The sequence below is a fragment of the Nisaea denitrificans DSM 18348 genome (assembly GCF_000426505.1).
GTDB lineage: Bacteria > Pseudomonadota > Alphaproteobacteria > Thalassobaculales > Thalassobaculaceae > Nisaea > Nisaea denitrificans.
In genome coordinates this window covers 357,461-415,131 of record NZ_KE384532.1, presented here as the reverse complement: position 1 = coordinate 415,131, position 57,671 = coordinate 357,461, and the positions used below count along the sequence as shown (strand labels likewise).

Below are 57,671 nucleotides of genomic sequence, written 5' to 3'. Positions count from 1 at the left end.
GAGTCTGAGCCCGGCCACCGGCGCCGAATTCTCCGCTCTGCCGCCGCAGAATGCGTCAGGCAACTGGGTCAAGGTGGTGCAGCGCCTGCCGGTGCGCATAACGGTCGAGCCGAACCCCGATTTGCCGCAGCTCCGGGCCGGCATGAGCGCTAAAATCTCCGTCGATACCGGACGCCAGCGCAATCTCGTCGACAATCTCGCCGCGCTGACCGACACATGGCTTGCCCGGGCGGCCGAAAGTACCCGCTAGTCGTCCCGCCGGATCTTCACGAAAACCAGCACCGGCAGCGTGGCGAAACAGGTCAGCGCATAGAGCAGGAAACAGTTGCTGAAGCCGATCAGGGCGGACTGGCGCCAAGCCTCCCCGGCGATCAGGCCGAGACTGTCCATCCACTGCACCGCTCCGCTACCGACCGCCTCCGGGAATTTCAGCCGCTCCTCGAACGGGCCGATCCCCTCGACCATCTCGGCGTAGCGCACCTTGCTGGTGCGGACAAGAACGAAGACGCTGGCGGCGACATAGAGGCTGGTCCCCATGTTGCGGATCAGGTGGAACAGCGAGGTTGCATCCGGCAGCAGCGCGCGGTCCAGCGTCGAGAAGCTGACCATCGACAGCGGCACCCACATCAGCCCGCAGCCGATGCCCTGCAGGATGCTCGGCCAGACCAGCGCCCAGAACCCGACATTGAGATCATACAGGCTCATCATCCAGCCGCTCGTCCCGATCGCCAGCGTGCCGAGCACCAGCCCGATACGCGGATCCATCTTCCCCATCCTTGCCGCCGCGTAGAACCCGGCGATCATGCCGACCCCGCGCATTGCCAGCACCAGGCCGATCAGCGTGTCCGGATAGCCGCGATAGGTCTGGAGAAGCTGCGGCAGCAACACCAGCGGGGTAAAGTTCACCGCGCCATAGACGAAGACCAGAAAGAGCCCGACCACGAAATTCTGGTTCTTGAGCAGCACGGGACGGACAAAGGGCCGGTCGACGCAGGCGCTGTTGGCGATGAACATGGCGAAGGCGGCGCACATCACAATCAACAGCGTGACGATGGTCCCGGATTGCAGCCAGTCCTCCCGCTCGCCCCGGTCGAGCACCAGCTGCAGCGCGACGATGGCGACGGAGAACAGCAGGAAGCCCAGATAGTCGAAACGCGGCAGCGCCGTCTTGCCGCCCTCGCGGATCCAGCGCATCACACCGGCGAGCGCAAGCAGGCTGAACGGCACGATCATCAAGAAGACGAAGCGCCAGTTGTATTCCTCCGCCAGCCAGCCGCCGATCGACGGCCCGATGGCCGGACCGATGACAACCGACATACCGAGATAGCCATTCGCCTTGCCGTATTCCTCCTTCGGCCAGACCTGCAGCACGATGGCCTGGCTCAGCGGCACCACCGGCGCGCCGAAGGCGCCCTGAATAATGCGGAAAAACAGCACCGCCTCGAGCGAGGTCGCCATGGCGCAGGCGAGCGAGGCGAAGGTGAAACCGGAAAGGCATAGGATCAGCAGCCGGCGCTGCCCGACCCAGGCAACCAGAGAGCCGGTCAGAGGCGTCACCACCGCCGTCGCCACCACATTCAGCGTCACCACCCAGGAAATCTCCTCGGTGGTCGCCGAAAAGGCGCCCTGCATCTGCGGCAGGGCAACGTTCACGATGGTTAGCGTAAGCGCGTAGAGCATGCAGGCGCAGGCCATGGTGACGAGAACGAGCACCTTGTAGCTGCTGTTCTCCTCCACCGCCGCTGCTGCCGTCACAGCCGACATGGACGTCTTCCTCCGTTGGGCCGCCCGTTACTCCGGGAGCTCTCATTGGTCTGGTCAGTTTAAGAGAGGAAAATGCGGGAGTGCGAGGGATTTAGGTGGAAAGAGTGTCGTGTCGCAGGACCGTCACCCGGATTGAACGAACCGTTCTTGTATCTGCCGCTCGAAAAGCTGGAGGGGAGCCTCGCTTCAGCGGACTCCCCTCCAGCAGTCTATCGACGTTTGGACCAGCGATCAGATACCGGCGGCCTTGCTGCTCTCGATATAGACCTGGCGCAGGCGCCGGGCGATCGGGCCCGGCTTGCCTTCACCGATAGTGGCGCCGTCGATCTCGATCACCGGATTGACGAAGCTGGTGGCCGAGGTGGAGAAGGCTTCCTTGGCCGCTTTGGCTTCGGCGACGGTGAAAGGGCGCTCCTCGACCTTCAGCTGCAGCTCGGCCGCGCATTGCAGAACCGACTTGCGGGTGATGCCGTGCAGGATGTCCGTCGACAGGTCACGGGTGACGATGGTGCCGTCCTCGGTGACGATATAGGCATTGTTGGAAGAGCCTTCGGTGATCTCGCCGTCCAGCACCATCCAGGCATCGTCCGCACCGGCATCGTGCGCCTGGTTCTTGACGATGGAGGCATAGAGCAGCTGAACGGTCTTGATGTCGCAGCGGCGCCAGCGTAGATCGTCGACCAGGATGATCTTCTGGCCGCGCTCGGCCAGCGCGCTGTTGATCAGGGACTTCTTCTGCGGGAACATCAGCAGGGTCGGCTTCACTTCCGGGCCCGGGAACAGGAAATCCCGGTCGGCAGCACCGCGGGAGATCTGCAGATAGATCAGCCCCTCGGTGAGGTCGTTCCGCTTCACCAGCTCGCGATGAATTTCGAGCAGTTCCTCGTCGGTCGCCGGAGATGGCAGCTTCAGCTCGTCCAGAGACCGGCGCAGGCGCGCCATATGGCCTTCATATTCGACCAGCTTGCCGTCGAGAACCGATGTCACCTCATAGACGGCATCGCCGAACAGCGAGCCACGGTCGAAGATCGAGATCTGGGCCTCGTTCTCCGGGACATAGCTGCCGTTAACAAAGACAGTACGCATTCTGTAAACCTCAAGAACCGGGTGGCGGATCGGGGGCCGATCCTTAGATGATGGATCGGGCGAGGGATCTGCGCTTGCGCGCGGCCATCGTGCATTTCAGCGAGGCCATCCCTGCCCACGGGGACGTCCCGGAGACCCCGAAGAGCCAGCGAGATCACGACCATACACTGCAGCCGGTCCCGGAAACCAGCCCTGTTTGCACTGCAATACGAACTCCGGCTGGCGCCATTAGCCGGCCCTTTCACAGCAAAAATTTATGGCCGTCCGGCGGTATGCCCCCTAAGCTTGAACAGCTCGTTTCCGACGGCATCCGTCGGCAGGTTCCAGTGCTCGGCATCCCTGCCGAGCCCGGCTTCGGTGCCGCCTCCCGGCTTGATCCATCTGAAGTGCTCTCCCGCAGCTGAGACCCGCATCATTGTCATTGCGGCGGCCACTTTGGAAACCGGCTGCATTCTTGCTGAAGGCGCGCACCTGAATATTGGGCACGGTAAAAATAGCATAGGTTGATATGACGATCCCCAGCCCCCTTAACTAAAAGTTCACCACATCATGTAAAATACCTCTCAAAGGAGGTGTGATGCGCGCACTTCCAAGCGGTTTCCGAGCCGCGGAAGCCGCCACGAGGGAGCGACTTGATGGCGAGCAGAAAGCCCGGCCAATTTCAATCCGGAATCGCGACGGTTGTGATCCTTGCGGCCGCGAGCATCGCAGTAATGCTGTTTCTCGGCATACAGGCAGCAAACCGGTTCAATGCCACGGAAGACTCCTGGCTCAAGTACAACAATCAGACCCGAAATGTTTCCGGAAGCCTCAATGCGCTGCAACGCCATCTCGGCTACGGCGGGTTCATACACAATTTCAAGAATTTCGTATTGCGGCGCGATCCGGTTTATCTGGAGCGCATGGAGAAGAGCGCGTTCGCAGCGCTTGGCGAGATTGCTGCACTGAAATTCGTTCTCCTCTCCGCCGAAGAGCAAGGCCTTCTGAATGACGTAGAGGCAACGATTGAAGATTATCTTGCAAAAGAGAAAGAGACGATCCGCCTCTACCAAGAACTCAGCGTAAGCGAACTGGACAAACTGGTCCGTGTCGACGACAGCGCGGCGCTGGTCGCCCTCGAAAAGCTCCAGGGTCTGAACGAGATCCGAAGTTTCCAGCAGGAAAAGATTGCACAGGCCTCTTTCAACGACGCGATGAGCACCCTGAAGCAGGGATCGTTCGTCGTGGTGCTCATTCTGGCGGGCGCATCCGGTATGATCTTGCTACTGATCCGAACCGCACGGGTCAATGCACGCCTCAATGCCTCTCACGCCTATGTCGAGCAGCTTTACAACGAATCTCCCAACGCGCTGGTCAGCGTTGACCAGAGCGGGCGCATTTTCCAGATCAACCGGCAGGCTGAACGGCTGCTCGGCTACTCAGTCGACGAGCTGTCCGGACGAACCGTGCATTCGTTGATCCCGGAACGGTTCGACGATGACCGCCAAGCCATCATAAAAAGACTGACTCTCGACCTGGAAAATTTCGCCTCAGATGACTATTCCATGCAATTGGCTGCCAGGCACCACGACGGCCATGAAATTCAGATTCATCTGCGGATCCGGATTGTCATCGGGACCGCGAGGACATTTTTCCTGCTGGCTCTGCTCGACATCACGGAGATTGCCGAGCTCCATGAAGAATTGCGCATCGCCCAGCAGAATGCGGAAGCCGCCAGCGATGCCAAATCCCGGTTTCTCACATCCATGTCGCACGAAATCCGAACACCATTGAATGGCATTCTCGGGATGCTACAGCTTATCGACAGGAAGACATTAACGCCGGACGTCGCCCAGAAGCTTTCTATCGCGAAGGAATCCGGGTTGTTTTTGCTAACCCTGATCAATCAGGTACTGGATTTCGCCCGCATTGAAGCAGGCCAGATTACCATCTCCAAGGAGCGTTTCTCCCTTCCGGCCATGATGAACTCAATGGAATCGATGTTCCGGATCCGGGCGGAGATGAAAGGCCTGGAGTTCCGCGGCAACGTGATCGGCGAGAACGGGGATTTCCTTTACGGCGATTTCGATCACATCCGCCAGATTCTGTTCAATCTGATCGGCAACGCGATCAAATTTACGGAAACTGGAAACGTTGGTCTGGTCGCCCGCAGCCAGATGCTCCCCGATGAAAAGACCTGCCGTATTTCGTTCGAAGTGTCCGACACCGGTCCGGGGGTCCCTGTGGAAGATATCGACAAAATCTTCGAGGAGTTCAAACAGTCCGACGTCGGAATCCGCCATGGTGGCGGCACAGGACTTGGCCTGAACATTTCCAAACGCATTGCAGACGCGATCGGTGCCGAACTAAGTGTCGAAAGCGAGGTCGGCGTCGGTACGACGTTCCGCTTATCCGTCAACACTGAGATAGCCAGAAATCAACAGGTTATCGATGAAATTGCCAAAGACGCCGACATTCCGCAGCTGCGAGTCCTGGTTGCTGAAGACAATGACATCAACCAGATGATCACCCGGGCCATGCTGGAACGGGATGGCCATACCGTGACGATTGCACAAGACGGGGAAATTGCGCTGAATCTCGTCCGCAATGCCCCCGATGCCTACGACGTCATTCTGATGGATGTGCAGATGCCCAACATGGATGGCGTGCAGGCCACGGTTTCCATCAGGCAGTTCGCCCGCAACGCTGAGAAACTCCCCATCATCGGGCTGACAGCGAACGCCTTTCAGGACCAGAAAGACGAATATCTGAGTGCGGGCATGCAATTCGTACTGACAAAGCCGCTCGAGATTACAGACCTCCGGGCCGCACTGGGAAGATTTGCGCCGGTGCCGTCGCCGGTGCAGACAAACGGCATTCCGGCAGGTACGGCATCAACAGCCGTCCCCCTGACAGCAGCGGCGAGCTCAAACGACACAGATCACCACATCGATCGTGAAGTCCTGAAAACATTGAAGGAGTCCATGCCGCCTGAAAGGCTTCTGGCGCTTCATGGCGATGCCTGCAAACAATCCACCACACTCATCGAGGCGCTGAAAAACCCAGCGGCCAGCATCGACGAAAAAAGCCGTATCGCACATGAACTGACCGGGATGCTCGGAAATCTCGGCCTCAAGCTTGCGCGCCTCGAAACAGAAAAATTCGGTGCCTCCATTCATGAAGACACGGCAAGCCCGGAAAGCCTCAGAGAACTGGAAAACCTGCTGGAGACCAGCTGGCGCATTCTAGAGCAGGAACTGAAAGCACCTTATCCGTCAGGCTCCTGACTGCCTTCACTTGTCCATGGCCTCCAGCGCCGCCCGTATTTTCTGCAACGTTACAGGCTTGTCGAAGCCTTTCAGCGCACCGAGACTTTCTGCCATTGCCGGAAAATCCACGTCGAACTTGGCCTTTGCTTCAGTAAACACAACCGTCGGCAGAATGGTCTTGTTTCTGACCATCCAGTTCAGAACCTCAAAACCGTCTCTTTCCGGCATCAGAACATCAAGAAATATGCCGTCGAAGGAGTGCGACTGAATCAGCTTTATTGCCTCATTCCCATTCGCCGCTTCCTCGAAGCTCCGCCCGAGGGATTTCAAAAACTCTCCGATTAATGCACGGGTCGGCTGATTATCATCAACGACCAGAAAATGGCCATTCATAGCGCGCCCTCTGAAAGCTTCATTTGATGCAACACTACACCCGGCGACCCGGCACGCAAGAGTGGCAAATTATTGATAAGGATCAAGTTACCTTCTGAACAGACTACCGCGCTCGACATATACAAAACGGCTTGCCCCGCCCTCTTAAAGCTTTCAAGAGCTATAGGGCTGGCGACGCGCTCTGCTGCGAGAGCTTTTGCAGGCTGAACTAAACGAGGCTTTGACGTCCGGCGGATCGACGCCAGCATCCGCCTCGAACTCTATGGCACCTATCAGCGTAGATTCGACGTCGGCGAAACCCGCATTTCAATCCGCGTCCAGCTGGACGACGTCGACGACACGCACGACGAGACGGATCAGAGCTAGCCGTTACCGTACCCGCTACCGGCTTTCTTGTAGTCGCCGCGCGGCGGGCTGAAGACATCGATGACAAAGCAGCCTTCCGGACCGGCCTTCAGCCCGTGCACAACATTACCCGGCGTGCACCAGAAATCACCGGCCTTTACCGCGTGATCCACTCCGTCCTGCGTTCGCACGCCGCTGCCTTCGAGCATGATGCCCCATTGCTCTTCCGGATGACTGTGCATTGAGCCTTCGGCATAAGGGTCAATTCGCACGATAGAGAACATCAGGTTCTCTCCCGGAAAGATCCGCGCCGTCAGCCCTTCGGCGAGAGTGCGTTGAATGCCCTGGTCGAGATCATGAAGATTGAAGAAATTCTGGCCGGACATTGATCGTGTCTCCCTGCTCGTTGACCTGATGCGAGAGGATCAGGGAGATAGACAGCCCGGACAAGAAGCTATCCCGGCATCCGGAAGCGTTCAGGTTTGAGTACGGATTCGTTCGAGAACCGTCACCTCCCCATCAGCCTCGATCCTGAACAGGATTACCTCGCCGGAGGCCGGGTAGACACCTGTCAGAGCGGTGATATTTACCTGATGCGTCACAAGAATAACTCTCTCGTCATCCGGCAGCGCACCCAGAAATGCGCGCAGCCCTTCCGTCTGCTCGGCCTCGGTTGACCTGTCGGCGAAAAAGGAATTGAGGCTGGCCAGTTCCTCAGTTGCACCCAGTCCCAGCAATTCCGCGGTCTCGAGGCAACGGCACCATTGACTGGAAAGTATCCGGTCAACTTCCACGCCGGCAGCACGCACGGCATCGCCTATGCGTCGCGCCTGCGCGCGGCCCGTCCCGTCAAGATTGCGCTGCGTCGAGCAATCCCCAATCCGGAATTCCTCCGGATCGCCTGTTCCGGGCGCGATCGCATGACGCATAATTGCGAAAGTTCTCGGCGCCGCAAGACGTTCCCACCCTGTCCGTGAATCGTTCGCCAGAGATGACGTGATCAGCCCTGTGGACAGCAACGGTACGATAAGCAGCAACAGCAACGACCGACGCGCAAATACAGTCATGGCAATCTCCCGAGTGGACCGACGCGCACGGAGATAGAGCGCCATACGGATCAGGCAAGCCGTCCCCCGTAAGCAATGGATCGGGCAAAGAAAAAGCCCCGCATAAAGCGGGGCTCTGAGATGCCGCAGACGGGAGATCCGTTACAGCACCCGATAGATCAGATCGCGAGATACTCCTGACGGAGCGCCTCATCATCCAGCACTTCTTGCGCGGTGCCGTCGAAAACGATCTGACCCATATCGAGGATCAGGGCCCTGTCTGCGAGATGCAGAGCCGCGATTGCATTCTGTTCAACAATAATGGAGGTCATACCGAGGGCTTTGATCTCTTCCAGGATCTTCTCGATTTCCTGCACGATGACCGGAGCCAGACCTTCATAAGGCTCGTCCAGCAGAAGCAATTTCACATCCCGGGCGAGCGCGCGGGCAACGGCCAGCATCTGCTGCTCGCCGCCTGACATGGTGACACCTTCCTGCTTGCGCCGTTCAGCCAGCCGCGGGAAATGCTCGTAGAGCCTCTCGATCGACCAGCCATGCGGTTCATTGATCTGGGCCAATTCAAGATTTTCCTCGACCGTGAGGCCGGGAATAATCCGCCGGTCTTCCTGCACCAGGCCAACACCGTTCTGCGCTGCCTGAAAATTCGACATTTCATGCAGCGGTTTGTGATCGAGCCAGATTTCGCCGTGATGCAACTGCGGATCGCCAGCGCGCGCGATGGTGCGCAATGTGGATGTCTTTCCCGCGCCGTTCCGCCCGAGCAAGGCAACGATTTCACCTTCGTGAATATTGAAGCTGACATCCTGGACGATGTAGCTCTCGCCGTAATAGGACTGCAGGCCCCAACAGGAGAAATAGGCAGGCGGTGTGCCAAGATTCTTGACCGGGTTTTCCGGTTTCTGAGCGGCGTCGCCGGCCGGCTGTGTGGTCAGGGTTTCGGTGCTCATAGATGCGCTCCCCCGAGATAGGCTTCCTGGACCCGCGGATCGCCTTTGATGTCCTCCGGCTTGCCCTCCGCAATCACGGTTCCCTGGGCCATTACGGAGATCTTGTTGGCAAGCGAAAACACGACATGCATGTCATGTTCGATCACGATTTTCGTAATCCCGCGCTCGCCAATTTTCTTCAGCAGGTCGATTGTGTTGTTTGTGTCGGCCCGGGACATACCTGCGGTTGGCTCGTCCAGCAGCAGAAGCTTTGGGTCCTGTACGAGACACATGGCGAGTTCCAGTCTCCGCTTGTCACCACGGGACAAACTGCTGGCAACCATTTCCCGCTTCTCGAAAAGCCCCACATCCTGAAGCAGTTCTTCAGCCCGTTCCCGGACCTCTGAGAGATGATCCACCCGGCTCCAGGCATCCAGCTTGAACGGCCCATCCCGTCGCGCCAGCGTCGGGATCATGACGTTTTCAAGCAAATCGAGATCGCTGAAAATCTCCGGCGTCTGAAACACCCGGCTGACGCCCAGCTGGTTGATCTCGTGGGGCTGAAGATTGAGCAGGGAGCTGCCATCGAAATCCACGGTGCCGGTATCCGGCTCCAGCCGGCCGACCAGGCAGTTCAGCAAGGTCGACTTTCCGGCGCCATTCGGCCCGATGATTGCGTGAACCGCTCCTGCCTCGACGTTGATATTGACCTCGTCAAGAGCCTTCAAACCGCCGAAGCGTTTGTTGACCCCTTTGACTTCAAGAATACCCATCAATCCGCTCCCTATTCCGCCGGATGTGCTTTGGCCGACGATGCGCCGCCCGCACTGTCAGAGCCGCCCCGTCGACTGAACAGCTGCCTGAGCCGCTGTCCGCCTTCGACCACACCACCCGGGAGGAAGATCACGACCAGCATGAACATAATTCCGAGAGTAAGGTGCCAGCCCTTGCCGATGAACGGATGGATCATGAAGACAAATGCGTCCTGCATGCCGTCCGGCAGGAAGGAAAACCAGTTGTAGAGAACATTGTCGTTGATCTTGGAGAAGATGTTCTCGAAGTACTTGATCACGCCTGCCCCGAGCACCGGACCGATCAGGGTTCCGGCGCCGCCGAGAATTGTCATCAGAACCACCTCACCGCTGGCGGTCCATTGCATACGTTCGGCCCCGGCGAGCGGATCCATCGCCACCATCAGCCCTCCGGCGAGCCCGGCATACATGCCAGAGATAATGAAGGCAGCCAGCGTATGGGGTTTCGGGTTCTTGCCAGTAAAGCGCAGCCGCTGCTGGTTCGTCTTCACCGCCCGCAACATCAGCCCGAAAGGCGACCGGAAAATCCGGATGGAGATGTAGAACGCGATCAACATGATAATGGCACAGAGATAGTAGCCAAAATTGAAGGTGAAGAGCCACGGACCGAGTGCAAGCTCAAACCCGTCGCGCATCTCGATCCCGAAGAAGTTCGTCGCCGGAAGCGAGCCGTCGGCCGCATCGAAATCCAGAATACGCGGATCGTTGAGGGCCAGTTGCAGCCCTGTCTCGCCGTTGGTGATCGGTGTGAGCACGGAATAGGCCAGCGCGAACGACATTTGCGCGAAGGCCAGCGTGAGGATCGAGAAGTAGATCCCCGAACGGCGCAGCGAGATGTATCCGACAACGGCTGAGAACAGTCCCGCGAAGATCACCGAAACGATGATCGCCGGCACAACGTTCATCGTCAGCAGCTTCAGCATCCACACGCCGGCGTAGGAACCAACACCGAGAAAGGCTGCATGGCCAAAGCTGAGATATCCGGTCAGCCCAAAAAGGATGTTAAAGCCAATCGCGAATATCCCGAAGATCACGAATCTCTGCATGAGATCCGGATAGCCCGCATTGAACTGCGCCAGCTCAGACCCTTCCGGGAATGGATTCAGCAGAAACGGTGCGAACATCGTCAGCGCGAGGACGATCAGAAACAGCGTCTTGTCTTTGCTGTTGAGTCCCAGCATCGGTCACTCCTCCATCACGCCCTTGCGACCCATGAGGCCGCGAGGACGCGTCAATAGAATAATGATGGCGACCAGATAGATGATGATCTGGTTGATACCCGGAAGCAGCGAGACGATCTCGCCCATCGATGCGAAAGACTCGAGCACGCCAAGCAGGAAACCTGCGGCGACAGCCCCTTCGAGAGATCCCATGCCGCCGACCACGACCACGACGAAGGACAGCACCAGGAAGTCCATCCCCATGTGATAGTTCGGCGAATTGATCGGGGTGTACATCACGCCGGCAAGTCCGGCCACACAGGCCGCGAGCGCGAACATGATAGTGAACCGTTTGTCGATGTTGATCCCCAACAGGCCAACGGTCTCGCGATCGGCCATGCCGGCGCGCACGACCATCCCGAAGGTGGTGTATCGCAGGAAGGCAAACACCCCGCCGATGATGACGGCCGCGAAAACGAAATAAACCAGGCGCCAGTACGGGTAGATGATCGAGCCGGCATCGAATCCGAGCAGGACACCGAAATCCGCGCTGCCGGTCAGAGCCGGGGGAGCCGGAGTCGGGATCGGGTTCGCGCCATAGAAGTACTTGATGATCTCCTGCAGGACGATTGCCAGTCCGAAGGTGACCAGAATTTGATCGGCGTGGGGCCGCTTGTAGAAGTACTTGATGAGGCCCCGTTCCATGGACAGGCCAACGAGAATCATGATCGGTATGGAGAACAGGATCGCCAGCGGCACCGACCACTCGATCATGGCGGTGCCAACATCCGGTCCGAACCAGTCGAAAATGTACGGCGTTTCGACCTTGAGGGGATTTCCGAGGAAGTCTTTACGGACCGGATCGATGGTCTCGTAAGAGATCGTGAAAATCTTGCTCAGTGTGACGGCGCAGAATGCCCCCAGCATGAACAATGCCCCGTGGGCGAAGTTGACGACGCCCAACGTTCCGAAGATCAGCGTAAGACCGAGCGCGATCAGCGCATAGGCGCTGCCCTTATCCAGTCCGTTAAGAATCTGAAGTATAACCGCGTCCAAGACGCCACCTCCTGTGGATCCGATCACTTGACCAAAGCAACACGGAGAGCCGACCGTGCCTTCTCAGGCACGGTCGGCTCGCTGCTAGTGCCCGATTATGCGCCCGGGTTACATTTACCGAGGCTACCACCCGCAACCTGCGGATGATCCGGCGCGTATGTTACCTGCGCGACCGGTGTGATCTCGACGATCTCGAGCAAATCGAACTCCGATGTCGGGTTCTCTTTACCTTTCACGACAAGAACGTCCTTGAAGCACTGGTGGTCGTCCGCCCGATAGAGGGTCGGACCGTTGCCCATTCCGTCGAACTCAAAGCCCTCAAGGGCCTCAACGACGGCGCACGGATTGAAGCTGCCGGCCCGCTCGACGGCATCTGCATAGAGCAGTGCCTGAACGTAGCAGGTGTGCGCAGCCTGGCTCGGCGGGAAACCGTACTTCGTACCGAAGGACTTGACGAATTCCTTCGAGCCGTCGTCGGTCAGCGACCAGTGCCAGTTCGTCGATCCGAAGATGCCCTTAACGTTGGCACCGGCACCCTTGGCCATAAGACGCGAGTACAGCGGAACAACAATCTCGAAATTTTTTCCGTTGACCACGCGATCACGCAGACCAAACTGAACGGCATTGGTGAGCGAGTTCACCATGTTGCCGCCGTAGTGGTTCAGCACCAGCACATCGGCATCCGACTGCAGAACCGGCGTGATGTAGGACGAGAAGTCGGTCTGAGCGAGCGGAGTTTTCACCGCACCAACCGTCTCCCAGCCCATCGCTTCGGTCGAGCTCCGGACGGCTTCTTCGGTGGTGTAACCCCAGTTATAGTCAGCGGTCAGATGATAGGCCTTACGGTCAGTGCCGTAGGCTTTTCCGAGCACTGGCGCGAGCGCCGCACCCGACATGTAGCTGTTGAAGAAGTGCCGGAAGCCGTTAGCCTTCTTGTCCTTACCCGTGGTGTCGTTGGAATGGGTCAGGCCGGCCATGAAGATCACGCCTGCTTCCTGACACAGGCCCTGCACCGCCACAGCAACACCGGAGGATGAACCACCGGTAATCATGATGGCGCCGTCTTTTTCGATCATCGACTTCGCTGAAGCGCGGGCAGCATCGGATTTGGTCTGGGTATCGCCGGTTACATACTCGACTTTCTTGCCGAGAATACCGTTGCCCTTCAGAGCCTTCGACGAGAAGGTGTTCATCATCCCGCCATCACCGCCACCATTGAGGTGTTCGACCGCGAGTTCATAAGCGCGCAGCTCGTCAGCGCCCTCGTCAGCATACGGACCGGACTGCGGTACGTTGAAGCCCAGGGTTACGGTCCCGCCCTTCGGCTCATTTGTGTAAGCATAGGCTTTGCTTGAGAAAACCGTCGGCGCCGCAAGGCCGACTCCAGCAACAGCTGAGGCTTTCAGCAGGCCCCGGCGGCTGAAGCCAGGATTGAATTTTGCCATTTGTTCCTCCCGTTATTTTTTCTGGAATGCGTCAGAGACCCAATCCCCGTTGAGCATCTTTATGCGCTCGGTCACAACAGTACGCACATTTAGTCAATAAACGAATAAGTAATTGAAATTTGCAGATTTTTTTGTAAATATTTGGACAAGAAATATTATTGGTTTGTAAATAATTTACGCTGCACCGCACCAAGTTGAGCGAAATCAAGGAACTGAAACATGGCCCGCGCGCCAATTGGCATGAGAATACGAGAGAGACGGCGAAGCCTCGGGCGGACACAGGCCGATCTTGCACAGGCCGTCGGCATTTCCGCGTCATACTTGAACCTCATCGAACATGACAAACGCCAGGTCGGCGGTGCACTCCTACGGCGGCTGGGGGAGGTCCTTTCCGTCGGGATCGAGTATCTGGACGGCGCTGCCGAACGCCGGCTGATCCAGGATCTGGAAGAAATCGCAACCGACCCGGCCAATGCCGATGGCGAGACCGATCCGGAAAGCGCAACCGATCTTGTTGCCAGGCACCGTCCATGGGCCGGGCTGATCGTGAATATGCACAGAACCAACCTGGACCAGACCGCGACCCTGCATGCCCTGTCCGACCGCTTGCGCCAGGACCCCTTTCTCTCCGACGCCGTGCACGGCATGCTCTCCAATATTGCCGCTATCCGGTCCACCTCTGAAATTCTCGCCAGCGTCGATGACGTCCCGGACGATCAGAGGACGCGGTTTCACCGCAATCTGGCGGAAGAAAGCGCAAAACTGTCCGATGTCGCCCAGGCCATGGCCGGATATTTCGACCGTGCGCCGTCACGCCAGGGCTCCGTGACACCGGCTGAGGAAGTTGATGATTTCGTCCTGGAGAACCAGAATTATTTCGCGCCGCTGGAAGAAGCCGTAGAAAAACTCGGCGCACGGCTCGGGTGCGACGTGGTCGCTCCGGAATTCGAATCCGCCGCCCAGACGCTGCTCCAGCAGATCGGTAAAACACCGCTGCCCGAGCACGACAGCACCGGACCGGCCCTGCCGGCAGCAACCCGGCGGTTCCGGGCGGCACGGGCGCTGGCAGTCGCGGCACTGACGAACGTGATCGAGGAAATCTTGCTGCACTCCCCCCTGCTGACCAGCGATGCGGCACTGGTAAGGGGGCGCCGCGCTCTGCAATCCTATGCTGCTGCAGCCCTGTTGATGCCGTACGACCGGTTCCGCGAGACAGCGATCGCCTGCCGGTATGATATCGACATGCTGCAATACCGGTTCAGCGCCAGCGTCGAGCAGGTTTGCCACCGGCTGGCCTCGCTCCGGAAACCCGGCGCGGAAGGTGTGCCCTTCGCCTTCATGCGGTCCGACCCGGCCGGCTTCATCACCAAGCGGCTGCCGCTGCGCGACCTGCCGTTACCGCGCTACGGCGGCGCTTGCCCCCTCTGGGCCATCTATCGCGCCTTTCAAACCCCGGACCGGGTGTTCCGGCAACTGGCCGAATTTCCGGACCGCAGCCGCTTCCTGTTTTTCGCCAAGACCGTCGCCAAACAGGCCACGGGGTTCGACGCTCCCCGGCACCTTGTTTCCATCATGCTCGGTTGCGACGCGCTCTATGCCCGCGACGTGATCTATGGCGATGGACTGGACCTGACGGCAAAGTCTGTATCGGAGCCGGTCGGGTCCGCCTGCCGGGTCTGCACGCGCGAGGAATGCCGCCATCGGCAGGAACATCCGATCACCGGCGCCTGACGGAAACACGCAGAGTTGTTGCGCCATCGCCCGCCTGAGCTACACTCGAAATCAACCGGCATTGAAAAAACAGTCGGACTACTAACACGGCTATTGGGGGAAACGGCGTGACGACACGCGTCTTTATTGCGGAGGACGAGCCTAACATTCTCGAATCCCTGAGCTTCCTTCTGGGACGCGAGGGGTGGGAAGTGACCAGTGCGCTCGACGGAGACTCCGCCCTGGAACAACTCAACGACGGCGCCCTGCCAGACGTGGTGATTCTCGACATCATGTTGCCGCATCGCAACGGATTTGAGATCCTGCGCCAGCTCCGCGCGTCTCCGCGCACACGAGAGCTCCCGGTCATCGTCCTGACCGCCAAAGGCCAGGAAAAGGACCGCAAGACGGCAGAGGAAATCGGCGCGAATGCGTTCGTGACCAAACCCTTCTCGAACAAGGATGTCGTCGACCAGGTCCGCAGGCTGGCCGGGCTCTAGCCGATGCGCCCCGCCTCGCCCAGCACAGCGGCCAAGTTTCGTGATGCCGCCTTCCTGCTCCCGGTAGCGGGATTCTTCCTCCTGCTGCCGCCCGTCATCGATCTGTTCACGGCACGGGTGAGCCTTTTCGGCATTCCGCTGATCGTTGCCTATATCTTTGGACTCTGGTCCGCACTGATCGCGATTGCCTTCTGGTTCTCCAACAGACTCCATGATCCGGAAACGCACGCGCACGTGCCTCCGGATACATCCTCCCCGGGGCGCTGATGCTCTCCCCGAACCTGATCTTCCTGACCTCGCTCGCCTATGTGGCGCTGCTCTTCATGGTCGCCTTCCTCGGCGACCGCCAGGCGCGCTCCGGCAAGGCGTCGTGGATTCAGTCGCCGGTGGTCTACACCCTCTCGATCTCGGTCTATTGCACTTCCTGGACCTTCTACGGTGCCGTCGGCTCGGCGGTCCGCAACGGGCTCGAATTCGCCACCATCTATCTCGGCCCGACGCTGGTTTTCATCGGCTGGTGGTTCCTGTTGCGCAAGCTGGTCCGGATCGGCCACATGCACCGGATCACATCCATTGCCGACCTGATTTCCTCGCGCTACGGCAAAAGCACCAGCCTCGCCGTTCTGGTGACCCTGATCGCGGTGATCGGAACCACGCCCTATATCGCCCTGCAGTTGAAGGCGGTGACCACCAGCATCCAGGTCATCGTCGCCTCCGATCCGGGCAATCTTGCAAACCCGCCAAGCAGCGACCCAGCCAACGAAATGGCCTTCTGGATCGCCGCCGGCATGGCGCTCTTCACGATCATTTTCGGCACCCGGACAATCGACGCGAACGAACGTCATCACGGCGTCGTCGCCGCCATCGCGCTGGAAGCACTGGTCAAGCTCTTCGCGCTGATCGCGGTCGGGCTGTTCGTGGTCTTTGCGCTGGCGGACGGGCCGGCCGATATCTTCAGCCGGGACGCCGCGCGCATCCTGCAGACCGAAGACATGTTCGACGCGCGCTGGATTGCGCTCACCTTCCTGTCCGGCATCGCCATCATCTGCCTGCCGCGCCAGTTCCAGGTCACGGTCGTGGAGAATACCGGCGAGGATCAGCTCCGCATGGCCTCTTGGCTGTTCCCGCTCTACCTGCTGCTGATGAGCCTGTTCGTACTGCCGATTGCCATCGGCGGCCTGACCGTGCTGCCCGAGGGCTCCAATCCGGACATGTTCGTGCTCACCCTGCCAATGTCGGTCGATCAGGATTTCCTGGTGCTGCTGGCTTTCCTCGGCGGATTTTCCTCGGCGACATCGATGGTCATCGTTGCCTCCATCGCGCTGTCGACCATGATCTCGAACCATATCGTCATGCCGATCGCGCTCCGCACACCGTGGACGTCGATCGAGCGCAGTGGCGATGTCCGCCGCCTGCTGCTGATCAGCCGTCGTATCAGCATCGGCTTCATCCTGCTGCTCGGTTATCTCTATTTCCGACTCAGCGGCAAGTCAGATGCGCTGGCCGCTATCGGGCTGATCGCCTTTGCCGGTGTCGCCCAGTTCCTGCCCTCCCTGCTCGGTGGCATCTACTGGAAACGGGCGACCGCCAGCGGCGCCAAGCTCGGCCTTCTCGCTGGCTTTCTGCTCTGGGGCTACACACTGTTCCTGCCGAGCTTCGAGGGTGATCTATTGCTCTCCGCGAGCACCATCGAGCACGGTCCCTGGGGCCTTGAGCTGTTCCGCCCGCAAGCCCTGTTCGGCCTGACCGGCCAGGACCCGCTGGTCCATGCCCTGTTCTGGAGCCTCGCCACCAATACGGTTCTCTTCATCGGCGGGTCCCTGCTGTTCGAGCCGAAACCGCTGGAGCGTCTTCAGGGCACGCTGTTTGTCGACGTGTTCCGCACGCCGGCGGGCGATGAACACCGCTTCATCCAGCGCTCCGCCTCGGCAGAGGATCTGTTCATCCTCGCTCAGCGCATTCTCGGGTCAAACGAAGCCCAGCGCGTGTTCCGCGAGTTCGCCGAGGGGCAGGGGCTGGAGGGTGATTTCCCGCAACCGACCGATGCCTTCATCGCGCATCTGGAGCGGCGTCTGGCCGGTTCAATCGGGGCCGCCTCGGCCCGGGCGATGATTTCGCGCATTGTCAGTGGCGAGACCATCAGCCTCGACGAGCTGATGCGGATTGCCGACGAGACGGCGCAACTGATGGAATACAGCCAGGAGGTGGAGAAGAAATCACTCGAGCTCGAAGCCACCGCACGCGAGCTCAGGCGGGCCAACCAGCGGCTCACCCTGCTGGATGCGCAGAAGGACGATTTCCTCAGCCAGGTCAGCCACGAGGTGCGCACGCCAATGACCTCGATCCGCTCCTTCTCGGAAATCCTGCTGGAAACCCGCGATCTGTCGAGCCCGCAGAGCCAGAGATTCCTTTCCATCATCCACGAGGAAAGCCTGCGCCTGACCCGGCTGCTGGACGAGATCCTGGACATGAACCTGATGGATCGGGGAGAGGCCTCCTGGAACCTGCACGAACTCGACGCAGCCGTGCCGCTCATCCGGGCCATCGAATCCTGCCGCGGGCTGGCGCAATCCACCGGCAGCGCAATCCTGCTGGACGAGCCACTTCCATCGGCACTGGTTGATGCGGATCCGGATCGTCTGCAGCAGGTGGTCATCAACATCCTGACGAACGCAATCAAGCACAACACGTCGCCGAAACCGGAAGTACGGGTCTCCGGCAAGCTGATCAACGACCAGTACGAGATCGAGATTTCCGACAACGGTCCCGGGATACCGAGCCATCTGCGACCATTCATTTTCGAGAAATTCCAGCGCGGCGCGGCCCAGTCTTCGACCGGCGGCATTGGTCTTGGTCTTGCCATCAGCAAGGAAATCATGAAGCGTCTCGGCGGCACTCTGGCACTGATCGACGACCGGCGGATCGGGACATGCTTCCGCATCACCCTGCCGGCAAAACGGGTACCTCCGCAGCAGCAGGAACGCGAAGCCGGCTAGGCCTGCAGAACCATTTTCGAGTCATCAGGTACCGCGCTCGGACGGTCGGCACGCTCTACACGGTTTCGCCCCAGATCCTTCGCCCGGTAAAGCGCCTGGTCGGCGGCGCTGTACATCTCGCTCCAGCCCGCCCCTGCCTCTGCTCCCGTAATGCCGACGGAGATCGTCACACCACCGGCGGAGATAGGCGTCTCCAATGGGCCGACGTCGAAATGCGTCGCGTCGATCAGCCGGCGCAACCGTTCCGCCGCGACACTTGCACCGTCGACATCCGTACTTGGCAGGATGACAGCAAATTCCTCGCCGCCAAACCGATACACAGTGCCACCATCGACCAGATCCATGTTCCCGACATCGTGGTGAATCTCACGCGCCAGGAGCGTCAGAATCGCGTCTCCCACCGCATGTCCATAGCGGTCGTTCACCTTCTTGAAGTGGTCGACATCTATAAGCAGAAGACTGAAGCCTGTGCCGTCGCGCTCAAGACGGCGGAAGCCGTGCTCGATGTCGTCCTGCAAGGCACGGCGATTCTTCAGGCCGGTCAGCTGATCGGTTCTGGTCTGGTCCTTCAGCTGCGACAAAAGCTCGAAAAGCCGCGCCCGGAACCGCAGAAAGGACAGCCCGAAATACCCCGAAAAGATCGCCACGAAAGAGAGGCCCAAATACGCCCGGTCCGGGATTTGGCCCTGCCGTGCGATCAGAAAGGCCGCTACGGTCACGACCAGCCCCACCCATATCTCGCGACGGGAAAAGGCGAGGGTCATCACGGCAATCAGTGCGACGGGAAGATAGAAAGCCACGTTATGCGGCTCCATCGCGTGCGACAAGGTCGCGATCCGCAACACCAGAAACAGCAGACCAACCTTGAACGCATGGCGCAGTGTCGGATCGTAGCGGCGCATGCTCAGCCAGTACCCGATAGCAAGAGCCGTCAATGAAACCCTGACAGCCTGCAACCAGAGCGGCACACTCAAGAACCAGTCGGAATTCAGTATGAGTTCCATGCACCCAAGAATGGACGCCGCGGCGAACAACCCGCGCACGTAACTGAAATACTCTTGACTGTATCGGGAGCTACCCTCGTCAGCGGCGATTGGTTTCTCATCCATAGGCATCTCTAGCACGCCAAACGCAACATCGGGTCTCTCTGCAAATGACCGTCCTCGGGGGGCCCCGCTCCGCGATCCGCTCATTCTGGCAAAAGAGCAGCTCACGCGATCAATCTGGACTATCCATAGGACACAGTAAAAAGCAATTAGGTCAGAATGTAGCCCAAGGCTCTCCGGCAAAGAATGAGGGCAGGCGACAAAAACGCAGCATCCAGCGCGGCGCCCGGGCTTCTGGTCTGATGAGATTCAGACGTTGCGAATCGCCTTGGCGATGCCCCATCCCCGGGAAACCGCGCCTTCTTAACTTTTTCGTGACGAATTTGATTAAAAATTGGCTCAGAGACCAAAGATAATTTGGAGTAGCGCCAATGATTCCGGGTGTCATCCTTACGGTTTTCTTAATCGGGTTGCCTCTGCAAGCAGCTCAAGCTTCTTCCGAAGGAGACACTTCAAACTCCAGCAAAAACCTGATCGAGAGCGCTCTCATAGACGAGCTCCGCGACGGCGGGTTTATTTTCTATATCCGGCACGCCGCGACAAATCACGCTATTGCGGATAGCGATCGGGGAAACCTGGCAAACTGCGAAACCCAAAGACCGCTCTCCGAACTGGGCCGCGAACAATCGCGCAAGATCGGCGTATCCTTCGCAAAGCTCCGCATTCCGGTCGCAAAAATAATCGCCAGCCCGTACTGCCGGGCAAAAAACACCGCCATCCTTGCCTTCGGGCGGGCCGAACTGAACGATGACCTCAAATTCTCGCTCGGATCAGGAAGCGAGAACGAAGGACGGCAAGCCGATGTTCTGCGCGCCCTGCTGGCTGAGGAACCGGCAACCGGCACAAATACGGTCATCGCAGGTCACACAGCCAATCTGCGCGAAGCGTCCGGCGTCTGGCCAAAACCAGAGGGCGTTACCGTTGTTTTCGAACCGGACGGGGCAGGGTCTTTCCATTACCGCACAGCAATCCACCCAGACAGCTAGCCGCTCACGGCCGCTCAACAGTAGGACGTCCTGTGACATCAGAAAAACGGCGCGGCCGACGGTTTCGATTGGGGTTGAAGACCTGGGTTTTTGTCGCCCCGATCATCACCGTGCTGATCTTCGCCGGGTTCTTGATCGTCGTTCTCCAGACCAATAGTGAAGAAAGGCGGGCGCTGGAGCGGCTTCAGACGACCGCCATATCCCGGCTCGGGCAAGTGACATCGCTCGGCGAAAGCGTTGCCGCCGTCCATCTTGAGATGCAGAGCGTCCTCGGCCGGGCAGTTGAGCTTGATGAGGGTGAACTCTACGATCTGGCGCGCCCTCATATGAACCGGCTCCACGACATCAAGGAGGAGCTGAAAAGCGTTCTGAGCACGCTGGACCCACAAACCCTCGATGGCCGCCTGTTCAGACAGCTCGCGCAGAATTTCGAGACATTCCACGAGGACTACATCTCAGCCGTTCTGATGACCTCGGTGAATTTGGATGTCCATGCAGAGCAGATGCGTCGCACGAATGAACAATACCAGGAGGTCTTCCACACCCTGGGCGAGCTGACGAATGTGAATTTGCAGGACAATTCGGATGCCTCCGAGGCTTACGCCGCGTTTGACCGGCGCCTAACACAGATACTTCTCGCCGGTCTGGCGCTCTGCGTTCCTCTGTCACTACTGGTTTCATGGTTCATAAACCGCCTGATGTCACGAGACCTGATCGGCGCCATAAGGGCCATGGGAAATCTGGCGAAAGGCCAGCCGTCCGAGTTCCAGCCGGACCAGAACCGGACCGACGAGATTGGCGAGCTGGGCCGCGCGATCTCCTATTTCGAGGGTATTCTCGACCAGCTTCGGCAAGAGGTTTCGGAGAGAGAGCGAAGCGAGACCCAATACAAAGGGCTTTTCGACAGCGCCGGAGACGCGATTTTCGTCTTCGAGAACCGCAGATACACCGCCCTGAACAAGAAGGCCGAGGAAATGTTCGGTCTCGAGAGCGCACAAGTCATCGGCAAGCCTCTTGGCCAGCTCTCGGGCAGTGTTCATGGCTCAAAAGAAAAATCCGTCGAAATCTTGAATGAGATTTTTGACGAAGCCCGCAAGGGAGTCCCACAGGTCGTCCAATGGCGCGGCAGAAAACTGGATGGCACCGAATTTCCGACGGAACTCACGGTGACAGCTTTCGCAGGCCCCGACCAAACCGAGATCGCTCAATTCATGGTCCGCGACATCGGCGAGAAAATCGAGGCGGACCAACTCAGGGAGAATATGACCGCAGAACTCGAACGGATGGTGTCGGAACGTACGGAGGAACTACAGCGCGAGGTCGTCGTCCGTCGCCAGACCGAGGAAGCACTTGAAACCGAACGAAAGACACTGAAAGCCGTCGTTGACTACGCACCGATCGGCATGATCCTGCTCGATACTGAAAACCGCGTTCGCCTGATCAATAACTGGATCAGGATGGCACATAAAATTCCGGATCAGATCTGCACTCCGGGCACGCCCTATATTGAAATCCTGAAGCACATTCTCACCAGCAAAAGGAACCTCCAACGGGACCCGAAGAAGTTGGAGGAAATCCTGTCCGAAAGAACCGCCCTTCTCGAACGGCGGGAAAGCAATGTAATTGAGGACATTTTGCCGAACGGCTCCTATCACAAGGTCGAGCGCCGCTTTGTCGATGATGTCGGATGCATTGTGACCAATACAGACATCACGGATCTGAAGAGCGCCCAGAACGAGTTGGTGCGTCAGGAGAAAATGGCAGCCCTTGGCGCACTCGTCGCCGGTGTCGCGCACGAAGTGAACACACCACTTGGGATCTGTGTCACTGCCGCGAGCCACGTGGCGGATATCGCCCGGGAGTTCAACAGCGAGATCCAGAGCCCGGAAGGCCACTTAACCCGTGCACTCGCGGTTGAACGCCTTTCAAATATCGGCAACGGGCTCGAAATCGTGGAGCGAAACCTCAATCGAGCCGCCGAGCTTATCAAGAGCTTCAAGCTGGTCGCTGTGGACCAGACCGCTGACGACGCACGGGAGATCGAACTGGGGGCCTATGTTGAAAGTACGATTCAAAGCCTGTCAGCCGAGACCAAGCGGCGGGGTCTCACAGTCAAATTCGCGGAGCCGGCCGAAGGCCTTAACCGACTTACCTTCCCTGGTGCTATCGCGCAGATCCTGACCAATCTCATCATGAACACCGGGATTCATGCCTACGATTCAAACGGCGGCGAAATCGAAATAGAGGTCCAGAGACTGCGGAATGGGGCAGACCGGATTTCAGTTCGAGATTTCGGCAAGGGAATGGACGAGGAGACCCGCACCCAGATTTTCGACCCATTCTTCACCACCCGGCGCGCCAATGGTGGCACCGGACTAGGGATGCATATCGTGTTCAATCTGGCGACACAGCGCCTGGGCGGAAAGATCAATTGCCGCAGCAAGCCCGGCCAAGGCACGGAGGTCGAGGTTGTTTTGCCGTGAGGCTGTTGCGCGCGCTCACTGCGTGCATATTCCAGGCGCTCGACACCAGAAAGGTTGCTAGAGTGAAATCACCTGTCCTGTTCAAGATTGATCGGCCCCGATGCCAGAGATTTCACCTGAAGATTCGGCGAAACGCCATTCGCTGTCATTTTGATGAATACTGATTCACCGGATTAGGTTCCGTTCTACGCACCGAGGACCAGCACATTGTCTCGATTTCAAACAGACGTTCTGAATCGAATTGCAGTCAGCCCGTTCAGGGCAAACGCAGATCATGCCGGTGGGCGCAGCAACACTTCCGTCGTCATAGCGGGCAGAGCCGCTGTCTTGACTGTTCCCACCCCAGCGGATGAGGAGTCCCTGCTTGGATAATGTGGACAAATTGCGAGACGAAGAGGGTCGGTTGCTCGCGCTGCAACGCTATCAGATCCTCGAAACCAGCGAAGAAGATGCGTTCGAGCATGTCGTCAACCTCGTCCAGAATATTCTGAACGTCCCCATGTGCGCAATCTCTCTTGTCGAACACCAGCGCCAATGGTTCAAGGCGAAACGCGGCATCGAAATGAGCGAAACGCCCCGTGATGTATCCTTCTGCGCCCAGGCCATCAAAGATCGGAACCCGCTCGTCATCCAAGATGCAACATCCGATCCGCGCTTTTCCGAAAACCCGCTGGTGACCGGCGAGCCTCATATTCGCAGCTATGCGGGAATCCCTCTGAGAACCCCGGACGGATATAATATCGGCAGCCTTTGTGCGATCGACACCAAGCCGCGACTATTCACACCATTCGAGGTCTCGATACTCGACCAATTTGCAAAAATTGTCGTCGGCGAACTGGAACTCAGACAGATTGCTTCGAGCGACCATCTCAGTGGCGCCATGTCACGTGGCGCCTGGATGGAAGGCGCCGGCCGGGAGTTGGAACGTGCCAAACGCTACAACCGGCCACTGGCGCTCGCCTTGTTTGATCTGGACCGCTTCAAGGAAGTGAACGATAGCTTCGGTCACCCTGCGGGCGACGAGGTCATCAGAACATTTGCAGCCCTGTGCACATCTGAATCCAGAGACCTTGACCTTTTCGGCCGGATCGGCGGAGAGGAATTCGCGTTGTTGATGCCCGAAACCGATTTTGATCTTGCGGAGCGTGTCGCAGAACGCTGCCGGAACGCTCTTGAAACCACGCCCGTCGCAATCGGGGATCACACGCTTCGCGTGACGACCAGCGCCGGTCTGGCCTCTTTTCGTGAACAAGATTCCCTGAAATCTCTCATCGCACGGGCAGATGCCGCGCTGTTCTCCGCCAAAGCGGCCGGGCGCAACCGGGTGGCCATAGCAGCCAAGGACAGCTTCGGAGCTGACAGCAAAACGGACGTGTCCGGAGACTGATCGCCCCCCACCCGAACACCTGCAGCATCGTTCACGCCGTAATCGTCCGCCGCACCGCATCGCGCCAGCCGGCGTAAAGCCGGTCACGAGCGTCCGCCCCCATGGCCGGCTCAAAGCGGCGCTCCCGGGCCCATTGTTCGGCCATCGCCGCAGGTGACGGATAATAATCGTGCCTCAGGCCGGCGAGATAGGCGGCGCCGAGCGCCGTTGTCTCCGCCACCACCGGCCGGTCGACCGGAGCCCCGAGAATGTCGGCGAGAAACTGCATGGTCCAGTCAGAAGCCACCATGCCTCCATCGACCCTGAGCACGGTATCTCCGCCTTCGGCACTCCAGTCACTGCGCATGGCTTCCAGCAGATCGCGTGTCTGGTAGCCGACGCTTTCCAGAGCAGCCCGCGCGAAATCGGCGGGCCCGGAGGCTCGTGTCAGTCCGTAGAGCGCGCCGCGCGCTTCCGCGTCCCAGTAAGGCGCGCCAAGGCCGGTGAAGGCCGGTACGAGATAGACCCGGTGCGCCATGTCCGCTCGCTCCGCCAGCCCCGCACTTTCGGACGCATCCGAAATCATACCGAGCCCGTCCCGCAGCCATTGCACAGCGGCGCCCGCCACGAAGATCGAGCCTTCCAGAGCATAGGTTGGCTTGCCGCCAAGCTGGTAAGCGATGGTGGTCAGCAACCGGTTGGTCGACTGCACCGGTTTGCTGCCTGTGTTCAACAATGCGAAACAGCCGGTCCCGTAGGTCGATTTCATCATGCCGAGCTCGAAGCAGGCCTGTCCCACGGTCGCCGCCTGCTGGTCCCCTGCCACACCGGAGATCGGGATTGGCGCTCCGAACAGATCGGCGTCCGTCACCCCGTAATCCGCCGATGAGTCCTTCACCTCCGGGAGCATGGAAGCCGGCACCCCGAGGATAGCCAGCAGCTCCGCGTCCCAAGCGCCCTTGTTGATGTCATAGATCAGCGTGCGCGAGGCATTGGTTGCGTCGGTCGCATGCACCTTGCCGCCGGTCAGCCGCCAGATCAGCCAGCTATCCACCGTGCCGAAAGCCAGATGCCCCGCATCAGCCAGTGCCCGCGCGCCCTCCACATTGTCCAGAATCCAGGCGATCTTGGTGCCGCTGAAATAGGGATCGAGCAAGAGGCCCGTCCGAGCCGTGAAGAGCGCTTCGTGACCGGCCTCTTTCAGGCGCGTGCAGAGGGGCGCTGTGCGCCGGTCCTGCCAGACGATGGCATTGGCGATGGCCTTGCCGGTACGCCGGTCCCAGACCACCGTGGTCTCGCGCTGGTTGGTGATGCCGATCGCCGCTATCCGCTCCGCGCCGCCGACCTTCGCGATCGCCTCCCGCGCGGTCTCTACCGTGGTCCGCCAGAGATCCTCCGGGTCGTGCTCGACCCAGCCGGACTGCGGGAAATGTTGCGGAAACTCCTGCTGCGCGACCGCAGCCACGCGCGTGTTCGCATCGAACACGATAGCGCGGCTCGAGGTGGTTCCCTGATCGAGTGCAAGAATAAGCCGGTCGTTGCCAGCCTTTGCGGCTGTGTTCATCTGATCCTCCCTCGGGCCGTGCTGCCCGCGACGCATCGGGCGCCGAGACGATTCAATAGCCCGTCGCAGCGGAAGGTTGCCAGCATAAACAAAACCGCGCCGCCCCTCACGGGACGGCGCGGCTGCATTCAGATCGCTTTTTCAGAGGGCGGCGCGTTACTTCGCGTCTTTCGCCCGCTCCATCGCTTCCAGGATCGTGGTCCGGGCCGACTCGGCGTCACCCATCTCGATAAATTTCACCCACTTGTCCTGTTCGAGATCCTTGTAGTGCTCGAAGAAGTGGACGATCTGCTGGATCAGAATTTCCGGCAGGTCACGATAGCTTTTCACCCCGGCATAATAGGGATGCAGCTTTTCGACAGGCACTGCGATGATCTTCTCGTCCATGCCGGCTTCGTCTTCCAGATGCACGACCCCGATCGGACGGCACGGGATGACAGCACCCGGAACAACGCCGGAACCGGTAATGACGAGGATGTCGGCAGGATCGCCATCGTCGGAGAGGGTGTTCGGAATGAAACCGTAGTTCGCCGGGTAGAACATGGCGGTGTGCAGGAACCGGTCGACCATCATCGCGCCGGAATCCTTGTCCAGCTCGTACTTCACCGGAACGCCGCCCTGCGGAATTTCAATAACGGCATGTACTTCGTGCGGCGGATTGGGGCCAGTCGAGATCTTACTTACGTCCAAGGGTCTTGCTCCATTCGCACGGGACACCTAGCGAGCAGATCCCCGCACACGGTATTCCCGCCTTTTATCGGATTGGCGACAGAAAACTTTTGCGGCGCAGCATTTGCGGCAATGCGGCGCGAAGGTCAAGTGTCGAATGGACGCAGCTATGGAGAAAACCCGGAAATAAGGCTCTTGGCTATTTGATACCGCCCGGTTTCCCAAGCGTGTTGGGGTTATGCTCCCCATGTTCTCCGACATAGCGCGGTTCGGTCTCGGGTTCAGCTGCCGAAGCTGCGCGGATGGCATCCTCAACCAACCTGGCGAGATGATCGCGCATGTCGCCGGAAACCCTTCCCTCGTTCAAAATCTGCAGAAGGCTCTCAGCCGCTTCGAATTCCATGGTCAGATCAACAGTACGCATAGGTCAGCTCCCCCTCGCCGGTGAATCTTTTCCATCCTCGCATGCCGGCGAACGAATTCAACCCCTTGCATTTCCGGGGGTCACGTCGCGGAGATAATCCCCAATCCCGCGCGACTGATCCCATTGTCTTGGATAGCCGAGGGAGACCTCATGGAAACGGGTGTCGTCGACCATATCGGTCCTGCGGGTATGCAGATGCCCGGTGACGACGTCGATGGCGCGGAACCTGCGGTGCCAGTCATGCGTGATCCGGGTGCCGCACCAGGGCACAAATCGCGGAACCCGCGGTATCCGGATCAGATCCTCGCGCAAGGGCCAGTGGTTCACCAGCACGGTCCGCGCGCCCTCGGGCAAAGCCGACAGACGGGCCTCGGTTTCAGCACAACGGGCAGCGCACCAAGCCGGGCGATCCGCGAAAGGTTCGGGATCGAGCAGGACTTCATCCACCGGCACCGCGTGTTTCTCCCGCACCCAGTCTTTCAGGTCGGCGAGCAGAACATCCTCGGGGCGGAAGCTATAGTCATAGAGCAGGAAAAGCGGCGCTATGAAGACCGGCTCTCCATCAAGATCCATCGGCCATCTTGGATAGGGGTCTTCCGGTGTGACCACGCCAGCCGCGCGGGCCAACTCGACAAGATGCCGGTAGCGCTCATCGCCGCGCCGGGCCACCCCGCCGGGCCGCTGATCGGTCCAGAGATCGTGATTTCCCGGCACCCAGATCAGCTTTCCGAACCGTTTGCCCAGAAAGGTCACCGCATCGACAAACACTTCCTCGCGCTCGGCGACATCTCCCGCCAGGATCAGCCAATCCGCACCATGATCGGGAATCTCGGCAAGCGCGTTCCTGTTCACCTCGGAGGCGAGATGGAGATCGGAAATGGCCCAGAGCCGGGTATTTTCGGATTCAGCCGTCACTCTCGACTTCTCCACGCCGTGCCTCCATGGCATCGCGGATGGCCATCCGGCGTCCGGCCATCCAGAGCAGCGCAAGGCACGCAATGGCGCAACCGGCCACAAGCGGCCATTGCAACCCGGCCCACTCCGAGACCCAGCCCATGCCCAGGGCACCGATCGCCGGACCACCCCGGAACAGCATGCCGTAAAGCGCAACCACCCGGCCACGCATATCCTCGTCGACCGCCGCCTGGATCAGGGTCTGCGACCCGGCCCCGTGTGTGACCATCGCGCCACCGGCAACGGCCAGCGCAATGAGTGCCACCCAGAAATTCGATGTCAGACTGAACACCAGCAGCGCCGCGATCATCGCCACCACACTCACGAGGGAAAGCTGAACCAGACCTTCAAGGCCGTTACGCTGACCGAGATAGAGTCCCCCGATCACCGCGCCAATACCCGTGGCCGTGGCCATCATGGAGAGCCCCTCGGCACCGCGGCCGAAAATCTCGGCGGCAAAGCCCGGCAACAATTCGAACACCGGACGCATGGCGATGCAGGTGATCAGCATCAGGATCAGCATCGGGCCGATGCCGGGATGGGTCAGGGCGTAACGATATCCATCGGCCATCTGCGCCAAAATGCCTGCACCATGCTTCGGCTTTCGCCCGTTCATATTCGGCTGGATGATCCACAATGCCGCGATGAAAGGCAGATAACTGATCGCGTTCGCGAGGAAAGCGTAGCCCGCGCCATAGCCGACGATAACCACACCGGCGATCGCCGGGCCGATAAAGCGGGCCGCGTTGAAGATCACCGAATTGATCGCCACGGCCGAGGCCATATCCTCGCGCCGGACCAGATTGGGGATCATCGCCATCCGGGCCGGCTGCCAGAAGGAGACAACGATCCCGGTGAACAGCGCCAGTGAGAACAGCCACCAGATGGTCAGCGCACCGGACAGCGTCAAAACCGTCAGTGCCGTGGCCTGGACCATGTTGAGACATTGCGCGACCCTGGCAATCCACAACCGGTCGAGCCGGTCGGCAAGCGTCCCGGCGAGCGGGCTCAGGATGACCACAGGGAAGAGCTCGGCGAACGCAATGATGCCGAGCCAGGTTGGGCTCTCGGTCAGCTCCCAGGCTACCCAGCCGACGGCAATCCGCTGCATCCACAGACCGATGACGGTCAGGGAGCTGCCGGCGCAATAAATGGCGTAATCGCGATTGCGGAACGCCTGACAAAAGCGAGCCACGGATGTTGTGAGGGACATGAACTGTTTGTAGTCCAATGTCCCGGGCTTGGAAAATACTTAGAACGGGAATGGAATGCTCCCGACTTCGGAATCAATCCGCGGGAATTTCCTGACCGAGCGAGAGGAGCACCACGCAGGACGCGTTGTGCAGCATGTTCTCGAGATCGTCATGCTCAAGCCGGGTCAGGAGGCGGAACGCCTGGATGCAGACGGGGTTGTATTTCGAGTTGGTCGCTTCGTCGGCCATGTCGTTCAGCCATTGCCGCACCGGCTCCGTGCCGGGCTTGCGGGGCATGTTCCGGTACCGGTCCATCATCCCGCCCATCAGCGGCAGCAAGCCGTGCTTTCCGCGCCACACCGCTTCCTCGCGCCGGAATTCAGGCCGATCGTGCACCTTGCCCAACAGATAATGCATCAGGCCGCAGAGGAACTGCTCCAGCCGGCGCATCTCCAGTTCCTCGACATCGGGAACCTTTTCGCACATGGAGCGGGCGAGATCGCGTGCCCAGACATCGCGGTCGAGTGTGCCAGCGCGGGGTATTGCATGTTCTGATCTGCGTATCGGGTCCATAGCGCTGTTCTTACACTCTAAACTCTTTAAATTACGATGAATCTCTTGCCGGTTTTTCCGGATTTCGGGAGAATCTCCCGTCGGCATCTCGCTGTCCAGCCGAATTCCAATTCGAAGTCACTCCTAAATCGGGACATTCCCGCGCTTGAATGCACCGGAAGCCGGGCGTAGGCTCTGCCTTCCGTCTTATCAGCCAGCCTTTCCGAGGAAATAATGAGCTTCATCGCTGACCGTCTCGGCCGGATCAAGCCGTCCCCCACCATCGCCATCAGCGCCAAGGCGCGTGAACTGCAGGCCGCGGGCGGCGACGTCATCGGCCTCTCCGCCGGCGAGCCGGATTTCGATACACCGGCTCACATCATCGAAGCCGCCATCGACGCGATGAAGCGCGGCGACACCCGCTACACGGATCCGGATGGTACGCCCGAGCTGAAGGACGCGATCTGCCGCAAGTTCAAGCGCGACAGCAATCTCGACTATGCGCGCAACCAGATCACCGTAGGCACCGGCGGCAAGCAGGTGCTCTATAACGCGCTGATGGCCACGCTCAACCCGGGCGACGAAGTCATCATACCGGCGCCCTACTGGGTCTCCTATCCGGACATGGTACTGCTCGCCGAAGGTGAGCCGGTTATCGTCCCATGCCCGCAGGAGATGGACTTCAAGCTGCAGCCGGAAGATCTGGAAAAGGCGATCACGCCGAAGACCAAATGGATCATCCTGAACAGCCCGTCGAACCCGTCCGGCGCAGGCTATACGAAGGAAGACATGAAGAAGGTCACGGACGTGCTGATGAAACATCCGCACGTCTATGTCATGACCGACGACATGTACGAGAAGCTCGTCTACGACGATTTCGAGTTCTGCACCCCGGCGGAAATAGAGCCCGGCCTGTACGACCGGACACTGACCGTCAACGGCATGTCCAAGGCCTTCTGCATGACCGGCTGGCGCATCGGCTTCGCGGCCGGCCCGGTCGAGCTGATCACAGCGATCCGCAAGATCCAGTCCCAGTCGACCTCGAACCCGTCCTCGATCAGCCAGGCAGCCTCGATCGCCGCGCTGGATGGCCCGCAGGATTTCATCGCCGAGAACAACAAGGCCTTCCAGGCCCGGCGCGATCTCGTGGTCTCCATGCTGAACCAGGCCAGCGGCCTGAACTGCCCGACCCCGGACGGCGCCTTCTACGTCTATCCGTCCTGCGCCGGCGTCATCGGCAAGAAGACGCCCGACGGCAAGACCATCGAGAATGACGAGGATTTCTGCACCTACCTGCTGGAAGCGGAAGGCGTCGCGGCCGTGCATGGCGAGGCTTTCGGCCTCAGCCCGCATTTCCGGATCTCCTATGCGACGTCCGATACGATCCTCGAAGACGCCTGCGAGCGTATCCAGCGGGCCTGCGCCGCGCTGCGCTGACGCTCTTCAGAGACCTGAACGAAAAGCGCCGCCCGGAGAATTCCGGGCGGCGCTTTTCTTTTTGAAGCGGATCAGCGTTCTGTCAGTGCCAGTTTGAACGCGAAACCGGCAAAGGCCGCCGCGAAGGTTCTTTGCAGCCAGCGCATCGCTCTTGCCGAGGCAAGAACTCGCTGGCTGACCTGCTCCGCCGCAAGGCCGTACATCACGAACACCGCGAACGTCATAACCATGAAAGTGACCGCAAGCAGGAAGAAACGCGCCATCGCATCAGGTGCGCCTTCGGGGACAAATTGCGTCAGGAAAGCGAGGAAAAAGATCGAGAGCTTTGGATTGAGAATATTGATCAACGCGCCCCGCGCCATGATCCGGAGATGTCCTTTGGTGGAGCCTTGCTCCTCATCCGGACGGGTGACCGCAAGTGTACCGCTTGCCCGCCACAGGCCCCAGGCCAGATAGAGCAGATAGGCAACGCCCAGCAGCTTGACCATCTGAAAGGCCACCGCACTCGTATGGAGAAGGGCCGCCAAACCGAGCACACTCGCCAGCAGGTGCGGAACAATGCCGAACGTGCATCCGAGGGCTGCGGTCATGCTCTGCCCCCGACGACCGAACAGGCCATAGGAAAGGGTGTAGATAACGCCCGTTCCGGGAGCGAGCACGACGAGCAGGGCGGTTAACAGAAATTCTGGCGAAAGAGAATCCAGCATCATGATCGGTCCTCATCAAAAATGTCTCTGGAAGACGGCACGGAAAAAGAGTCGCGCCGCAAGGACGGTCGAAAGTCAGGTGTTGAGAAACCCAAGCATCGCCTTGGTGAAGGCATCCGGCTGCTCGAAGTTCGAGAAATGCGCCGCCTCCGGAATCTCGGCATAGCGGGAGCCCTTGATCAGGCCGTGGATCTCGCGGGCGTGCTCCGGCGTGGTTGCCGGATCGTCGGCGCCGACGATCACCAGAGTCGGGATGTCGATGCCGCCAATGGTCTCGCGCTGGTCCATGGCCTGAATGGCGCGGCAGCAGCCGATGAAACCCTGAGGCGGGGTGCCGAGGATCATCTCCCGCACCGTGTCGATATCCTGCTTCAGACGCTGCTGGCTTGCCGGGGTGAACCAGCGCTCGATGGTGGCGTCGACAACGGCCGCCATCCCGCCTTTCTCCACCGTTCGCACCCGGCCATCCCACATTTCCTGCGTCGGCATATGCGCGCTGGTGTCGGCCAGGATCAGTGTCTTCACCCGGTCCCGGTGCCTGACCCCGAGCATCTGACCGACCATGCCGCCCTTGGAGAGCCCGCAATAATCCGCCCTGTCGACACCGAGCCCGTCGAGCAGCGCCACCGCATCCTCGGCCAGCATCTCGATGGAATAAGCACCTTCCGGCGCACCGGACCCGCCATGGCCTCGGCTGTCATAGCGGATCACCCGGAACCCGGCGGACGTCAGGTCCGCAATCTGCGGGTCCCACATATGCAGGTTTGAGGCGAGCGAGTTGGAAAGCAGCAACGGTCGCCCATCCTCCGGCCCGTCGATCCGGTAATGCAGCGTGATTCCGTTGGCGTCGATATGCGGCATGGTTTCCTCCCCGGGTTCTTGCGCCGACGCAGGCGCTCCGGGCCGGTCGGCGAGACTACAGTCTGCGCGGTGATGGCGTGACGTGGCAATCTCGTCCATTGTATTGCCATGGAAGCGGTCTATATCCGCTTTGGAATTAAGCCTTTTGTTACCGGACAATCGATGAGAATGAACCGCTTAGCGGCTGCTGCCGCAGTCCTTGCCGTGCTGTGCGCCGCCCCGGACTTTGCCCGCGCGGAATCCCCCGACAGCGCCTTCACCGTCACGGTTGAGAACGATCTCGTTAACGGCGCCGACCGTGATTACACTAACGGTGTGGCCCTGCAATGGACCGACACGCTGAACCGGGTGCCCGATGGCGTCCGTTACGCGGCGGCACCTTTCATCGATCCGGGCGCGGATATCCGCGTGACCTACCAGCTTGGCCAGAACCTTTACACGCCGCAGGATATCGAGCGAAAGAGTCCCGACCCGGCGGACCGGCCCTACGGGGCCTGGCTCTACGGCGCCGTCGGCGTGCTCGCGGATACCGGCAAAAGCGTGACCTCCCTGCAGCTCAGCCTTGGCGTGGTCGGCCCGGCCGCCCTCGGCGAGCCGGTGCAGAGCTTCGTGCACAGCCTGATCGACACCCGCGAGCCGCGGGGCTGGGACTCCCAGCTGAAAAACGAGCCGGCACTGTTGCTGACGGCGGAACATAAATGGGCCGACCGTCTGCTCGGCGCCCCCTACGGGTACCAGATCGACGCCTCGCCCTACATCGGCGGCGCACTCGGCAATGTCTTCACCCATGTCAACGCCGGCATGATGGTGCGCTTCGGCAAGGACCTGCCGACCGGCGATTACGGGCCGCCCCGTATCCAGCCGAGCACGCCGGGCTCAGGTTACTTCGCGCCCAGCGAGGATTTCGGCTGGTACCTTTTTGCCGGGATCGAGGGCCGGATGGTCGGCCGCAACATCTTCCTCGACGGCAATACCTTCCAGGACAGCCCCTCGGTCGACAAGAAGCTGATGGTGGGCGATTTCACCTATGGAATCGTCTTCAATGTCGGCCGGGCCCGGGTCTCCCTGACCCAGGTCATCCGGACGCCGGAATTCACCAACGACGAGGACTTTTCCAGTTTCGGCTCCCTCGGCGTGGCCTACAGTTTCTGAAGCAGATCAGCCTCCACCGTTTCCGCATTGCCACAATGCCCGGTCGGCCCTATTTTCCCGGCCAGCAACTTTGACGGTATTTGCCCTACATGACCGACCTCAGCCATATCCGTAACTTCGCGATCATCGCCCATATCGACCACGGCAAGTCCACGCTGGCCGATCGGCTCATTCAACTCTGCGGCGGCCTCGCCGACCGGGAGATGAAGGAGCAGGTGCTCGACAGCATGGATATCGAGCGCGAGCGCGGTATCACCATCAAGGCGCAGACCGTGCGGCTTTACTACACCGCCGACAATGGCGAGACCTATCAGATCAACCTGATGGACACGCCAGGCCATGTCGACTTCGCCTACGAGGTCAGCCGGTCCCTGGCCGCCTGCGAGGGCTCGATCCTCGTGGTCGACGCCAGTCAGGGTGTCGAGGCGCAGACCCTGGCCAACGTCTATCAGGCCATCGAGCAGGACCACGAGATCATCCCGGTCCTGAACAAGGTCGACCTGCCCGCCGCCGATGTGCCCCGGGTTAAGGAGCAGATCGAGGACGTGATCGGCATCGACACCTCGGATGCGATCGAGGTCTCGGCCAAGACCGGACTCAACATCAAGGCCGTTCTGGAAGCGCTGGTAAATCGCCTGCCGGCGCCGACCGGAGATCGCGAGAAGCCGCTGCAGGCCATGCTGGTGGACAGCTGGTACGACAGCTATCTCGGCGTCATGGCGCTGGTCCGGGTACGCCAGGGCGTGCTTAAGAAGGGCCAGAAGATCAAGCTGATGCAGACCGGTGCCACGCATCTGGTCGAGAAGGTCGGCGCCTTCACGCCGAAGCTGACCGAATTCAAGGAGCTTGGCCCGGGCGAGCTTGGCTTCATGAGCGCCTCGATCAAGACCGTGGCCGACTGTCAGGTCGGCGACACCATCACCGAGGAAAAGCGCCCCTGCGACACCCCGCTACCGGGCTTCAAGCCGAGCATCCCGGTGGTGTTCTGCGGCCTGTTCCCGGTCGATGCCAACGATTATCCCGACCTACGCGACAGCCTGGAAAAGCTCCGCCTGAACGATGCCAGCTTCAGCTTCGAGGCGGAAAGCTCCGCAGCACTCGGCTTCGGCTTCCGCTGCGGCTTCCTCGGTCTGTTGCATCTGGAGATCATCCAGGAGCGGCTGGAACGGGAATTCAACCTCGACCTGATCACCACCGCGCCGAGCGTGGTCTACCGCATCAACCTGACCAAGGGCGAACAGATCGAGCTGCACAATCCGGCGGACATGCCGGACGTGATGCGGATCGAAAGCATTGAGGAGCCGTGGATCAAGGCGACGATCATGGTGCCGGACGAATATCTCGGCCCGGTGCTCGCGCTCTGCACCGAGCGGCGCGGCGAACAGATCGAGCTGACCTATGTCGGCAGCCGCGCCATGGCCGTCTACAAACTACCGCTTAACGAAGTCGTGTTCGATTTCTACGACCGGCTGAAAAGCATCTCACGCGGCTATGCCAGCTTCGACTATGCGCTGGAAAGCTACGAAGAAGGTGATCTGGTCAAGCTCAGCGTGCTGGTGAACCAGGAGCCGATGGACGCGCTCTCCATGATCGTCCACCGCAACCAGGCCGAGTTCCGGGGCCGGGCCATGTGCGCCCGGTTGAAGGACCTGATCCCGCGGCAGCTCTTCAAGATCGCCATCCAGGCGGCGATCGGCGGCAAGGTCATCGCCCGCGAGACCGTCAGCGCCATGCGCAAGGACGTGACCGCGAAATGCTATGGCGGCGACATCAGCCGGAAGAAGAAGCTGCTGGAGAAGCAGAAGGAAGGCAAAAAGAAGATGCGGCAATTCGGCAATGTCGACATCCCGCAGAGCGCCTTCATCGAAGCTCTCAAGATGGGCGATAACTAGGGCGGTTTTCGCCCGTCGCCCTACGCTGCCCACCCAAGATCGTTATCCCAGACCCCGATCCGGGATCTTTCGACCGTACATGCCTCATGATCACCTAGATCCCGACTCTCCGACCGGGAAGGCGACATAACTGGCCTAAGGTTCAGTTTTTCCCAAAGACCCTCGGATTGAATGTCGTGCTTTCCAGAATGTTCCGCACCTCGTACATGCGCTGCGTGAGATAGTGACGATAGCGCTGACCGCAATCCGCAAGGGAAAGAATCAACCGCTGCTGCTTCCCACGAAAAACCCGCACGAAGGCCTGGTGCATGAGGATGCAGTTCTCCAACTCACCGCGAGTCCAAACCACCTCCGCAGCCACGTCAAGACCGAGCATCCTGATGATCTGCCGCTCTTCGAACCTCTTCCGCAGACGAGGCACGGTTCGGACGAACCTTTTGCTGGGCGCCGCTTTCAGTGTGCAATCAGAAGGGATCACTGACGCAAGCGACGTGTCCGGGACAAACGCGACATAGGCCCGGCCGCGGTCCCAGGTCAGTTGGTCGACCCGGCCTCGCGCGTCCTGTGTCCCAACAACACTCATCCCCGGGCGAAAGACGAGGTTCCAGTCTACTAAGAGCATCCGGTCAGCCTCTTCGATCCAGTCATAGGCATCGGGCTGTTCGGCGCGTCCGCATTCGAACGCCCGGTCCAATGCGAGGAACGCTAAGGCCCGTTCGGTTGTTCTGAGATCACGTTCCGCGAACCAGGAACCATGCTCCACAAGATGCGGGTTCATTGTGCAGCCGGAGAAAGCAAGAAGCATCAACACAGCAATCTTGTGCCCAACCGACCTTATCCCGCGCGCCTTGCTCGGGCTCACAGTTTTGAAGCCAAAACGATGATGAGAAGAGCTGATCATACCAATTCCGCCCGCACCTCGTCCGGGGTCGCCAGCGTGCCACCTTCCGCTGCGATCAGCCGTGCCGCCTCCTCGACCAGCGCGACATTCGTCGTCTTAACCCCGAACGGCTGGTCCTCCAGCCCGACCCGCACATGGCCGCCGCGCTCGACGGCGGGGGCGATCAGCGGGCGGATGTCGACGGCGAGGCCGGCGACCATCCAGGGGGTGCCGGGGGCTTCGGCCTCGCGCAGGGTGTTGTAGGCTTCCAGCGCGTAGAGTTCCGGCGGGAAGCTGAAGGTCAGGCGGTCGGAGAACATGTAGCGATAAAGCGGTGTCGGGCAGCCGGGCGTCGCGCGGTGCAGGGCCGCGCCCTGACGAATGAAACCGGGCTCGTAGATGGCGTAGCTCGGGTGCAGGCCTTGTTCGGCGCAAAGCTCCAGCCCATAGCGGACATGGCTTTCCGGGTTGAAATAGGTGAAGCCCTCGCGGCCCTCGGCGATCCAGGCATCGTGGGTGATGTTGGTGCTGCCGGGATCGACCACGCTCCATTCGATCAGACCGCGCTCGGCCAGGCCCTTCACATGAGCGAAGCGTTGCGCCGGGCTCATCGTGTTGGAGACATTCGGCAGACCCGCCATCGGCAGGGTGCCGTAGATGATCACTTTCTCATCCACCTCGCGCACCCGCTCGATCACTTCGGCATAGGCCTCGGTCGTATCGACCTGCAGGCCGGTAATCACATCATAGGGATGGAAGTGGACGATGGCCGCGCCTGCTTTCGCGCAGGCGATGCAGTCAGCGGCAATCTCTTCCGGCGAGACCGGAATAGAGGGCTGGTTCTTCCGGGTCCAGGGACCGTTGACGGCGGCTTCCAGCCAGATCTTGTTCACGGCGTATCCTTTTTCGCTGTCCCGCAGCCGTCACGACCCGGTGGGTAACAAGCCAGCTTTCTTAACGGGGCAAAAGCTCCCAGGGCCGCATCTTCGCTGCCTTCTTGGAGGTCCGGGCCAACCGGTCGATCAGGGATTGCATCAGATAGCGGATATAGGGATCCATCTCTTCGACCTTGGCCTCGATCAGTTTTCGGTCGACCACGGTCACCACCGTTTCCTCGAGACACTTGACCGTGGCCGTGCGCGCCGTATTCCCGATCAGCCCCATCTCCCCGAACATCTGATTGGCGGTGATGACGTCGAGCACTTTACGATCGCTGCCCGTGCCGATCGAAACCTCGACCGACCCGCTGCGCAGGATAAATGCTTCCCGGGATTCGTCGCCCTCGACAAAGATCTTCTGCCCTTTGCTGTAGCGCCGTGTAGGCGGTTCTTTATATTGCATCGGTAAGCCCCCGTTAATACGCAATGCCGTTAAATGCGTAGCGCTGATCGTCACATGAGCGCAATGACGTGTCCCACAGGGTGACAGAGAGAACCATGATTTCAACACGTCTTTTAGGCCGGTTACTGATCGGGATCGCCGTTGCGGGACTTATCGCCGGGCTCATCGCCTGGCAGCTCGACAAAGACGGTGCCGCCGCCTGGATCTGGGGCCTTGCCACCGTGCCCGTCGTCGTCTCGCTGGCGGTGACCATTGTGCGAGACCTGCTGGCGGGCCGCATGGGCGTCGATGCGGTCGCCCTGCTCTCGATGTCGGCCGCCCTGGCGCTCGGCGAAACCCTGGCCGGAATCGTCGTCGCGGTGATGTATGCCGGCGGCAATGTGCTGGAAGATTTCGCCGTCTCCCGGGCGGAGCGCAACCTGAAGAGCCTGACCGACCGGGCGCCCCGCATCGCGCATCGCCATACCGGCGGCACGCTCGAGGATATCGACATCGAGCAGGTGGCGGAGCGCGACCGGCTGCTGGTCCGTACCGGCGAGATCATTCCGGTCGATGGCGTGATCCTGCAGAACGGTACCGAGTCGAACATCGTGATCGACGAGTCGGCCCTTACGGGAGAGCCGATCCCGGTGCAGCGCCATGCCGGCGAGCCGGTGCGCAGCGGCGCCATCAATGCAGGCGTGCCCTTCACCTTGCAGGCCACCGCCACGGCCAGCGAGAGCACCTATGCCGGGATCGTTGCCATGGTCGCGGCGGCGCAGACCGCGCAAGCGCCCTTCATCCGGCTGGCCGACCGGTTCGCCCTCCTGCTGCTGCCGCTGTCAGTCGTGGTTGCAGGCGGCGCCTGGATCCTGTCCGGCGACCCGGTGCGCGGTCTTGCCGTGCTGGTCGTGGCCACACCCTGCCCACTGATCCTGGCCGCCCCGGTCGCCTTCATTTCCGGCGTCTCGCAGGCAGCCAGACGCGGCGTGTTGGTCAAGGGCGGCGCCGCACTCGAAGCAATGGCGAGGGCCTACACGATCCTGTTCGACAAGACCGGCACACTGACCATCGGCGGCGCCCGGCTGGTCGCGGTGGAAACCGCGCCGGGTGCGGACCCGAGCGAAGTGCTGCGCCTCGCCGCCTGTCTGGAACAGGCCTCCCATCACGTCATCGCCCAGGCCATCGTGAACGCCGCCGAGGCCCGCGGGTTGACGCTGGTGCCGCCGACGGATGTGCGCGAGGACCTTGGCGCCGGTCTTGCCGGCATGGTCGAGGGCAGACGGATCGCGGCCGGCAGCCTGACCATGACCACCGGCGGCAATCAGCGCGCGACATGGGTTGACCGGGCCCAGCGCCGCGCCTCCTGGCGCTCTGCCCTGTCCGTCTTCGTCACCATCGACGGCGAGCTGGTCGGCGCCCTGCTGCTCGGCGACAGCCTGCGCCGGGAAGCGCCGCGCGCCATCCGCGCCCTGCGCGAGGCCGGGATCGGCCGCATCGTCATGGTCACCGGCGACCATGCCGATGCGGCGGAGACCATCGGTGCCGCGCTCGATCTGGATGCGGTGCTGGCCAACCGGGTGCCCGCCGACAAGGTCGATGCGGTCGAGTTCGAGAAAAAGCGTCATTCCACCCTGATGGTCGGGGACGGCATCAACGACGCGCCGGCCCTGGCGGCCGCCGATATCGGCATCGCCATGGGTGCGCGCGGAGCCAGCGCCAGCTCGGAGGCGGCCGACGCCGTGGTCCTGGTCGACCGGCTCGACCGGGTGGCCGATGCGATTGCCATCGCCAAACGCTCCCGGCGCATCGCCATCGAAAGCATCGTCGCCGGCATGGCGCTGTCCCTCGTCGCCATGGGCTTTGCCGCCGCCGGCCACCTGACCCCGGTCGCCGGCGCCATCCTGCAGGAAGCCATCGACGTCGCGGTCATCCTGAATGCGCTTCGTGCACTGGTTCCTCCAGGCCTCGGTATACGGTCGAGCCTGCCAGAGGAAGCAGCCCGGTTGTTGCGCAAGGAGCACGAGGAAGTCGAAAGCTGGCTCGACCAGCTGCGCGCCCATGCCGACGCGCTGGACGATGCACAGGGCGCCGAGGCGTTGGCCCATATCGCCGACGCAAACCGCATCATCAATGACGAGATCGTCCCGCACGAGCGAGAAGACGAGGACACGATCTATCCTCAGCTCGTCCCTCATCTGGGCAATGCACACGGGCTGGCGGCCATGAGCCGGGCACACAGGGAAATCCAGCATCTCGGCCGCCTGCTCGACCGACTGGTGTCTGGCGTAGGCGAAGAGGAAGCGGACCGCTACCTGATCCGAGACGCCCAGCGGATCATCGAATCCGTCGACGCCCTGGTTCGCATCCACAATGCGCAGGAAGAGGATATCTTCGATTTCGCGGCTGGCTGACGGGATAGGCGGAGCCTTGCGGAAACGGCAAAACCGAGCCGTCTTAATTTAAAGTTCATTAATTTCAGATAGTTCGTTAAAAACATCCTGAGTCGCGCAAGCCACGCATGCAATGTTGCGTTGCACAATTCCATTGAGACAATCGTGCGATTCTGTCATAAGTGCGGCAGATGATGCTCTCTCCTGCGTGCCCGGATAAACTGTTCGGGGATGGAAGAGTGAGCGTCGGGCTCCCCGAAACCAAAACTGACGAATGAGACGCGCTCCCATGTTGCCAGCGATGAAATCGCTTATGTCTTCCATGACAGGAAAAAACGACGGGGACAAAAAGCTGACCCCGCTCCAGTTCAAGGCTGATGTCCTGGCAGGCCTGACCGTTGCCCTCGCACTGGTGCCGGAAGCCGTCGCTTTCGCCTTCGTCGCGCATGTGCATCCGCTGGTCGGCCTTTATGCGGCCTTCATCGTCGGCCTCATCACCGCGCTCATCGGCGGCCGCCCGGGCATGATTTCCGGCGCCACAGGGGCGCTGGCGGTCGTCATGGTCGATCTGGTGATTCGGCATGGCGTCGAATATCTGTTCGCCACCGTCGTGCTGATGGGACTGCTGCAAATGATCGCCGGCGTCATGCGCTGGGGCAAATTCATCCGCATGGTACCGCATCCCGTCATGCTCGGTTTCGTCAACGGCCTCGCCATCGTCATCTTCCTGGCCCAGCTTGGCCAGTTCAAGATGAAGACACCGGACGGCGGCATGGAGTGGATGACCGGCGAGCCGCTCTATCTCATGCTCGGCTTCACCGCACTCACGATGGCGCTGATTTACGTGGTGCCGCGCATTACCAAATTCATTCCGGCGCCGCTCGCCGCTGTCGGCATCGTCTCGCTGATTGTCATCGGTTTCAATCTGGACCTGCCGCGGGTCGGCGATCTGGCGAGCATCAAGGGCGGTCTGCCAGCCTTCCATATCCCGATGGTGCCGCTGTCGCTCGAGATGCTGCAGATCATTCTGCCATACTCCCTCATTCTCGCAGCTATCGGCCTGATCGAAAGCCTGCTGACCCTGAACGTCGTCGCCGACATGACAGAGACCAAGGGCGGCGCCTCCAAGGAATGTCTGGCCCAGGGCATCGCGAACACGGTTACCGGGTTCTTCGGCGGCATGGGCGGCTGCGCCATGATCGGGCAAAGCGTGATCAACGTGAAATCCGGTGGCCGCACCCGGATCTCCGGCATCTCGGCCGCGCTGTTCCTGCTCAGCTTCATCCTGTTTGCCTCCGGCCTGATTGAGCAGATCCCGCTGGCGGCCCTGGTCGGTGTGATGTTCATGGTGGTGATCGGCACCTTCGCCTGGAAGAGCCTCATGATCATGCGCCGCATCCCGCGCAAGGACGCACTGCTGATCGTGCTCGTCACCGCCGTCACCGTGATGACGGACCTCGCGGTCGCGGTGATCGTCGGCGTGATCCTGTCAGCTTTGTTCTATGCCTGGAACGCGGCCACCCGGATGCATGCCGTCTCGGGCATCGACGTCTCCGGCGCCAAGATCTACAGCCTGGAAGGACCGCTTTTCTTCGGCTCGACGGAAAGCTTCCTGTCCCAGTTCACACCAAAGGAAGATCCCGACCGCGTGGTGATCGACTTCATGAATTCCCGCGTCGTCGACCATTCCGGCCTGCAGGCCATCGAAAGCCTCGCCACGCGCTATGACGAGCTCGGCAAGCGGCTGCAGCTCCGGCATCTGAGCCGCGACTGCAAGATCCTTCTCGGCAAGGCCGGTCAGCTCGTGGAAGAGCGCGACGATGAAGATCCGACTTACGGCGTTGCGACCGACTACGACCTCAAAACCGGACAGGTCGGCACCGGGCACTAGGCCCGGTCAACCAACCTTCCGTCAGACAGCGGCGGCCAGGACCGGCGATCCCGGTCGGCCAACGATGGCCTCGACGGCAAGACCGACCGACAGAGCATGCGCATCCATGCCGTGACGGCAAAGGATCTGCAGGCCCACCGGCAGGTCCGAGCCGTACTGGTGCACCGGCAGGGAAATCCCGCAAAGGTTCCAGAGATTGCCCGGCTGCGTGTTGCGGGACGCCGCCATCGAACGCGCGGCACCTTCCGGCGCCTGCAGATCGGCAAGCGGCATCGCGACCATTGGCGTTGCCGGCATGACAATCCCGTCGAGATTGCGCAAAGCCTTGTCAGCAAGCGGTTTCAACGCCGCGTGTCGGCGACAGGCCAGGGCATAATCGACCGCCGAGACATCAAGCCCGATAGAGGCTCTCATTGCGGTCACGCTATCCATTCCGTCACGTCCGGCCGTGAACCGGTCAATACCGAGGCTGGCCAGCACTTCCGGGCCGACAATGGTCGGGAATACAGTCTCCCGCTCACGCGGGTCCGGCAGATCTTCCGCTGTCAGTTCGACCAGCTCCACCCCCGCCTCGCGAAGTGCAGCAAGGGCCTTCTCCACGCAATCGGCGACCGCATCGTCGAGATCCTCGAAAAAGAAACCCCGCGGCACCCCGAGGCGCAGCGCACTTGCCGCCGCCGGCTGTGGCATCGATATGGCAGAGGTCGCTCCATGCACAAGCGCTGCATCCGCCGCAGTTCGGCAGAGCGGCCCGAGACTGTCGAGCGTAGGCGAAAGCGGAAACACCCCGTCAGTCGGGATCAGGCCGACACTGGTCTTCTGGCCGAACAGACCGCAGAGCGCCGCCGGAATGCGGATCGAGCCGCCGGTGTCCGAGCCCAGCGCAAAAGCGCACATCCCCGCCGCCGTCGCTGCCGCGGAACCGCTGGAGGAGCCACCGGGAAAGCGGTGTGTATCGAGATCCCACGGGTTCCAGGGTGTGCCGCGCGCTTCGTTAACTCCGGTCGCTCCAAGCGCAAATTCAACGGTCTTGGTCTTGCCCAGGACCACAGCACCACCGCGCTTCAGGGACTTCACATAGCTGCCCTCGGGGCCGGTGATGTCGGCGGACTCGATCAGAGAGCCGTTCGTGGTCGGCATGCCCTCGACTGCATAGATGTCCTTCACCGCCATCGGCACGCCCATCAGCGGGCCCAGATCGGTACCCGCACGCAACAGGCCATCCATCGCCTGGGCGGTGCGCAAGGCACTTTCGGCCGCCACATGCTGGAAGGCTCCGATTTTGCCATCGAGCGCATCGATCCGCTCAAGACAGGCCAGCGTCGCGGCCTCGCTGCTGGTCCGGCCGGCACGGAGATCCTTCGCAAACCCGACTATGCCGCCCTTTTCGAACGGATCTTCTGGTAATTTCGCCACAGCATCTGCCCCCATCTGCCTCGTTTGTGCCTTGTTCGAAAGCCAGACTAGCGCCGACAACCAAGCACGAGGAAGATGCGTTGTGCCACGACACTGATCCGGGGCCGTGCGGAATTGCACCGCCAGCCGCACTCCGGGGTATCGCTAATGGTCGTGAGCCGCTATATCCTTGGGCGTACACGTAATTTAGAGAGCCAGGCGAGCGATGATCACAACCCACTCCGCCCTGATTTATGCCATGGTCCTGAGTGCGGCCGCAGACGGCAATGTCGATGACGAAGAGCTGAACACGATCGGCGAGATCATCAACGTGCTGCCAATCTTCCAGGATTTCGAGACCGGCAATTTCGGTCAGATCGCCAGCTCGGCGATCGATCTGTTGAGCGAAGCCGACGGCCTCGATGCCGCTGTCGACCAGATCAAGCGTACCTTGCCGGAGAAACTCCGCGCGACCGCATACGCTCTGGCCTGTGATGTCGTCGCTGCCGATGGAACGGCAACCCAGGAAGAATTGCGGTTCCTCGAAATGCTCCGCCATGAACTAAATGTCGACCGGCTGACCGCCGCAGCGATCGAGCGCGGATCCGCCGCGCGCTACGCTAGACCCTGAGGAGACGGGCGGCATCATGCCAGCCCCAAAACCGCTCGATGGACGCAGAATTGGTCTCGTCGGCCTCGGCCGGCGCGGCCTCGCAGTCGCCCGCAAACTGACGGATGCAGGTGCGCGCCTGCATGTCTGGACCCAGAACACAGAGAAAGCAGCCGCGCTCGGGGAAGCCCATCCCCTGATTGAGGTCGAGCCCTGTCCCCGCGATGTTGCCCGCTATACCGAAGCGACCCTGATCGCCGTCAACAGCGACGCGGCACTCGAACGGGTCGTGTTCGATCTGGAAGAAGATCGCTATGGCGTATTGCACGGGACACCACCCGACGGCCTGATCGTCGATATCGGCGAGACCCCGCCAGAGCCGACCCGGAATTTCGCAGATCGTGTGCGGCAAAGCGGTCGGATCTGGCTCGACGCACCGGTGACCGAAACCGCGCTGGGCGGAACCATCTCCATTGGCGGCACCGACATGGCGCTCGCCCGGATCTGGCCCTTCCTCAATGCTCTCGGAACCAAAGTCCTGCACGCAGGACCGGTCGGCTCGGGTCAGGCAATCCGGACCTGCGGAGCCGCCATCCATGGCCAGATGGTCCAGGCCCTCGCTGAAGGCTTGGCGCTGGCCGCTGCCTCCGGGGTCGAAGCCGACGCCTTGCTGGCGGCCCTCGCCGACAGTGCTGTAGGCGGTGCCGTACTGTCGGAAAGCGGGCGCCGCATGGCCGACCGCGAATTTCGGGCCGGCCGCACCGTTCGCGAGCAGGCCGAGCTGGCCAATCAGGCGCTGGAGCTGGCCCGCACGGTCGGTATGGAGCTGAAGGGGCTCGCCAACAATGCCGAGCACTGGCAGAGCTTGCTGGACAACTCCCAGGGCGACCTGAACATTTCCTCGCTCATTCTCGAGATCGCCGAAAGCCGGAAGGAAGATTAATGACGGCCATCGACGCCGTTCTGTTCGATGTTGGAAACGTCCTCATCGAGTGGGATCCCCGTCACCTTTATCGCAGCATCTTCGTGAAAGAAGACGGCTCCGCCGATGAAGAGCGCGTGACCCGATTCCTGACGGACATCTGCACCATGGGCTGGCATGTCCAGCACGATCTCGGCCGCAGCCCGGAGGAACAGATCGCAACACTGATCCCGCACCATCCGGAACATGCCGACCAGATCCGGGCCTTCTACGATCGGTTCCAGGAGATGATACCGGGCGCGATCGAGCCCATGGTCGCTGCCAAACGGCAGATGAAAGCGGCAGGCACCAGGATCTACGGGCTGACGAATTTCGGTGTCGAGACCTTCGACGACACACGGAGGCGATTCGACTTCCTCAACGAATTCGAGGACGTCGTGGTCTCTGGCGCCGAGCGCATGAAGAAGCCGGACCCGGCGATCTTCCAGCTCTGTATCGACCGGTTCGGCATCACCCCGGAACGCACGCTCTTCATTGATGACAGTGCCGCGAACATAGCATCCGCCAGCGCGCTCGGCTTCGAGACACATCTGTTCGATGGGCCGGATGCCTGCCTGCAAAAATGCCGGGCGCTTTCTCTGATCTGACACCCATGCATTGCCGCGCCTGCCAGACCGGCTAGACTGAGGCCATGCAAGACCCAACGCTTCTCGCCGCGGCCGCCGCGACCTTTTTCCTCGCCGGAACGGTCAAAGGCGTGATCGGGCTCGGGCTTCCCACCATCACGCTCGGCCTGATGACGCTGCTGCTCGATCTGCCCAGCGCCATGGCCCTGCTCATCGTCCCGTCACTGGCGACCAATCTCTGGCAAGCCGCCGTCGGCGGGCACATGCGGGAAATCCTGCGAAAGACCTGGCCTTTTCTGCTCACGGCCACGGTAACGATCTGGATCGGCGCCCAGGCTCTCAGCCGTATTGACTTGTCCTATCTCTCCGCCCTGCTCGGCCTGTTGCTGATCACCTATGCCGCCACCGGCCTTGCCGGCTTCCGGTTTTCGATGTCGGCGCGCACTGCGTTCCGGAGCGGCCCGCTGTTCGGAATAACCAATGGTATCCTGACCGGAATGACAGGCTCCTTCATGGTTCCGGGCGTGCTCTATCTGCAGGCGATGGGCATGCAACGGGATATGCTGGTTCAAGCCATGGGCATGCTGTTCATGCTGTCCACGGCGGCTCTGGCCCTCGCGCTCGGGCACGGCGCGCATATCAACCCGGAACTCGGCCTCGCATCCGCACTCGGCCTGATCCCCGCCGTCCTCGGGATGGTGCTCGGACGCAAGATCCGCGGATATCTGTCGGAGGCCCGCTTCCGGCAGGTTTTCTTCGCGGGCGTCCTTACCCTCGGCTTGTACATCGTCGCCAGCACTGGCTTTTCCTGATCGACGCCGGGCCAACAAACGGCACAAAAGAAAAACCCTCCAGGGCAAGCCCTGGAGGGTTTCTCGTAAAGGTATCTGGAGGCTTGGCTTAGAAGCCCATGCCACCCATGCCGCCCATGTCAGGCATGCCGCCGCCCGGCATACCGCCACCGGCACCCTTCGGCTCCGGCTTTTCAGCAACCATGGCTTCCGTGGTGATCAGCAGACCAGCAACGGAACCGGCATTCTGCAGAGCAGAGCGCACAACCTTGGCCGGATCGATGATGCCGGCTTTGACGAGGTTCGTGAACTCGCCCTTCTGCGCATCAAAGCCCCAGTCGGTGTCTTTCGACTCCATCATCTTGCCAACGATGACCGCGCCGTCTTCACCGGCGTTATCAGCGATCTGACGTGCCGGGACCTGGATGGCCTTGCGCACGATGTTGATGCCGATCTTCTGGTCTTCGTTGTCCGTCTTGAGGGACGCAAGCGCCTTCACGGCATAGAGCAGAGCGGTACCACCGCCCGGGACAACACCTTCCTCAACCGCGGCGCGGGTTGCATGCATCGCGTCGTCGACACGATCCTTGCGTTCCTTCACCTCGATTTCGGTCGCACCGCCGACGCGGATAACGGCAACGCCGCCAGCCAGCTTCGCGAGACGCTCCTGCAGCTTCTCACGATCGTAGTCGGAGGATGTTTCCTCGACCTGAGCGCGGATCTGGCTGCAACGTGCTTCGATGTCGGCCTTTTCGCCGGCACCGTCGACAACGGTGGTCTCGTCCTTCGTGATCTGGACGCGCTTGGCGGTGCCGAGCATTTCCAGGGACACGTTCTCGAGCTGAATGCCGAGGTCTTCGCTGACCACGGTGCCACCGGTGAGGATGGCAATGTCTTCCAGCATGGCTTTACGGCGATCGCCGAAGCCCGGAGCCTTGACGGCAGCGACCTTCAGGCCACCACGCAGCTTGTTCACGACCAGGGTCGCCAGGGCTTCGCCCTCAACGTCCTCGGCAATGATCAGCAGCGGGCGGCTGGACTGCACGACCTGCTCGAGAACCGGCAGCATAGCCTGCAGGTTGGAGAGCTTCTTTTCGTGCAGCAGGATGTACGGGCTTTCCAGCTCGCAAGTCATCTTGTCAGCGTTGGTGACGAAATACGGGGAGAGATAGCCGCGGTCGAACTGCATGCCCTCGACAACGTCGAGTTCGGTGTGCAGGGACTTGGCTTCTTCAACCGTGATGACGCCCTCGTTGCCCACCTTCTCCATCGCCTTGGCGATCATCGCGCCGATTTCGGCTTCGCCATTGGCGGAGATGGTGCCGACCTGCGCGACTTCATCAGTCGTGGAGATCTTCTTGGCGCGCTTCGCGATGTCAGCAACGACAGCTTCGATCGCCAGATCGATACCGCGCTTCAGGTCCATCGGGTTCATGCCAGCGGCGACGGCCTTGGAGCCTTCGCGCACGATGGCCTGGGCCAGAACCGTAGCAGTGGTGGTGCCGTCGCCAGCGATGTCGTTCGCCTTGGAAGCAACTTCACGCACCATCTGTGCGCCCATGTTTTCGAACTTGTCTGAAAGTTCGATTTCTTTCGCAACGGTCACGCCGTCCTTGGAGATGCGCGGGGCACCGAAGGACTTGTCGAGAACAACGTTACGGCCTTTCGGGCCGAGCGTAACCTTGACGGCGTTCGCGAGCACGTCGACGCCAGCCAGAAGGCGGGTCCGTGCGTCGGTGCCGAATTTAACTTCTTTAGCAGCCATGATGGATCAGCCCTTTCTTAGGATTCCAGAACACCCATGATGTCGGACTCTTTCATGATCAGCAGCTCTTCGCCGTCGATCTTGACTTCCGTACCCGACCATTTTCCGAACAGCACGGCATCACCTGCCTTGACGTCCAGCGGCTGTACCTTGCCGTTCTCATCGCGCGCGCCAGTGCCGGCAGCGACGACTTCGCCCTGCATCGGCTTTTCCTTGGCGGAATCGGGAATAATTATGCCCCCGGCCGTTTTTTCCTCGCCTTCAAGGCGACGGACTACGACCCGGTCATGCAATGGCCTGAATTTCATGCCAAAACCTCCGAATGACTCATCTCTGAGTGACGTTTCTATTGAGTGCTCGCCATAGCGAACCCAAATTATTAGCACTCACCAATGGCGAGTGCTGACGATTTAGGGAATGGCACTTCAACTGTCAAGGAAATGGCACCGAACGTGAGGAAAAAAGCTGAGTCCGGCGCCCTTGGGCGGGAGCATATTGAGTCCTGACGGGACACATGGTGACCACGCGGCGCATTGCCAAGCGAATTCAAGCTTCGACATGCTAGAGACAAGCAGCAATCCATATGCAGCGCTGCTAATGTATTGATTTAATTTATTTATTGAAAAGTGAGGCGTTTCTAACCCAAGCTTTCCCCAGACGCAACATGTGGAGTCGCTATATGTCGATCGAGCCAGTTGTTCTGTTTGAGCGCCGCGTGACCACCGCCGAGATCCTTTACCGCATGCCGGACTACCCGGATCTCCTGCAAAGCTTCATCTGGCAAACCCACGACGTGATCCCGAAATTCCCCCGCCTGCGCCGCTTCCTCGACCATTGGCGGCTGAATATCGAAGCCCCGATCCATTCCGTACAAATCTCCGCCGGCTCCCTGACTGGAGTGGCGAGCTTCAACCACGCGGACGTCGAGTTTCGCCTGCATTGACCCCACGCGAAGGCTGGCCAGTGGGTGCGACCCGGAGGATGCGGTCCAGAGGGTGCGGCATTGCATCCATTTGACCTTCACCGAGACTGACGCCACATTCCGCCAATCTTGAACCAGATGCGGAGTGCCGCGTGAGCGCGACAAGTCAGCTCTACAGTCCGACCGTACCAGAGCACGCAGTCATTGACCGGCCCGTTGCCTGGTGGCTTTCCGGCGTCGCCGTCATGGTGTTCCTGATGATCGTTATCGGCGGCATCACGCGCCTGACGGAGTCCGGACTTTCGATGGTCGAATGGCGCCCGCTGATTGGCTGGCTGCCGCCAATGAGCGAGCCCGAATGGTACCGGGTTTTCTCGCTCTACCAGGACACACCCGAGTTCCAGAAGGTGAACGCCTGGATGACCATTGACGACTTCAAGCACATCTTCTTCTGGGAATATCTGCACCGGGTCTGGGGACGGCTGATCGGCATCGCCTTTGCCCTCCCTTTCCTTGTGCTGGCCCTGACCGGCCGTATCCGCCGGGCGCTCTTTCCCCGGCTCGGCTTCCTGTTTCTGCTCGGCGCTCTCCAGGGCGGTATCGGCTGGTGGATGGTTAAGAGCGGGCTGGTCGACAATCCGGCCGTCAGCCAGTACCGGCTGGCGGTCCACCTCGGCGTGGCCCTACTGATCCTCGCCACACTGATCAGAACGACCCTCGGGCTGATCCGGACACCCTCCGAGACCAACCGCAAGTACCGCCGCCATGCTGTCGCGGCACTGCATCTGATCGCTATCACCTCTGTCGCCGGGGCCTTCGTCGCCGGGCTGGATGCAGGTCTGATCTACAACACCTTCCCTCTGATGAACGGCCATGTGATCCCGCCGGACTATGGCTTCGCCGAACCGTTCTGGATCAATTTCTTCGAAAACCCGGCCGCGGTACAATTCAATCACCGCATCATCGCCATCCTGACCTTCGCCAGCATCGTCTGGCTGCTGGTCCGGGCAATGCGTGCCACCGACATCGCCCCGCGCACCCGCCTCGCCATCCATAGCCTCGGCGGCATGAGTGCGATCCAGGTCGCGCTTGGTATTTCGACGTTGCTCGCACAGGTGCCCGTGACATTAGGAGCCGCGCACCAAGGGGGCGCCGCCCTGACACTCTCCGCCGCAATCTGGGTGCTGTTCGAAGTCTCCGGCGCAAAAACCCGCTCCGGCTGATCGCGAAACACACTGATGACTATGGGCTGCTTGTCCCTCCAGTCCGTGCATGGCGATACTTGCCGCCGCAAGGATAGGAGGTCCCCATGCCCGAACAATCAGTTGCAGCCGAAATCATGCGCGCCGTCGATGCCGGTTTCGATGAGCAGCTACAGCTTAGCCAGGAGCTGGTGCGCTGCCCCTCGACGCGCGGGCAGGAAGCGTCGGCGCAGGATCTGATGGCCCGTGCCGCACGGGATTTCGGCTATGCCGTGGACATGTGGCATATCGATCCCGACGAGATCGCCAAACATCCCGGATTTTCTCCCGTCGATGTCTCTTACGAGAATGCCCTGACCGTCGTCGCTTCCTGGCGGCCGGAGAACCCGAAGGGGAGATCGCTGATCCTGAACGGGCATGTGGACGTGGTCCCGATCGGGCCGGAGAAGATGTGGACCCGGGCGCCTTTCGGCGCCGAGATCGATGGCGACTGGATGTATGGCCGTGGCGCCGGGGACATGAAGACCGGCACCGTCAGCGCCCTGTTTGCCCTTGAAGCGCTAAAGCGTGCGGGCTACCGCCCGGGCGGCATCGTGCATTTCGAATCGGTGATCGAAGAGGAATGCACAGGCAATGGCGCGCTCTCGACGCTGGTGCGGGGCTACAAGGCCGATGCGGTGCTGATCCCTGAGCCGACTGGTGAGACCTTCACGCAAGCGCAGGTTGGTGTGGTCTGGATGCGGGTCAAGGTCGCCGGCATTCCGGTCCATGTCGCCCATGCGGGCAGCGGCCAGAACGCGATCGAAGCCTGCATCCCGCTCTGGAATGCCCTGCACGCGCTTGAGGACGAATGGAACCTGCCGGAGAACAAGCACCCGGCCTTCAAGGATAACGCGCACCCACTGAATGTCGTGATCTCCCAGATCGAGGGTGGCGACTGGACCTCCAGCGTCCCGGCATGGTGCACCTTCGAAGTTCGCGTCGGGCTCTATCCGGGCGTCGATCCGGCGACCATCCAGGCCCGGCTGACGGAGACGATTGCCAATGCCTCGAAGTCCCACACCTTCCTGGCGAACAATCCGCCGGAAATCGAATGGCAGGGTTTCCTGTCACCGGGATACGAAGTGCCGGAAGGAACGCCGGGCGAGCCGCTGCTCGACCGCTGCCATGAAACAGTGTTCGGAGCACCGCTCGGACGCCGATCGTCGACTGCGCTGACGGATTCGCGCTTCCATGGCATCTATAACCAGACGCCGAGCTATGTCTATGGAGCGATCGCGGAGAACGTGCACGGCTTCGACGAGCGGGTGAACCTGCCTTCAGTCCGCCGGGTGACGGCGGCCATGGCTCTGTTCATCGCCGACTGGTGCGGGCTGGAAAAGATCTAGTCCCAACGAGACCGACCAGGACCAGACATAAGAAAACGCCCGCTGACGCGGGCGTTTTCAATAACCAAACTTGCGTAAGCCGTATTAGGCGGCTTTTGCGGCAGCGGCCTTCACGATACGGCGCTTCAGCGCGCGGGCTTCGAGGCCCAGCTGTGCGTTCTTCGCTTTCAGCATGTAGGCATCAAGGCCGCCATTATGTTCGATGGACCGGATCGCATGCGTGGTCAGACGCAGGCGGACCATCTTGCCGAGCGCATCGCTCATCAGCGAGGTCTGCTGCAGGTTCGGCAGAAACCGGCGGCGCGACCTGTTGTTCGCGTGGCTCACATTGTTGCCGGTCTGGACACCCTTACCGGTGATTTCGCAACGACGCGCCATTTTTCTAATCCTCGGTCAACACAATAGAATTGGATTTCGCGGAGCCGGGCTCCACGAGGAAGCAGGGCATATACGCGAGCCCTATTTTTCAGTCAAGCGGATTCGGGTCAAAGCCGGGGCCACGGGCCTGATACTTCTGCCTGGGACCGCCGGTTGCCTACTCGTTCTCGACCAGGAACATCGGCGGCATGGCAGGCCCGACCCTGACGCTCGGCCCGGCCGCGATCATCTTGCCTTTCACCGGCGAAGACAGAACGATGGAGGTTGTCGTCTCGCCGTATTTGCGCATCTGGGAGATCACATGCTCCAGATGCACCATCGAGGAGACAATCACCTTGATCATGTAACTGTCCTGCCCGGTGACATGGTGGCACTCAAGCACTTCGCTCAATGTGTGAGCAACAGTCGCGATCTTGTTATAGTGCTCGCCGGAGGTCTTCAGATGAATGAAGGCGGTTGTCGGATATCCGAGCTTGTCCGGATTCACCGTGGTCCGGTAGCCGGTGATGATCCCGGCATCCTCCATGCGGCGGACCCGCTCAGCGATGGCCGGAGACGACAAGCCGACCCTTCGGCCCAGTTCACTGAAGGAAAGCCGGGCATCTTCCTGCAAGACGCGCAGCAATTGCCAACCAACCTTGTCCAGTTGTCCCTCACCGTTCGCGCTCATGGGGAATTTCCTTCTGCCCGCCAGTTTCAATCAGATCATAAAGCGCCGTGGCCGCTCTGCAAAGCAACTCCGGTAACGCGCTGTGACAGCCGGATGAACCTGACGTTCAAACGCCTCAAACGCGAAGATGCTGATCGATATTGCACTACCAGTAGAAATGCGGCACGTTAACCATACAGTTGTGTGCTTAAGTAAATCGGGAGTATCAGGAGTGGCACGCGTAATAGGGAGCGACCGGATCAGGAAGAACGTCACGATCGGTCATAGACGCACAAGCGTCAGTTTGGAAGCTCAAGTCTGGAATGGCCTCTCCGATATCTGCAAGAGAGAATCGATCGGCATGGACGGGCTTTGTACCATGGTTGCCGAGCGACGGCAGGAATCGAGCATGTCATCCGCATTGCGCGTCTTCCTGCTGACATATTTCCGTCTGGTTGTGGATAATATCGAGGATGCGCTAAGCGCAGCCCCGGCACCGGGACTAGGCGAAAGCAGGCAGGAACCGATTCCCGGCTATCTCGACATCGCCCTGCAGCGCTTTGCCGTCGAGCAAAAGCAATACGCGCTCAGCGATCAGGGCTCCGGAGACACCGCCCACTAGCCTCCGCGTCACCAGGCAAGCACCTCCGAGAAGTACGTCGGGCGTGCGCCATGGCTTGTGGCCAATGCATCAAGCCCTTCACCGACGTCAGCAGTCTCTGCGAGCGCTGCGGCATGAATACCGCAGCCCAGCAGCAGGCTGTCGATACCCGTGCGGTTGGCCCCGAGAATATCTGTCTCCAGATTATCGCCGACAACCAGGACACGCTCCGCCGGGAGACCGATACGGTCGAGACAGCGTCCGAAGATCTCTGGATAGGGCTTGCCGAAATAACGGACCGTGCCGCCCATTACCTCATACCGTTCCGCCATTGCACCGGCACAGATATGCCGCGCACCGCCATGAATGACCGACTTGTCCGGATTGGCGCAGATCATTGGCAGATGACGCGCAACGGAGCCCGATAGCTGGCTTTCATAATCTTCCAGGCGGGAATCCGGGCCGTCCGGTCCCGCGTTCAGAATCCAGTCCGCGTCCTCGACGCTCTCCACCACGGTGAAGGAGCCGTCAGGCACCGTGTCCGGGAAACGGCCCCGGCCCAGCCACAACACCCGCTCGCCAAGTGCCGCCGCTTCCGCATCGCGCCGACCGCCAACAATATCCGCTACCATGCCGCCGGAAGTGACGATTTCGCTGAACCAGGCGAGATCGAACCCGATGCCCGTCAGACGCTCGCCGACGATGGCGGGAATACGCGGCGAGTTGGACAATACCAGTATCTTCTTATCCATACCGGCCAGAGCCCTGACGGTTTCAAGCGCCTCCGGGAAAGCGTTACCGCCGTCATAAAGCGTGCCCCAGACATCGAAGATGAACCCCTCATAGCGGTCGGCGATCTCGGCAAAGGCGGACAAAGGCATGGTCATTCCCAGACTCCGGGCGTGATGAGGATTTCAAAGTTGGCTCGCGGCGCGGGGCCGCAAACTCATTTGGCGGGGGCGGTGGTCGGCCGAGGCTCTCCGAACAGATAGCCCTGACCGAAGTCGATTTTTAGATCGAGCAGGTCGCGCAACATGTCCTCGGACTCGATCTTCTCGACAATCAGGTCCATGGCGCACCGGTCGAGCGCGCCCTTGAAGCGGCCCATGTCGAGCTGCGGGTCGTCGCCCCGGGCCAGCTCATGCAACATATGCGCCCCGACCTTGATGTATTTGAAGCCGAGATCCGCCAGATGCGGCAAATCGAGATCCAGCGTACGCACCTGGTCGAGCGAGAAATGGAAGCCCAGATCCTGCAAACGCTGCAGATTGACCTGGGTCTCGTAGGTCGGGTTGACGATCGCTTCCTGCTCGAATTCGAAAAACAGGTTCGGCGTCAGCTTCTGATTATCGGCCAGGAATTCGATGAAGTCGGTGAAGAAATCGACATCCGTCAACGAGCTGTCTGAGATGTTGCAGAAAAAGGCGAGGCCCGGTTGCCCCCGTACAGCCCGACGCACCAGCTGAATGCAACGGAACAGCAGCATATTGTCGATGACGGCGACCAGTCCGGCTGATTCCGCGACCGGAATATACTGCTCCGGCATGATGACCCGGCCGCGATCATCGACGATACGGGAGAAGCATTCGTAGAATTTCCGCTTCCGCTGCGGCAGGCTGACGATCGGCTGCAGATAGAGATCGACCCGGTCTTCCCGGAGCGCCTGCTCCACGATGGTCAGCACCTCGTCATCGTCGATCAGCAGAAGTGGCTCGCTCGCCCCGGATGCGGCGGCAACAGCGGGTAGCCCCGTATCTTCTTTCGGTTTCTGTTTTGCGGCCGCGGCGGGTTTCGGCTTGGGTTTGTCCGGCGCCTTCGCGGAAAGCTGCCCAAGCAGGCCCTGCAGAACCTTCAGCTCGGACACCACATGTCCGCTGTCCGGCATGGCTTCTATGGTCTCTCGGATCGCGGAAACTTCCTCACGCGCGGCATCCAGATCATGCCGGGTGACGGCCAGCTCGTGCGCCAGCACCTCCAGCTGACGCTCGGAGGATTCCCGGGAGGCCTTCACCGACATCCCCATATGCACGAGGCTCGCGACGGTGAGCAGGAGCAGACCTGCCCCCCATCCGGGCATACCGATGAACGGGATAACCGGCGCCAGTACCGCAATCGCGATGGCGGGAAACAGATAGAAGCTAACGATCAGGACGTGACGCAACTGCGCGGTCCCCTTTCCGGTTCAGGGCGTGGCCCCAGCCTCCACGCCAATAACCTCCGTAACGGAGGAACAACCGTCCCGTTCAAGCAGCGTGCCAAGCTCCTCGGCAATCCGTCGAACGAGACCCGGTCCTTTATATATCAAAGCGGTGTAGAGCTGAACGAGAGAGGCGCCGGCCTTGATCTTGGTATAGGCAGCCGCCCCCGAATCGATGCCGCCGACGCCGATCAGGGGGAGCTTTCCGCCAGTCAGCCGATAGGTCTTCGCCAGGATCGCTGTCGAAGGCTCGAACAGCGGCGCTCCGCTGAGCCCCCCCGTCTCCCCCTTGCTCGCGCCCTTCAGGCTTGCGGGACGGGCTATAGTGGTGTTGGAGACGATCATCCCATCGATCCCCTCATCCAGCACAACACCGACGATCCCCTCAAGCTGCGCATCGTCCAGATCGGGAGCGATTTTCAGCAGGATTGCCGGACCGGTTTCGCCCGTAACATCCTTCCGCGCGGCCTTTGCCGCCCTCAGCAACTCGCGCAACGGCCCTGGCGCCTGCAAATCCCGCAGACCGGGCGTGTTTGGCGAGGAGACGTTGATGGTGATGTAATCGGCGAGCGGTGCTGTCGCCCGGACGCCTGCCGCATAATCGCTCTCCGGCGTCTCGACACCCTTGTTGGCGCCGACATTGGCCCCGACGATACCCTGCGTTCGGTCGCGGCGTGCGAGCCGGGCCGCTCCGGCTTCAAGGCCGCTGTTATTGAAACCGTTTCGGTTGATGACGGCGCCATCCTCCGGCAAGCGGAACAGCCTTGGGCGCGGATTGCCCGGCTGCGGGCGCGGCGTCATGGTGCCGACTTCTACAAAAGCGGCGCCAAGCTTCAGGGCGCCGGCAAAGGCTTCCGCATCCTTGTCGAACCCGGCGGCAATACCGACCGGGTGCGGGAAGCGCAGGCCGAACAGGGATTGCCCGAGGCGGGCATCCGGCACCCAGCCACCCGTGGACGGACCGAGTCCGGCGGACAAGGCCCGAACGGTAAGACGGTGTGCGGTCTCTGGATCGAGGCAGCGCAGCAGGGGAAGAGCAAGATCAGCCAGCATAACCGTCTACTCCGCCTTCATCTCGGGGAAGACATGCAAACCATCCTCACCCAGCGGAAGATCGAATTCCGCGACAACAGCATTGGCCGGCAACGGGCCGTATAGATGCGGGAACAACTCCCCGCCACGGGCCGGCTCCCACTTCAAGGGCGCGCCGAGAACCGCGCTGTCCACTTCCAGCAGCACGAGACCGGACTCTCCGCTGCGATGCTTGGCCGCACTTCCGACGACCTGAAGCGCCGTCGAGAAATGCAGAAATCCGTCGGCCGTATCCTCACGGGAGCCTTCGTAGGAACCGGCTGCCTTGGCACGATCCCAGTCGGCCCGGCGCGAGAGGTGGTAAATCCACCTGAATGGTGCTTGCTGTGTCATGGCCGGGAGAGTAGCCGCCGACCCGGCCAATCTCAAATTGTTCCGCTCTTCCTGGAGACAATTGCGTCATTGGCATTGCGCCGGGCGGCGAGCTAAGCTGATTGTCAATTTCGGGGCGCGTCCGTTGACCCCCGCCAGACCTAAAAATCTATCCTGGAGCATTCCAATGAAGTCGCTGACGTATCTCGATGGCGAATGGCAAGAAGGCAATCCGCCGGTTCTTGGCCCGGCAACCCTCGCAACCTGGCTCGGGTCGGTGATTTTCGACGGCGCACGGTCCTTTGAGGGAACCGCGCCCGACCTCGACCGGCATTGCCAGCGCGCCTGCGCCTCGGCAGAAAAGATGGGCATGAAGTCCCCGGTCAGCGCCGAGGAGATCGAACGCCTGGCCCGCGAGGGGATCGCCAAATTCCCGGCCGACACCGCGCTCTATATCAAGCCGCTGATGTGGGCCGAGGATGG

The 57,671-nt window shown here is 60.7% G+C and carries 55 protein-coding genes (2 of these 55 running past the window's edge); 23 read left to right on the top strand and 32 right to left on the bottom strand.

Annotation, left to right across the window (positions count from 1 at the left end; all coding sequences use genetic code 11):
• On the top strand, positions 1-250 hold the end of the coding sequence (locus tag K328_RS25435; RefSeq protein ID WP_169721257.1) for an HlyD family secretion protein. The gene continues 875 nt to the left of window position 1, outside the view; only the last 250 of its 1,125 coding nucleotides appear in the window; the start codon falls outside the window, past its left edge; it ends in the stop codon at positions 248-250.
• On the opposite strand, the gene K328_RS0121785 is transcribed toward K328_RS25435, so the two are convergent.
• The 3 genes from K328_RS0121785 to K328_RS0121775 form a co-directional block, all read right to left on the bottom strand.
• The gene (locus K328_RS0121785; RefSeq protein ID WP_028467772.1) at positions 247-1,764 is read right to left on the bottom strand and encodes a DHA2 family efflux MFS transporter permease subunit; all 1,518 of its coding nucleotides are present in this window, start codon (positions 1,762-1,764) and stop codon (positions 247-249) included. The genes K328_RS25435 and K328_RS0121785 overlap by 4 nt on opposite strands.
• Before the next feature lie 231 nt (positions 1,765-1,995).
• Positions 1,996-2,850, bottom strand: coding sequence for a D-amino-acid transaminase (locus tag K328_RS0121780; RefSeq protein WP_028467771.1), 855 nt, complete (start codon positions 2,848-2,850; stop codon positions 1,996-1,998).
• A gap of 254 nt (positions 2,851-3,104) precedes the next feature.
• On the bottom strand, positions 3,105-3,272 hold the full coding sequence (locus tag K328_RS0121775; RefSeq protein WP_156901547.1) for a hypothetical protein: 168 nt from the start codon (positions 3,270-3,272) through the stop codon (positions 3,105-3,107).
• A gap of 213 nt (positions 3,273-3,485) precedes the next feature.
• Between K328_RS0121775 and K328_RS26205 the strand changes: the two genes are divergently transcribed.
• A complete protein-coding gene (locus K328_RS26205; protein WP_051285393.1) occupies positions 3,486-6,116 on the top strand; it encodes an ATP-binding protein in 2,631 nt (876 codons plus the stop codon).
• A 6-nt stretch (positions 6,117-6,122) separates the two neighbouring features.
• Here K328_RS26205 and K328_RS0121765 read toward each other — a convergent pair whose 3' ends face one another.
• The 8 genes from K328_RS0121765 to K328_RS0121730 form a co-directional block, all read right to left on the bottom strand.
• The gene (locus K328_RS0121765; RefSeq protein ID WP_028467769.1) at positions 6,123-6,491 is read right to left on the bottom strand and encodes a response regulator; all 369 of its coding nucleotides are present in this window, start codon (positions 6,489-6,491) and stop codon (positions 6,123-6,125) included.
• Between the two features lie 362 nt (positions 6,492-6,853).
• On the bottom strand, positions 6,854-7,222 hold the full coding sequence (locus K328_RS0121760) for a cupin domain-containing protein (RefSeq protein ID WP_028467768.1): 369 nt from the start codon (positions 7,220-7,222) through the stop codon (positions 6,854-6,856).
• Between the two features lie 90 nt (positions 7,223-7,312).
• Positions 7,313-7,948: a histidine phosphatase family protein gene (locus K328_RS25425; protein WP_245577628.1), complete on the bottom strand. Its 636-nt coding sequence runs from the start codon at positions 7,946-7,948 to the stop codon at positions 7,313-7,315.
• 113 nt (positions 7,949-8,061) lie between these two features.
• Positions 8,062-8,850 (bottom strand): ABC transporter ATP-binding protein, encoded by a 789-nt coding sequence (locus K328_RS0121750; RefSeq protein WP_028467766.1) that lies wholly within the window; start codon positions 8,848-8,850, stop codon positions 8,062-8,064.
• A complete protein-coding gene (locus K328_RS0121745; RefSeq protein WP_028467765.1) occupies positions 8,847-9,602 on the bottom strand; it encodes an ABC transporter ATP-binding protein in 756 nt (251 codons plus the stop codon). Before K328_RS0121745 ends, K328_RS0121750 begins: the two co-directional genes overlap by 4 nt.
• Before the next feature lie 11 nt (positions 9,603-9,613).
• Complete coding sequence (locus K328_RS0121740; RefSeq protein ID WP_028467764.1) at positions 9,614-10,822, bottom strand: branched-chain amino acid ABC transporter permease; 1,209 nt, start codon at positions 10,820-10,822, stop codon at positions 9,614-9,616.
• Positions 10,823-10,825: 3 nt separating this feature from the next.
• Positions 10,826-11,857: a branched-chain amino acid ABC transporter permease gene (locus K328_RS0121735; protein ID WP_028467763.1), complete on the bottom strand. Its 1,032-nt coding sequence runs from the start codon at positions 11,855-11,857 to the stop codon at positions 10,826-10,828.
• 95 nt (positions 11,858-11,952) lie between these two features.
• On the bottom strand, positions 11,953-13,302 hold the full coding sequence (locus K328_RS0121730; RefSeq protein ID WP_028467762.1) for a substrate-binding protein: 1,350 nt from the start codon (positions 13,300-13,302) through the stop codon (positions 11,953-11,955).
• 219 nt (positions 13,303-13,521) lie between these two features.
• On the opposite strand from K328_RS0121730, the gene K328_RS0121725 reads away from it, so the two are divergent.
• From K328_RS0121725 to K328_RS0121710, 4 genes are all read left to right on the top strand, one after another.
• A complete protein-coding gene (locus tag K328_RS0121725; RefSeq protein ID WP_028467761.1) occupies positions 13,522-15,033 on the top strand; it encodes a short-chain fatty acyl-CoA regulator family protein in 1,512 nt (503 codons plus the stop codon).
• Between the two features lie 107 nt (positions 15,034-15,140).
• A complete protein-coding gene (locus tag K328_RS0121720) occupies positions 15,141-15,512 on the top strand; it encodes a response regulator transcription factor (RefSeq protein WP_028467760.1) in 372 nt (123 codons plus the stop codon).
• Positions 15,513-15,515: 3 nt separating this feature from the next.
• Complete coding sequence (locus K328_RS25420; RefSeq protein ID WP_036555335.1) at positions 15,516-15,779, top strand: hypothetical protein; 264 nt, start codon at positions 15,516-15,518, stop codon at positions 15,777-15,779.
• Positions 15,779-18,508, top strand: a complete 2,730-nt coding sequence (locus K328_RS0121710; protein ID WP_028467759.1) for a sensor histidine kinase — start codon at positions 15,779-15,781, stop codon at positions 18,506-18,508. Before K328_RS25420 ends, K328_RS0121710 begins: the two co-directional genes overlap by 1 nt.
• Here K328_RS0121710 and K328_RS26200 read toward each other — a convergent pair.
• Complete coding sequence (locus K328_RS26200; RefSeq protein WP_051285391.1) at positions 18,505-19,617, bottom strand: GGDEF domain-containing protein; 1,113 nt, start codon at positions 19,615-19,617, stop codon at positions 18,505-18,507. The two genes, K328_RS0121710 and K328_RS26200, sit on opposite strands and share 4 nt — an antisense overlap.
• A gap of 368 nt (positions 19,618-19,985) precedes the next feature.
• On the opposite strand from K328_RS26200, the gene K328_RS25410 reads away from it, so the two are divergent.
• The 3 genes from K328_RS25410 (at position 19,986) to K328_RS0121690 (ending at position 24,470) form a co-directional block, all read left to right on the top strand.
• Entirely contained in the window at positions 19,986-20,600 is a 615-nt protein-coding gene (locus tag K328_RS25410; protein WP_051285389.1) for a histidine phosphatase family protein, read from the top strand.
• Between the two features lie 68 nt (positions 20,601-20,668).
• Positions 20,669-23,083: an ATP-binding protein gene (locus tag K328_RS26195; protein WP_156901545.1), complete on the top strand. Its 2,415-nt coding sequence runs from the start codon at positions 20,669-20,671 to the stop codon at positions 23,081-23,083.
• A 373-nt stretch (positions 23,084-23,456) separates the two neighbouring features.
• Positions 23,457-24,470, top strand: a complete 1,014-nt coding sequence (locus tag K328_RS0121690; protein ID WP_245577632.1) for a sensor domain-containing diguanylate cyclase — start codon at positions 23,457-23,459, stop codon at positions 24,468-24,470.
• Between the two features lie 31 nt (positions 24,471-24,501).
• On the opposite strand, the gene glpK is transcribed toward K328_RS0121690, so the two are convergent.
• The 6 genes from glpK to K328_RS0121660 form a co-directional block, all read right to left on the bottom strand.
• Positions 24,502-26,013 (bottom strand): glycerol kinase GlpK, encoded by a 1,512-nt coding sequence (gene glpK / locus K328_RS0121685; protein WP_036555329.1) that lies wholly within the window; start codon positions 26,011-26,013, stop codon positions 24,502-24,504.
• 156 nt (positions 26,014-26,169) lie between these two features.
• Positions 26,170-26,703 (bottom strand): inorganic diphosphatase, encoded by a 534-nt coding sequence (gene ppa / locus K328_RS0121680; RefSeq protein WP_028467756.1) that lies wholly within the window; start codon positions 26,701-26,703, stop codon positions 26,170-26,172.
• Between the two features lie 178 nt (positions 26,704-26,881).
• The gene (locus tag K328_RS0121675; protein ID WP_028467755.1) at positions 26,882-27,106 is read right to left on the bottom strand and encodes a hypothetical protein; all 225 of its coding nucleotides are present in this window, start codon (positions 27,104-27,106) and stop codon (positions 26,882-26,884) included.
• Between the two features lie 57 nt (positions 27,107-27,163).
• Positions 27,164-28,021: a metallophosphoesterase family protein gene (locus tag K328_RS0121670; RefSeq protein ID WP_028467754.1), complete on the bottom strand. Its 858-nt coding sequence runs from the start codon at positions 28,019-28,021 to the stop codon at positions 27,164-27,166.
• On the bottom strand, positions 28,011-29,273 hold the full coding sequence (locus K328_RS0121665) for an MFS transporter (RefSeq protein ID WP_028467753.1): 1,263 nt from the start codon (positions 29,271-29,273) through the stop codon (positions 28,011-28,013). The genes K328_RS0121670 and K328_RS0121665 overlap by 11 nt, the downstream gene beginning before the upstream one ends.
• 73 nt (positions 29,274-29,346) lie before the next feature.
• The gene (locus tag K328_RS0121660; RefSeq protein ID WP_028467752.1) at positions 29,347-29,826 is read right to left on the bottom strand and encodes a hypothetical protein; all 480 of its coding nucleotides are present in this window, start codon (positions 29,824-29,826) and stop codon (positions 29,347-29,349) included.
• Positions 29,827-30,039: 213 nt separating this feature from the next.
• On the opposite strand from K328_RS0121660, the gene K328_RS0121655 reads away from it, so the two are divergent.
• Positions 30,040-31,242 carry a pyridoxal phosphate-dependent aminotransferase gene (locus K328_RS0121655; protein WP_028467751.1) on the top strand — a complete coding sequence of 401 codons (1,203 nt, stop codon included), beginning with the start codon at positions 30,040-30,042 and terminating at the stop codon, positions 31,240-31,242.
• Positions 31,243-31,313: 71 nt separating this feature from the next.
• On the opposite strand, the gene K328_RS0121650 is transcribed toward K328_RS0121655, so the two are convergent.
• On the bottom strand, positions 31,314-31,952 hold the full coding sequence (locus K328_RS0121650; protein WP_245577626.1) for a LysE family translocator: 639 nt from the start codon (positions 31,950-31,952) through the stop codon (positions 31,314-31,316).
• A gap of 72 nt (positions 31,953-32,024) precedes the next feature.
• Positions 32,025-32,810: a 3-oxoadipate enol-lactonase gene (gene pcaD / locus K328_RS0121645; RefSeq protein WP_028467749.1), complete on the bottom strand. Its 786-nt coding sequence runs from the start codon at positions 32,808-32,810 to the stop codon at positions 32,025-32,027.
• Positions 32,811-32,978: 168 nt separating this feature from the next.
• Between pcaD and K328_RS25400 the strand changes: the two genes are divergently transcribed.
• Together K328_RS25400 and lepA are read left to right on the top strand one after the other, a co-directional pair.
• On the top strand, positions 32,979-33,962 hold the full coding sequence (locus K328_RS25400; RefSeq protein WP_051285386.1) for a lipid A deacylase LpxR family protein: 984 nt from the start codon (positions 32,979-32,981) through the stop codon (positions 33,960-33,962).
• A gap of 89 nt (positions 33,963-34,051) precedes the next feature.
• Entirely contained in the window at positions 34,052-35,854 is a 1,803-nt protein-coding gene (gene lepA, locus K328_RS0121635) for a translation elongation factor 4 (RefSeq protein ID WP_028467748.1), read from the top strand.
• Positions 35,855-35,996: 142 nt separating this feature from the next.
• Here the strand turns inward: lepA and K328_RS0121630 are convergent, their stop codons facing one another.
• The 3 genes from K328_RS0121630 to K328_RS0121620 form a co-directional block, all read right to left on the bottom strand.
• The gene (locus K328_RS0121630; RefSeq protein WP_169721256.1) at positions 35,997-36,632 is read right to left on the bottom strand and encodes a hypothetical protein; all 636 of its coding nucleotides are present in this window, start codon (positions 36,630-36,632) and stop codon (positions 35,997-35,999) included.
• 119 nt (positions 36,633-36,751) lie between these two features.
• On the bottom strand, positions 36,752-37,627 hold the full coding sequence (locus K328_RS0121625; protein WP_028467746.1) for a beta-keto acid cleavage family enzyme: 876 nt from the start codon (positions 37,625-37,627) through the stop codon (positions 36,752-36,754).
• A 61-nt stretch (positions 37,628-37,688) separates the two neighbouring features.
• Complete coding sequence (locus K328_RS0121620) at positions 37,689-38,075, bottom strand: Crp/Fnr family transcriptional regulator (RefSeq protein WP_028467745.1); 387 nt, start codon at positions 38,073-38,075, stop codon at positions 37,689-37,691.
• 95 nt (positions 38,076-38,170) lie between these two features.
• Here K328_RS0121620 and K328_RS0121615 point away from each other — a divergent pair, with 95 nt between their 5' ends.
• Together K328_RS0121615 and K328_RS0121610 are read left to right on the top strand one after the other, a co-directional pair.
• Positions 38,171-40,468 (top strand): heavy metal translocating P-type ATPase, encoded by a 2,298-nt coding sequence (locus K328_RS0121615; protein WP_028467744.1) that lies wholly within the window; start codon positions 38,171-38,173, stop codon positions 40,466-40,468.
• A gap of 292 nt (positions 40,469-40,760) precedes the next feature.
• Positions 40,761-42,338, top strand: a complete 1,578-nt coding sequence (locus K328_RS0121610; RefSeq protein WP_051285384.1) for a SulP family inorganic anion transporter — start codon at positions 40,761-40,763, stop codon at positions 42,336-42,338.
• A gap of 21 nt (positions 42,339-42,359) precedes the next feature.
• Here the strand turns inward: K328_RS0121610 and K328_RS25395 are convergent, their stop codons facing one another.
• Positions 42,360-43,754 (bottom strand): amidase, encoded by a 1,395-nt coding sequence (locus K328_RS25395; RefSeq protein WP_051285415.1) that lies wholly within the window; start codon positions 43,752-43,754, stop codon positions 42,360-42,362.
• A 205-nt stretch (positions 43,755-43,959) separates the two neighbouring features.
• On the opposite strand from K328_RS25395, the gene K328_RS0121600 reads away from it, so the two are divergent.
• From K328_RS0121600 to K328_RS0121585, 4 genes are read left to right on the top strand one after another with little or no spacing between them, the layout of a single operon-like run.
• Complete coding sequence (locus K328_RS0121600) at positions 43,960-44,364, top strand: tellurite resistance TerB family protein (RefSeq protein ID WP_028467742.1); 405 nt, start codon at positions 43,960-43,962, stop codon at positions 44,362-44,364.
• A gap of 16 nt (positions 44,365-44,380) precedes the next feature.
• Positions 44,381-45,286 carry an NAD(P)-dependent oxidoreductase gene (locus K328_RS0121595; RefSeq protein ID WP_028467741.1) on the top strand — a complete coding sequence of 302 codons (906 nt, stop codon included), beginning with the start codon at positions 44,381-44,383 and terminating at the stop codon, positions 45,284-45,286.
• On the top strand, positions 45,286-45,912 hold the full coding sequence (locus tag K328_RS0121590; protein ID WP_028467740.1) for an HAD family hydrolase: 627 nt from the start codon (positions 45,286-45,288) through the stop codon (positions 45,910-45,912). The genes K328_RS0121595 and K328_RS0121590 overlap by 1 nt, the downstream gene beginning before the upstream one ends.
• Positions 45,913-45,956: 44 nt before the next feature.
• Positions 45,957-46,703 carry a sulfite exporter TauE/SafE family protein gene (locus K328_RS0121585; protein ID WP_028467739.1) on the top strand — a complete coding sequence of 249 codons (747 nt, stop codon included), beginning with the start codon at positions 45,957-45,959 and terminating at the stop codon, positions 46,701-46,703.
• Positions 46,704-46,791: 88 nt separating this feature from the next.
• On the opposite strand, the gene groL is transcribed toward K328_RS0121585, so the two are convergent.
• Complete coding sequence (gene groL, locus K328_RS0121580) at positions 46,792-48,447, bottom strand: chaperonin GroEL (protein ID WP_028467738.1); 1,656 nt, start codon at positions 48,445-48,447, stop codon at positions 46,792-46,794.
• A 17-nt stretch (positions 48,448-48,464) separates the two neighbouring features.
• Positions 48,465-48,755, bottom strand: coding sequence for a co-chaperone GroES (groES, locus tag K328_RS0121575; RefSeq protein ID WP_028467737.1), 291 nt, complete (start codon positions 48,753-48,755; stop codon positions 48,465-48,467).
• Positions 48,756-49,126: 371 nt separating this feature from the next.
• Between groES and K328_RS0121570 the strand changes: the two genes are divergently transcribed.
• From K328_RS0121570 to K328_RS0121560, 3 genes are all read left to right on the top strand, one after another.
• Positions 49,127-49,390: a hypothetical protein gene (locus K328_RS0121570; RefSeq protein WP_028467736.1), complete on the top strand. Its 264-nt coding sequence runs from the start codon at positions 49,127-49,129 to the stop codon at positions 49,388-49,390.
• 131 nt (positions 49,391-49,521) lie between these two features.
• The gene (locus tag K328_RS0121565; protein ID WP_028467735.1) at positions 49,522-50,592 is read left to right on the top strand and encodes a COX15/CtaA family protein; all 1,071 of its coding nucleotides are present in this window, start codon (positions 49,522-49,524) and stop codon (positions 50,590-50,592) included.
• 86 nt (positions 50,593-50,678) lie between these two features.
• Positions 50,679-51,959, top strand: a complete 1,281-nt coding sequence (locus K328_RS0121560) for an ArgE/DapE family deacylase (RefSeq protein ID WP_028467734.1) — start codon at positions 50,679-50,681, stop codon at positions 51,957-51,959.
• 84 nt (positions 51,960-52,043) lie between these two features.
• Here the strand turns inward: K328_RS0121560 and rpmB are convergent, their stop codons facing one another.
• On the bottom strand, positions 52,044-52,337 hold the full coding sequence (rpmB, locus tag K328_RS0121555; protein WP_028467733.1) for a 50S ribosomal protein L28: 294 nt from the start codon (positions 52,335-52,337) through the stop codon (positions 52,044-52,046).
• Positions 52,338-52,494: 157 nt separating this feature from the next.
• Positions 52,495-53,007 carry an Lrp/AsnC family transcriptional regulator gene (locus K328_RS25390; protein ID WP_036555324.1) on the bottom strand — a complete coding sequence of 171 codons (513 nt, stop codon included), beginning with the start codon at positions 53,005-53,007 and terminating at the stop codon, positions 52,495-52,497.
• A 211-nt stretch (positions 53,008-53,218) separates the two neighbouring features.
• On the opposite strand from K328_RS25390, the gene K328_RS26190 reads away from it, so the two are divergent.
• Positions 53,219-53,608: a ribbon-helix-helix domain-containing protein gene (locus tag K328_RS26190; protein WP_051285382.1), complete on the top strand. Its 390-nt coding sequence runs from the start codon at positions 53,219-53,221 to the stop codon at positions 53,606-53,608.
• Positions 53,609-53,616: 8 nt separating this feature from the next.
• Here K328_RS26190 and K328_RS0121540 read toward each other — a convergent pair whose 3' ends face one another.
• From K328_RS0121540 to K328_RS0121525, 4 genes are read right to left on the bottom strand one after another with little or no spacing between them, the layout of a single operon-like run.
• The gene (locus K328_RS0121540; protein ID WP_028467732.1) at positions 53,617-54,474 is read right to left on the bottom strand and encodes a TIGR01459 family HAD-type hydrolase; all 858 of its coding nucleotides are present in this window, start codon (positions 54,472-54,474) and stop codon (positions 53,617-53,619) included.
• Between the two features lie 59 nt (positions 54,475-54,533).
• Positions 54,534-55,748, bottom strand: a complete 1,215-nt coding sequence (locus K328_RS26185) for an EAL domain-containing protein (RefSeq protein WP_051285380.1) — start codon at positions 55,746-55,748, stop codon at positions 54,534-54,536.
• Between the two features lie 21 nt (positions 55,749-55,769).
• A complete protein-coding gene (locus K328_RS0121530) occupies positions 55,770-56,837 on the bottom strand; it encodes a quinone-dependent dihydroorotate dehydrogenase (protein WP_028467731.1) in 1,068 nt (355 codons plus the stop codon).
• Positions 56,838-56,843: 6 nt separating this feature from the next.
• Positions 56,844-57,209, bottom strand: a complete 366-nt coding sequence (locus tag K328_RS0121525) for a DUF952 domain-containing protein (RefSeq protein ID WP_028467730.1) — start codon at positions 57,207-57,209, stop codon at positions 56,844-56,846.
• Between the two features lie 166 nt (positions 57,210-57,375).
• On the opposite strand from K328_RS0121525, the gene K328_RS0121520 reads away from it, so the two are divergent.
• A protein-coding gene (locus tag K328_RS0121520; protein ID WP_028467729.1) for a branched-chain amino acid aminotransferase crosses the window boundary here: on the top strand, positions 57,376-57,671 show its beginning. 550 nt of this gene lie beyond the right edge of the window; 296 of the gene's 846 nt are visible here — the first part of the coding sequence; its start codon is at positions 57,376-57,378; the stop codon falls past the right edge of the window.

Bases quoted from the DNA above. Each gene is read 5' to 3' on its own strand.
- K328_RS26200 (WP_051285391.1), bottom strand. From the start codon at position 19,617: ATGGATGAGAAACCAATCGCCGCTGACGAGGGTAGCTCCCGATACAGT.
- K328_RS0121780 (WP_028467771.1), bottom strand. From the start codon at position 2,850: ATGCGTACTGTCTTTGTTAACGGCAGCTATGTCCCGGAGAACGAGGCC.
- lepA (WP_028467748.1), top strand. From the start codon at position 34,052: ATGACCGACCTCAGCCATATCCGTAACTTCGCGATCATCGCCCATATC.
- K328_RS0121710 (WP_028467759.1), top strand. From the start codon at position 15,779: ATGCTCTCCCCGAACCTGATCTTCCTGACCTCGCTCGCCTATGTGGCG.
- K328_RS0121660 (WP_028467752.1), bottom strand. From the start codon at position 29,826: ATGGACCCGATACGCAGATCAGAACATGCAATACCCCGCGCTGGCACA.
- K328_RS0121650 (WP_245577626.1), bottom strand. From the start codon at position 31,952: ATGATGCTGGATTCTCTTTCGCCAGAATTTCTGTTAACCGCCCTGCTC.
- K328_RS0121665 (WP_028467753.1), bottom strand. From the start codon at position 29,273: ATGTCCCTCACAACATCCGTGGCTCGCTTTTGTCAGGCGTTCCGCAAT.
- K328_RS0121765 (WP_028467769.1), bottom strand. From the start codon at position 6,491: ATGAATGGCCATTTTCTGGTCGTTGATGATAATCAGCCGACCCGTGCA.
- K328_RS0121590 (WP_028467740.1), top strand. From the start codon at position 45,286: ATGACGGCCATCGACGCCGTTCTGTTCGATGTTGGAAACGTCCTCATC.
- K328_RS0121740 (WP_028467764.1), bottom strand. From the start codon at position 10,822: ATGCTGGGACTCAACAGCAAAGACAAGACGCTGTTTCTGATCGTCCTC.
- groL (WP_028467738.1), bottom strand. From the start codon at position 48,447: ATGGCTGCTAAAGAAGTTAAATTCGGCACCGACGCACGGACCCGCCTT.
- K328_RS0121585 (WP_028467739.1), top strand. From the start codon at position 45,957: ATGCAAGACCCAACGCTTCTCGCCGCGGCCGCCGCGACCTTTTTCCTC.
- K328_RS25410 (WP_051285389.1), top strand. From the start codon at position 19,986: ATGATTCCGGGTGTCATCCTTACGGTTTTCTTAATCGGGTTGCCTCTG.
- pcaD (WP_028467749.1), bottom strand. From the start codon at position 32,810: ATGCCGCATATCGACGCCAACGGAATCACGCTGCATTACCGGATCGAC.
- K328_RS0121615 (WP_028467744.1), top strand. From the start codon at position 38,171: ATGATTTCAACACGTCTTTTAGGCCGGTTACTGATCGGGATCGCCGTT.
- K328_RS0121620 (WP_028467745.1), bottom strand. From the start codon at position 38,075: ATGCAATATAAAGAACCGCCTACACGGCGCTACAGCAAAGGGCAGAAG.
- K328_RS0121560 (WP_028467734.1), top strand. From the start codon at position 50,679: ATGCCCGAACAATCAGTTGCAGCCGAAATCATGCGCGCCGTCGATGCC.
- K328_RS0121785 (WP_028467772.1), bottom strand. From the start codon at position 1,764: ATGTCGGCTGTGACGGCAGCAGCGGCGGTGGAGGAGAACAGCAGCTAC.
- K328_RS0121725 (WP_028467761.1), top strand. From the start codon at position 13,522: ATGGCCCGCGCGCCAATTGGCATGAGAATACGAGAGAGACGGCGAAGC.
- K328_RS26205 (WP_051285393.1), top strand. From the start codon at position 3,486: ATGGCGAGCAGAAAGCCCGGCCAATTTCAATCCGGAATCGCGACGGTT.
- K328_RS0121730 (WP_028467762.1), bottom strand. From the start codon at position 13,302: ATGGCAAAATTCAATCCTGGCTTCAGCCGCCGGGGCCTGCTGAAAGCC.
- K328_RS25425 (WP_245577628.1), bottom strand. From the start codon at position 7,948: ATGGCGCTCTATCTCCGTGCGCGTCGGTCCACTCGGGAGATTGCCATG.
- K328_RS0121610 (WP_051285384.1), top strand. From the start codon at position 40,761: ATGTCTTCCATGACAGGAAAAAACGACGGGGACAAAAAGCTGACCCCG.
- K328_RS0121530 (WP_028467731.1), bottom strand. From the start codon at position 56,837: ATGCTGGCTGATCTTGCTCTTCCCCTGCTGCGCTGCCTCGATCCAGAG.
- rpmB (WP_028467733.1), bottom strand. From the start codon at position 52,337: ATGGCGCGTCGTTGCGAAATCACCGGTAAGGGTGTCCAGACCGGCAAC.
- K328_RS25420 (WP_036555335.1), top strand. From the start codon at position 15,516: ATGCGCCCCGCCTCGCCCAGCACAGCGGCCAAGTTTCGTGATGCCGCC.
- K328_RS0121570 (WP_028467736.1), top strand. From the start codon at position 49,127: ATGTCGATCGAGCCAGTTGTTCTGTTTGAGCGCCGCGTGACCACCGCC.
- K328_RS0121750 (WP_028467766.1), bottom strand. From the start codon at position 8,850: ATGAGCACCGAAACCCTGACCACACAGCCGGCCGGCGACGCCGCTCAG.
- K328_RS25390 (WP_036555324.1), bottom strand. From the start codon at position 53,007: ATGAGCGCGAACGGTGAGGGACAACTGGACAAGGTTGGTTGGCAATTG.
- K328_RS0121525 (WP_028467730.1), bottom strand. From the start codon at position 57,209: ATGACACAGCAAGCACCATTCAGGTGGATTTACCACCTCTCGCGCCGG.
- K328_RS0121630 (WP_169721256.1), bottom strand. From the start codon at position 36,632: ATGAACCCGCATCTTGTGGAGCATGGTTCCTGGTTCGCGGAACGTGAT.
- groES (WP_028467737.1), bottom strand. From the start codon at position 48,755: ATGAAATTCAGGCCATTGCATGACCGGGTCGTAGTCCGTCGCCTTGAA.
- K328_RS0121540 (WP_028467732.1), bottom strand. From the start codon at position 54,474: ATGACCATGCCTTTGTCCGCCTTTGCCGAGATCGCCGACCGCTATGAG.
- K328_RS0121595 (WP_028467741.1), top strand. From the start codon at position 44,381: ATGCCAGCCCCAAAACCGCTCGATGGACGCAGAATTGGTCTCGTCGGC.
- K328_RS0121675 (WP_028467755.1), bottom strand. From the start codon at position 27,106: ATGCGTACTGTTGATCTGACCATGGAATTCGAAGCGGCTGAGAGCCTT.
- K328_RS0121600 (WP_028467742.1), top strand. From the start codon at position 43,960: ATGATCACAACCCACTCCGCCCTGATTTATGCCATGGTCCTGAGTGCG.
- K328_RS0121775 (WP_156901547.1), bottom strand. From the start codon at position 3,272: ATGACAATGATGCGGGTCTCAGCTGCGGGAGAGCACTTCAGATGGATC.
- K328_RS0121655 (WP_028467751.1), top strand. From the start codon at position 30,040: ATGAGCTTCATCGCTGACCGTCTCGGCCGGATCAAGCCGTCCCCCACC.
- K328_RS0121745 (WP_028467765.1), bottom strand. From the start codon at position 9,602: ATGGGTATTCTTGAAGTCAAAGGGGTCAACAAACGCTTCGGCGGTTTG.
- K328_RS25400 (WP_051285386.1), top strand. From the start codon at position 32,979: ATGAACCGCTTAGCGGCTGCTGCCGCAGTCCTTGCCGTGCTGTGCGCC.
- K328_RS0121760 (WP_028467768.1), bottom strand. From the start codon at position 7,222: ATGTCCGGCCAGAATTTCTTCAATCTTCATGATCTCGACCAGGGCATT.
- glpK (WP_036555329.1), bottom strand. From the start codon at position 26,013: ATGAACACAGCCGCAAAGGCTGGCAACGACCGGCTTATTCTTGCACTC.